Below are 53,983 nucleotides of genomic sequence, written 5' to 3' on the forward strand. Positions count from 1 at the left end.
CGTATAGCTTTTGGGCGCGCCGCCATCGACGGCGATGGTTAGGTCCGCCATTTCCCCCGCCGACGCGGGCACGGCGCCAAGGTCTTCGACCCGCAGCCGGATCTGGGTTTCCTCGCCGATGATGCCAAAGCCGGGCGATGTCTGGATCAGCAGGCGACGGTCCCAATCGGCCTGCCGCCCGGTTTGCAGCAGGTGCAGCGGCGCGGGCATCTCGGGGATGAGGCCCGCATCATGGGCCTGCCCGTCACTCACCACGATCATCCCCGCGACGCGCGAACGGGGCTCAGCGGCCAGCGCCTCGGCGAGTGCGGCGCCCAGCTCGGTGCCGGCATTTCCCGCGCCATCCGGCACGGTCACGCGGCGCAGTTCGGTATTCGGCAGGCGCGCGATTTGCGCGGCGATCCCGGCCACGGCACTGTCCGTCTGATCCGCGCGATCCGCAAGCCGCTGCGAAGTGGTGCGATCATCAAGCAGCACGACGATATCCGAAAGCGGTTCGGTCTCTTCGCGTTGCAGCGCCGGTTGTGCGATCGCCGCCAGCAGCGCCAGCGCCGCGAGGGCCCGAAGCGCCCAGCCCCGCAGCCCACGCCACAGCGCGAGCACCAGAAGCACCACGGCCAGACCGCCCGCGATCCAGATCGCCTGCCACGGCAGCAGTGGCGCGAAGATCACCGACAGCCCGCTCATTGCCCGAGTCTTTCGAGAAGCGCGGGCACGTGGACCTGATCGGATTTGTAATTGCCGGTCAGCACATGCATCACCAGATTGACGCCGAAGCGCTGTGCGACCTCGCGCTGACGCTCACCGGCCATGCCGCGCCCGATCGGGAACATCGGCAGACCGCGCTCATCCATGGCCCAGGCCGCCGCCCAGTCATTGCCGCCAATCACTACCGGCGTCACCCCATCGTTGAGATTGCGGAACGGCATGCCCTCGGCCAGTTCGGCGTCGGGGGGGGCGGCCTCGACCCAGATCGTCTGATCGTAGCGGCCGGGGAAGCTCTGGAGCAGATAGAAAGTGCGGGTCAGGACGTGATCGGTCGGGATCGGCTCCAGCGGCGGGATGTCGAGCGGGGCGGCCAGCGCCTGCAAGCGCCGCCCGGCATCGGTCGAGGTGCCAAAGCCGGAAATATCCGCGTCGCGCGTGTCGAACACGATCATGCCGCCGCCCCGCAGGTAGCGGTTCAGCTTGGAATAGGCCATGGGCGACGGCGCGGGTTGAGTGGACGTGACCGGCCAGTAGATCAGCGTGAACAGCGCCAGATCGTCGGTTTCGAGATCGAGCGTCATCGGCTCCGAGGGCTCCACCGTGGTGCGCCGGAACAACGTTTTGGACAAGCCCCGGAGACCTTCGAGCGCGACCCGGTCGACCTCGGGATCGCCGGTGGCGATATGCGCCAGCACCACGTTCCCCGCCGCCTCGATAGCGCGGGCCTCGGGCATGGCGGTTTCCTCGGCGCGGGCCTCTGGGGCGAAGCCAAGCGCAAGCGCCGCAATCAGGGCGGACGCCGCCGCACGGCGCGCGCGCGGCGCCATCAGGCGGCCCGAGAGCGCAAGCGAGGCGATGATATCGAGCAGCAAAAGCCCGAGCGCCGCCATCAGTAGCCAGCCCTTGAGCGGCGTCTGCTGCGGCGCCTCGATCCCCTCGACAGGGATCTGCGCGGGCCAGACCGCGGGCGCGAGAACCGCCTCGGCGCGCACCGCATTGAGCGCGACCACGCGGTCGGCGGCGGCATAGAGGCCGGGGTGCAGATCGGGGCCGGGCACGGCCTCGGCAAGGGTTTCGCCGGGCACGCCTGCGGCCTCACCGGCATCGTCAAGCCGTCCGAAAGCGTCGAGCAGCTTCGTCGGCACCCAGGTCACCCCGGCCAGATCGCGCGCGCTTGGCGTGGCGGGACGGGCCGAGATCGCCAGCCGTTCGAGCATCTGCGGAAAGAGGCCCGAAAGTGGCAGGCTCGACCATTCCGCATTGGCGGTGACATGGATCAGCACGATGCTTCCGGTGCCAAAATCGGCGCGTGTCACGAGGGGTGTGCCGTCGACCAGCGTGGCGATGGTGCGAGCCGACAGATCCGGGCTCGGCTCGGCCATGACCTGCGCGGTGACGGTGACGTCCTCGGGCACCGGCAGCCCCGCGAAGGGGGACGTTTCCGGGAAAGGCGCAAGACCCCGCGGCTCGCCCCAGCTCATCGTGCCGCCGACCGAGCGCCCGCCCGCGCGCAGACGCACCGGCAAGAGCGGGTCGGCATCACTGTCTGCCGCCGCCAGACGGGGGCCTGCAAAGCGCACCAGAAGCCCGCCCTCTTCGACCCATTCAGCAAGCCGGTCGGGTTCCGCGATCTCCCCGATATCCGCGAGGATCACCACATCGGGTTTGGCTGGCAGCGCGTCTTCAAGCGGGCTTTCGATCAGGTCGGCACTGGGCGCCAGCGCCTCGCGCAGGTAGTGGAGCGGCGACAGCAGCTCCAACCCCTCGCGCGAGCGCCCGCCCGCGACAAGCGCCACCTTGCGGCGCTTCACAGCATCGTCGGTGAGGCTCACGGCACCGGCCGAGCGGATGCCCGCGACCTCGAACCGGGTGATCCGGTTGCGCAGCTCGGGCGGCAGGTCAAAGCGCAGCGTGGTCTCGGTCGCGGCTTGGAAATCGGCGGTTTCGCGGGCCAGTTCGCGCTCGATCCCGGCGGGGTCGAGGCCGATGGCGGCCACTTCAAGCGGCGCGGGCGGCGCGAGGCTCGTGCGGATCGGCAGCGCAATCTGCCCATCCTCGATTGCCGAGCGCCCCAGCGCGACGACCGGCGTGCCGGTCTGCCAGACACGCACGGCGCCACGCGCCTCAAGCTGTTCGAGCAGCAGATCGCGGCTCTCGCGCGCCAGCCCATCCGAAAGCCAAAACGTCTCGAACGCGCCTTCGGGGAGGATATCTTCGAGCGGCCCCGGCTCCCACGGCTGCGGCACAATCCCCGGCAGGCTCGCCCGCAGGCTCCCCGCATCGGCGAAGCTGAGCCGCGCGGGCGGCGGCTCGGTCAGCGACAAGAGCGCCACCGGGCGGCCCGCCGCCTGCGCCTCGCCCAGCGCCCGGTCCATCCGCTCGATCCGGCGCGACCAGTCGCGCGCGGAGGCCCAGCTTGCATCCGCGACGATCAGAAGCGGCCCCTGCCCCGGCACGCTCACGACCGGGTTCAGAACGGGACCGGCAAAGCCGATGATCGCCGCCGCCAGCGCCGCCATCCGCAGAAGCATAAGCCACCACGGCGTGCGCTCGGCCTGCACATCCTCGTCGGTGAGCCCCAGAAGCAGAGCGACGCCCGGAAAGCGGCGGCGCAGCGGCGCGGGCGGCACTGCGCGCAGCAACAGCCAGAGCACCGGCAGTGCCGCCAGCCCCAGCAAGAGCCAAGGCGCCGTGAAGCCGACGGGTCCGAGCATCCACATCACAGCCCCCTTTCGAGCGCGGCATGCAACCACAGAAGGGCCGCCTGCGCCGGGTCGCCGGTGTGATGCGTCGAGAATTGCCAGCCCGCCGCCTGCGCCATCGTCGCAAGCCGGTCGCGCCGCTCCGCCAGTCGGTCGAGATACCGCGCGCGCAGGTCGCCCGCCTTGCGGGTCTCATGCGCGAGCGTGCCGCCCATCGATTCAAAGATCACCCGCCCGTCAAAGGGGAAGTCCTCTTCGACCGGATCGAGCACCTGAAGCATGACGCCGCGCACGCCACGGTCGGCCAAGGTGCCAAGCGCCAAGCCGATCGCATCGAGATCGCCAAAGAAATCCGACACGAACACAGCGCGCGATTGCGCGGTGATGGCCATGACTTCGGGCGCGCCATAATCGGCGCCCTCGCCTCCCCCCGCGAGCGACTGCGCAAGCGTCATCAGTTGCGCCCGCCCCGGACGCGGCGGGCAAAGCGGCCCGGCAAGGCCCACGCGCTCTCCGCCCCGGATCATCAGAACGGCCAGCGCCAAGGCCAGAAGACGCGCGCGGTCGCCCTTGGTCGAGCGGGCCGCGCGGCCGGTTTCGGCCCCCGTGAACCGCATCGAGGCGGCCTCATCGACCCAAAGATGCACCGATTGCGCAAGTTGCCATTCGCGGTCGCGCACGAATTGCGTGTCGGACCGGGCCGAGCGGCGCCAGTCGACGAACCGTGCCTCATCGCCCGAATGGGCGGGGCGGTATTGCCAGAATTCCTCGCCCGCGCCCGCGCGTTTGCGGCCATGCGCGCCCATCTGGACGGTTGCCGCCAGATGCTCTGCTGCCAGCAATAGCGCGGGAAGCGCCGAAGCCTCCGCCTCGGCGCCGCGCCGCAATTCAAGCGCTTGCGGCGTGTCTTGGTCGGTGAGCGTCAAGCCGCCGCCCCGGCGGCATCACCGCCGATGACTTCGGCCACAACCCGCGCGATCACCTCGGCAAGCGTGACGCCGCGCGCGCGCGCCGCGAAGCTCAGCGCCATGCGGTGCGTGAGTACCGGGCGCGCCATCGCCTCGACATCCTCGATGGTCGGCGCGAACCGCCCATGGATGAGCGCCCGCGCCCGCACGGTGAGCATCAGCGCCTGTGCTGCACGCGGCCCCGGCCCCCAGGCAAGCGCGTCCTTGACCGCCGCCGAGGCTTCGGCCTCTCCGGGGCGGCAGGCGCGCACGAGATCGAGGATCGCCTCGACCACGCTTTCACCGACGGGCATCCGGCGCACCAGCGCCTGCGCGGCGATCAACTCTTCGGGGGCAAAGACCTGATGCGCGGCGGCGGCCTCGACCCCGGTGGTGGCGAGCAGAATGTCGCGCTCAGTGGCGCGGTCGGGATATTCGACGTCGATCTGCACGAGGAAACGGTCAAGCTGCGCCTCGGGGAGCGGATAGGTGCCCTCTTGCTCGATCGGGTTTTGCGTCGCGAGCACATGGAAGGGCGGGCCAAGCGGACGGTGCTGACCGGCAACGGTCACCTCGCGCTCCTGCATCGCTTGCAGCAGCGCGGATTGGGTGCGCGGACTCGCGCGGTTGATCTCGTCGGCCATCAGAAGCTGGCAAAAGACCGGACCTTCGAGGAAGCGAAACGCGCGCGTGCCGTCGGCTGCCGTTTCCAGAACCTCGGAGCCGAGAATATCGGCGGGCATCAGGTCAGGGGTGAACTGAATGCGGCTGGAGCTGAGCCCCATCACCGTCGAAAGCGTGTCCACCAGCATCGTCTTGCCGAGCCCCGGCAGACCCACCAAAAGCCCGTGACCACCCGACAGCATCGCCGCCAGAACCAGCTCGACGACCCGTTCTTGTCCGATGAAGCGGCGATTGATCGAATCGCGCGCCTGACCCAGCTTGGCGCCCAGCGCCTCGATTTCAGCAATCAGATCGTCGGTCCCGGCCATGACAAATGCTCCCCGCATATTATATTTGTCAGCAAAGCAGATATTCCTGCCGGAACAAACCGCAAAGACCGAAAGACGCGCATGACGAAGCCACAAAAGCCCGTGAACAGCCCGTCCGCCGACGGTATCGCCCAAGCGGCCAGCAAGGCGACCAAGAAGGGTCCGCCGCCGGTTCACCTGTGGAATCCGCCGTTTTGCGGGGATCTGGACATGGAAATCCGCCGCGACGGGACGTGGTTCTACCTTGGCACGCCGATCGGCCGCGAGGCCTTGGTGCGGCTTTTTGCATCGATCCTGAAACTTGAAGACGGCAAATATTTTCTCGTGACGCCCGTCGAGAAGGTCGGCATCCGGGTCGAGGATGCCCCCTTTGTTGCCGTCGATTGCGAGATTGTGGGCTCTGGCTCGGATCAGCGGCTGACATTCGTGACCAATGTCGGCGACCGGGTCACGGCGGATGCGAAGAACCCGATCCGGGTCGTGCGCGCCGAGGATGGCGAACCCGCGCCTTATGTGCATGTGCGCCGAGGGCTCGAGGCATTGATCGACCGCAAGACCTTCTACCGGCTGGTCGATATCGCCCGCCCCGCCGCGCATGACGGAGAGGACTGGCTCGGGCTGTGGTCCTGTGGCAGCTTCTTTCCGATCATCCCGATGGCGGAGCTTTGAGTGCCGAAATTCGCAGCCAATCTGACCATGCTGTTCACCGAACTGCCCTTCATGGAGCGGTTCGCGGCCGCCAAGGAAGCTGGCTTCGACGCGGTCGAGGTGCTGTTTCCCTATGAGTTCTCGGCGCAGGAGATGCGTCATCAACTCGTGATGAACGACCTGACCTTCGTGCTGATGAATGTGCCGCCGCCGAACTGGACCGGGGGTGACCGGGGCTTTGCCGCCGTGCCGGGCGCGGAAGAGCGCTTTCGGCGCGATTTCGAGCGGTCGCTACGCTTTGCCGATGTGCTCAAGCCCCATCACGTTCACATCATGTCGGGCAAGGCCACCGGGGCGGTCGCCCGTGCGACCTATATCGAGAACCTGAAATGGGCCGCCGGGCGCGCGCCGAAACGCTCGCTCACCATCGAGCCGATCAACCCGATCGACATGCCGGGCTATTTCCTGAACGATTTCGACCTAGCCGCAGAAATTCTCGACGCGGTCGGCGCGCCGAACCTGCATCTGCAATTCGACATGTATCACGCGCAGATGCTGACCGGAGACGGGGCGACGGTCTGGCGGAAGCATGGGCACCGCGCCGTGCATATTCAGGTTGCGGGCACGCCCGGACGGCACGAGCCCGTCGCGGGCGACATCGACTACCCCGCCTTCTTCGCCGCGCTCGATGCGCAGGGCTACAAGGGCTTTGTCAGCGGCGAATATACGCCCGCGCTGACCACCGAAGAAGGGCTCGGCTGGATCGCGCCCTGAGGTCTAGAGCGCCGCGCCCTCTGGGCAGGCACCCTCCTGATCCGCGCACCCCGCCGCCTGCGTTTCGGGTTCGAGCGTGACATGCAACAGCCCGAATTCCTCGGCCAGCATCGCCTTGGCCCGCGCGATCACCGCGGTGAAATCCGCCCCATCCTCCAGCACCAGATGCGCCTCGAAGGAATTGCGGGCCTCGTCGATCTGCCACAGATGCACATGATGCACCGAGGCGATGCCCGGCAGCGCGTTGAGATGCGCGGCAACCTCGGGCACCTCATGGCGCATGGGCGCGCCCAGCATCAGGATGCGCAGCACGGGCCGGATATCGCCCGCGACATGCCACAGGATGAAGAGCGAAATCCCGATCGTCAGGAGCGGGTCCACCAGCCGCCAGTCGTAAAGCAGGATCAGGATGCCGCCCACGATCACCGCGACCGAGGCCCCCGCATCGGCCATATTGTGCAAGAAGGCCGCGCGGATATTCACGCTTTCCTTCGAGAGCCGCCATGTAAGCCCCGCCGTGCCCAGGTCGATCACAAGCGCCAGCCCCGCGAGCCACACCACGATCCAGCCATCGACGCCCGGCGGGTCGATCAGGCGGCCCACGGCCTCGGCCATCAGCCAGATCGCCACGATGATCAGCGAGACATAATTCACCAGCGCCGCCACAACCTCGGCCCGCGCCCAGCCGAAACTCATGGCGGCATCGGCCCCCCTGCGGGCAAGCCTGCGCGCGCCAAAGGCCAGCACCAAGGCCAGCGCATCCGAGAAATTGTGGACCCCATCCGCAATGAGCGCCACCGACCCGGCGATGAGCCCGCCGATAATCTGCGCGACCGTCAGCAGCACGTTGATCCCGACCGCCGCGACGACCCGGCGATCCCCCGCATCTGCGCTCAGATGATGGTGGTGGTGATCGTCTCCGTGGTGGTGGTGGTCATGTGGCATCGCGCCCCTCTTTTCTCGCTCGGGCCCGCTTTCATAGAACCCGAAATACGCCCGCCGGAGGCATCCGCCGGCTGACGCCCGCGGCGGTGCGCGCAGATCAATGCGCCTCGGCCCAGCTCGCACCCTGCCCTGCATCGACGACGAGCGGCACGGCCAGCTTGACGACCGGCTCGGCCGCCCCCTCCATCACCGCGCGCGCGGTTGAGATCAGCGGGTCCACCGCGCCCTCGTCCACTTCGAAGATAAGTTCGTCATGGACCTGCAACAGCATCTTCGCGGGCATGTCCGAGATGGCATCGGGCATGCGCACCATGGCGCGCCGGATGATATCCGCCGCCGCGCCCTGGATCGGTGCATTGATCGCGGCGCGCTTGGCAAAACCCGCCCCCGGCCCCTTGGCATTGATCTCGGGCGTGTGGATGCGCCGCCCGAACAGGGTCTCGACATAGCCATGCTCCTTGGCGAATTCGACCGTGTCATCCATGTATTGCCGAATGCCGGGAAAACGCTCGAAATAGCGGTCGATGAAGCCCTGCGCCTCGGCCCGTGGGATGCGCAGGTTGCGCGCCAGACCGAAGCCTGAAATCCCGTAGATCACCCCGAAGTTGATGGCCTTCGCCTGACGGCGGATCGCCGGGTCCATGCCCTCGACCGGCACCCCGAACATCTCGGAGGCGGTCATCGCGTGAATGTCGATCCCGTCCTTGAACGCCTGCTGGAGCGCCGGGATGCGCGCGACATGGGCGAGAATGCGCAGCTCGATCTGGCTATAGTCGAGCGAGACGATCACCTTGCCGGGTTCCGCCACAAAGGCCTCGCGGATGCGGCGGCCCTCTTCCGAGCGCACGGGAATGTTTTGCAGGTTCGGATCGGTCGAGGCCAACCGCCCGGTATTCGCGCCCGCGATGGAATAGGAGGTATGCACGCGGCCCGTCTCGGGGTTCACATGGGTCTGAAGCGCGTCCGTGTAGGTCGATTTCAGCTTGGAGATCTGCCGCCAGTCGAGCACCAGCCCCGCCAGCTTCGCCGCCGTCTCATTCTCGGAGGCCGCGATATCCTCAAGCACATCGGCGCCCGTGCCATAGGCCCCGGTCTTGCCCTTCTTGCCGCCCTCGGCGCCCATCACCTCGAACAGAATCTCGCCAAGCTGCTTGGGGGAGCCCACGTTGAACGGCTGCCCCGCCACCTCTTGGATCTCGGCCTCAAGCCCCGCCATCTTCTGCGCGAACGCGTTGGACATGCGCGAGAGCACCTGCGCCTCGACCTTGACGCCCGCCATCTCCATATCGGCCAGAACCGGCACGAGAGGCCGCTCCTCGGTCTCATAGACCGTGGTCGCGCGGGCGCGGTGAAGCTGCGGCTTGAACATATCCCACAGGCGCAGCGTGATATCCGCATCCTCGGCGGCATAAACGGCGGCTTTGTCGAGATCGACCTGATCGAAGGTCACCTGCGACTTGCCCGAGCCGATCAGGTCCTTGATCGGGATCGGCTGATGCCCGAGATAGCGGTCGGAGAGCGTATCCATCCCGTGCCCGTGCAATCCCGCATGCATCGAATAGGACATCAGCATGGTGTCGTCGATCGGCGCGACCCGGATGCCGTAGCGGGCGAAAATCTTGAAATCGTATTTCATGTTCTGCCCGATCTTGAGGATCGCAGCGTCCTCCAACACGGGCTTGAGCAGATCGAGCGCCTCTTGCAGGGGCATCTGCCCTTCAGCCAGCGCTGCCCCACCGAAAAGATCGTCGCCGCCTTGCTTGTGGCCGAGCGGCAGATAAGCCGCGCGCCCCGGCTCGATGCAAAGCGAGACGCCGACCAGTTCGGCGCGCATCTCGTCAAGGCTTGTGGTCTCGGTATCGACGGCGACCCAACCCTTGGCGCGGGCTTGATCGAGCCAGCGCCCCAGCGCCGCCGCGTCCCGGATCACCTCATAGGCGTCATGGTCAATCGCCGGATGCTCCGGCGCGGCGGGCACAGAGGACGCGGCCTCCGAGGCCAACGCCTCGATCACGGGCGGGGGCGGCACGTCCTTGCCATAGCGGTCGGCGACGCGCTTGGTCAGCGTGCGGAATTCCATCTGGTTCAGGAATTCGAGAAGGGTTTCCGGCTCCGGGTCTTTCACCTCCAGCGAGTCGAGCGTGAAATCCAAGGGCGTGTTCTGATCGAGCGTCACCAGCTTCTTCGACATGCGGATCTGGTCCGCCTTCTCGATCAGCGTCTCGCGGCGCTTGGGTTGCTTGATCTCGTCTGCCCGCGCGAGCAGCGTTTCCAGATCGCCATATTCGTTGATCAAAAGCGCCGCCGTCTTGATCCCGATCCCCGGCGCGCCCGGAATATTGTCGACCGAGTCCCCGGCCAGCGCCTGCACGTCGATCACCCTCTCGGGCGGCACGCCGAATTTCTCTTCGACCTCGGCCCGGCCAATCGCGCGGTTCTTCATCACGTCGAGCATCTCGACGCCGCCGCCGACAAGCTGCATCAGGTCCTTGTCCGACGAAATGATGGTGACTCGCCCGCCAGCCTCGCGCGCCTGCCGTGCCAGCGTCGCAATGATGTCGTCGGCCTCGTAGCCCTCGGTCTCGATGCAGGCGAGGTTGAATGCCTTCGTCGCCTCGCGCGTCAGCGGGAATTGCGGGCGCAGGTCCTCGGGCAGTTCAGGGCGGTTCGCCTTGTATTCGGGGAAAATCTCGTTGCGGAAGGTCTTGGAGGAATGGTCGAAAATCACCGCCGCATGGGTCGGCGCATCATCGCCCTTCGCGTCTTCGATATATTTGAAGATCATGTTGGCAAAGCCCGCGACAGCCCCGATCGGAAGCCCGTCCGACTTGCGCGTGAGCGGTGGCAGCGCGTGATAAGCGCGGAAAATATAGGCCGAACCGTCGATCAGATGCAGGTGACAGCCTTTTCCGAATGCCATGTGACGGGTCTCCCTTCCGCGCGTTTTCCCCGTTCTGCCACAACCCGCCCCGACCTGCCAGCAGCCTTGCGCCGGGTGCGCGGCTCGGGCATGACAGGGGAACGGTCACCAAGGAGCGCGACACATGGATTACAGCAAATCGGGCGGCGCGAAGCTCGGCAAGAACGCACCGCGCCACGCCGAGCATAACGCCAAGGGCAGCGCCAAGAACCCGTTCGGCAAGGCCGAGACCAAGGCCGAACTGCTGGCCCGAATGAAAGCCGCCGCCGAAGCGCGCAAGGAGAGCGGCAAGGGCTAAGGCCCCGCGACCAAAACAAGAGGCGGCCCCGAAGGACCGCCCGTTTCCTCAGAGCGCGCCGCTCTCAGTGATCGTCATGCGCATGCGCGCGGTCGATCACGAATTTCTTGTCGCAATAGCCGCATTCCACTTCGCCCGTGTCTTTCGGGATCGAAAGCCAGACGCGCGGATGGCCCAGCGCCCCCTCGCCGCCATCGCAGGCAACTTTCCAGGTGGTCACGATTTGCGTTTCCGGCGCGTTCGGGGCGGTGGCAGTCATGGGCGGCTCCGTCTATGGTGGCGGCGCGGGCTGCGCCGGGATCGGCGCGCATACTACCACCGGCAAGAGGCAGGGCAAGATGGAACGGCAGGCAATCGAGGTTCAGGGGCTGCGCAAAATCTATGCCGCGACCCGCAGGCAAGGGCCGAAAGACGCACTCAAGGGGCTCGACCTCTCGATCCCGGCCGGGTCGATCTTCGGCTTGCTCGGCCCGAACGGCGCGGGCAAGTCCACGCTCATCAACATTCTCGCGGGGCTGGTGCGCAAGACATCCGGCAAGGTGACGATCTGGGGCTTCGACCAGGATGTGAACCCGCGCCAGTCACGCGCGGCCATCGGGGTCATGCCGCAGGAACTCAACATGGACCCGTTCTTCACGCCCCGCGCCGCCCTTGAGATGCAGGCCGGGCTCTATGGCGTGCCCGCGCGCGAACGCTGGACCGATGAGATTCTCGAACTCGTTGGTCTCACCGAACAGGCCGAGGCTTACGCGCGCAACCTCTCGGGCGGGATGAAACGGCGGCTCTTGCTGGCCAAGGCGCTGGTGCACCGCCCCCAGATCCTCGTCCTCGACGAACCGACCGCCGGTGTCGATATCGAACTGCGCACGATGCTCTGGGCGAATGTCCGGCGGCTCAACGAAGAGGGGATGACGATCATCCTCACGACCCATTACCTCGAAGAAGCCGAGGAGATGTGCGACGAAATCGCCATCATCAACCGCGGCGAGCTGATCGTGCGCGACACCACCCCCAACCTGCTGGGCCGTATGGATCGCAAGGCGCTCGTGGTCGAACCCGAAACGCCCCCGGCCACCGAAATCGCGCTGCCCGAGGGCGTCAGCATGGAAACCCGCCCCGGCGGCCGCCTCGCCTTCAGCTACTCGCGCGCGCAGACCTCACCCGAAGCGCTGCTCGACGCGATCCGTGCGAGCGGCATCACCATCCGCGACGTCGCCACCGAACAGCCCGGCCTCGAGGAAGTCTTCGTCGCGCTCACCTCGAAAGCCTGATACCTCCGGCGAGCGTATTTGACGTTCGATGAAAGCGAGCGACCCCTGCGTCCAATCGCTCGAAATATCCCGGGGGTGAATGGGCATAGCCCAGAGGGGGCAGCGCCCCCTGCGCCCCTCACCGCATCAAGAGCATCGGGCCCATCGGCCGACCGGCCAGAATATGCAGGTGGTAATGCGGCACTTCCTGCACGCCATCCTCGCCGGCATTGGTGATCGCGCGAAACCCTTCGCCGCCATGGCCCGGCTCGCAGCCCAGCATCTTGCAGACCTGCCCGGCCGCGCGGGCGAAATCGACGATCTCCTCGGCGCTGGCGTCATTGCAGAAATGGTCGAAACACACATAAGGCCCCTTGGGGATCACAAGCACATGATCGGGCGCTTTGGGCGCGATATCGCGGAAGGCCAGCGTATGCTCGGTTTCCAGAACGGTATTGTTCGGGATCTCGCCGCGCAGGATTTTGGCAAAGATATTCTGGTCGTCATAGGCATAGGCCATGGGATGTCTCCTCAGTCGACAAAGAGATAATCGGTCGCCGCGATCAAATGGGCGAGTTCGGGGTCCACACCAAGAAAGCGTGCGACGGGCAAGGTGTTTTCCTCGGGGCCGGCCGCTTCTCGCATCCGGGTAAAGGCCGGGAAATTGGCATCGCGCATCCGGTCGGATTCGAACCGCAGATCGTAGCGGATCGTCGGCAAGAGCGTGTCGATCACATCCTGCGGCGTGCGCTCACCCGCAAGCCCGACGCGGCGCGCGTGGCCCAGCAGATACTCGTCGGAGAACTCGCATTCGATTTCGAGGATGCGCGTATTCGCCTTGTCCGAGGTGAAATCCTGCATCAGATCGAAGGCCGCCGGATCGAGACAGATCAACAGCTTGTCGCTTTTGTGATAATCGAACAGCATCCGCACCAGCGCACGACGGTGGCGGTTGCGTTTTTCCAGCGTGCTCTCGATCCCGCCGAGATCGGGCAACCCGCCCTCTTCGTTGAACAGATACTCAACCGCCGGAATATCGGTGAGCCGCTGCACCTGATCGACGAAGCGTTTGGCGACGTGCCATTTCTTGCACACCACCATCATCAGCGTCCGTTCGCGTCCGAGGCTCGATTCGGTTTCCCAGAAACGGGGCGCGAAACGACGCCCGATCCGGCCACGGCCGGTCAGGAACTTGAACAGCGAACGCCCCTCGTTCGAGATCGGGAAATGCACGCCGGTCTGCCCCCACAGCTCGCTCAGCGCCGATTTGAGCGTCAGCGCGTCCGGGCTGATCTTGCGCGCGAACAGAAAGTCCTGGCTCAGCAGCAGATCGTAATGGTCGTTGTAGAACGTCACCGGCATCCCGTAATCGGTGAACATCAGGAAAGTGAGCGTGCGGGTGCGGATCTCGGTCTCGGGCACGACATGGCGCACGATCGTCTGGAAGAACGTCTCGTCCGGGATCCACGTCGTCTTGAAAAAGCGCATCACATCGGGGCGTTGCTCGCAGAAATCGAGCACCCATTCGATGGTGCGCCGCCGCAGGCACCACCATTGCGAGCCGATCATCATCTGGATGTCATCGGGCACGTCACGGGTCAGGCCAAGCCGCTTCTGAAGATTGTAGCTCGTATAGAAAAGCCGCTTCTGCGTGCGCTCATTGAAGAAGTGGCGATAGATCAGCCGCTCTTCCTTGAACCCCGTCTTGATCCAGTCGGAGCTGAAGTAATCGAAGCTCTCGATGTAATCGACATCCTCCGCGTCGAGGAAACGATGCGCATATTCGGCGGTCTTGGTCTGCATGCAGTCGCCCGAAAGCATGTAGAAATGCGTGGCCTGCGGGAAGGCCTCGACCGCCGCTTTCACCGCTTCGAGCGTCGCACCGACCAGCGACCACTCGCCCCAACCGCATTTGAGCCGCTTGGCCGCGAAGGTGACCGCCTTGTTGGGCGCCAGCGCGGTGCGAATACGTTCGAAATCGGCGGGTTTCGCGCGCGCGTCGAAATGGATCGAGACATAATCGCCCGTCGCCGTCAGACGCTGCGCCTGACTGATGACCCCTTCCGGGTCCTTGTGCGTGAGCAGAATGAAGGCGATTTTGGCCATTTCGGAAACAGGTCGCTCGCAACTTACCGCATTGTGGGTCTGTTTAACGTCAATAGCCGTTGAAAAGACAGAGGTTCTTTGCTCTTTAGGGGCTAAATCTTACGCGCCTCTTTCCTGAAGAGTTTTTTACCCGCGCATCTGGAGGATATGAATATGGGGTTTCCAGGGACCTGGATGACCGAAAGCGAGAGCATGGTCTATCGCGTCGTGCCCAAATGCGCCTGCTCGTCGATCGGGCAGATCATGTTCTATTCCGACCACGGAGAATTCTTCGATGGCGACATCCATGACGCGACCGGGCGGATGCATAAATGGTCGATGGCGGACAGCCAGAAGCTCATCGAGCAAAACGTGAAATCGCATAAATCCTATGCCTTCACCTGCGTGCGCAATCCCTATGCCCGCATCCTGTCGTCGTTCTTCGACAAGATCTGTGGCATCCAGCGCAACGGCAAGCGCTATCGCGGCAACCTCGTGCCGCAACTGGTGCAGAAATACGGAATCGAGGTCGGCTCGCCCGAGGACAATTTCGACTTCGACCAGATCAAGAGCTTCCGCCGCTTCCTGTTGTTTGCGCGTGACACCATCCGCTGGCGCCGCCCGATGGAGCCCGACATCCACTGGTCCGCAATGTCGGGCCATATCTCGACCTTCATCTGCAACGGCGGCAGCTACGACCACATCTTCTTCACCGAGAAGTTCAACGAGGGCATGCAGGTCGTTCTCGACAATTGCGAGACGCCCGTGAAGGTCGATCTCGACAAGGTGCCGCGCTTCAATGAATCCGAAGGGCATGGGCCGAAGCGCGCGCATAAGGTCAGCGAGTATTTCGACGACCTCTCGCGCCACCTCGTCTGGGAAATCTACAAGAAGGACTTCCAGCTCTTCCAATACGATTTCGACGATCCGGACAACAAGATGCCGATCGGCGAAATCGACCTCGACGAGGTCCATGCGAAGCTCGGCACCTGAGCCAAACGCAAGAAGGGGGGCGCTGCCCCCCTCGGCCTTTGGCCTCACCCCCCCGGGATATTTGACGCGATTGGAACGAAAGGTCTCGTTTCCAATTGCCCGAAATATCCCGGGGTGAATTTTCCGAAGGAAAAGAGGGGCAGCGCCCCTTTGCCTCAGATCAGCCCGTGCTCGCGGAAGAGCTGTTTGACATCAGTCTCGGGGCGGGCGCCGAAATGGCTGATGACTTCGGCGGCCGCGACGCAGCCCATCTGCCCTGCCACTTTCAGGCTCTGGCCGGTTGCATAGCCATAAAGGAATCCCGCCGCGAACTGATCGCCCGCGCCGGTCGCATCGACCGGCACCACCCGGTGGACGGGGACCTCGACGCGCTCCTCGCCCCGGATCAGCACCACATCGTCGCCCGAGCGCGTGCAGACCACCATCGCACAATCGGCGGCGGCCTGTTTGAGCGCGCTTTCCAGATCGCTCTGGTAGAGCGATTCCCATTCGTGATGGTTGCCGATCACGTAATCCATCTCGTCGCGCACGAGCCTGCGGAAGCTGTCGCGGTGGCGATCCACGCAGAACGGGTCCGATAGAGAGATCCCCGCCTTGCCACCGCCCCGCCGGGTCGCCTGCGCGGCCTTGAGAAACGCCGCCTTGCCGTGGTCCTTGTCGAAGAGATAGCCCTCGAGGAACAGGATCTGCGCGTTCTCGGTCACCTCAAGCGAGACATCCTCGGTCGAGACCTCGGCCGAAATCCCGAGATAGGTGTTCATCGACCGCTCCCCATCGGGCGAGACGAAGATCATCGAGCGCGACGTCGGCAGGTCGCCGGTCTTGACCGGCGGGTTCGGAAAATCCGTCCCCTCGGCGCGCAGCGCGGCCTCGTAGAAGCGGCCCAGAGCATCGTCGCGCACCCGGCCGATAAAGGCCGTCCGCAGACCCAGATTGCCCAGACCCGCGATGGTGTTCGCGACCGACCCGCCCGGCGCCTGCGTGCGATCCGACATCGCGGCATAAAGCGTCTCGGCGCGCTCGCGCTCGATCAGCTGCATGATGCCTTTCTCGATCCCCATATGTTCGAGGAAGCTGTCGTCACTCTGGCTGATCACATCGACAACGGCATTGCCGATGCCCACCACCTGATAACTGGTCACGGAGGTCTCCTTGGTTAAACGGTCTTGTCCTCGAAGGGACAGAGGTCGCGGATCACGCAGGCGCCGCATTTGGGCTTGCGCGCGACGCATGTATAGCGGCCATGCAGGATCAGCCAGTGATGCGCGTGGCGCTGATATTCGACGGGCACGTTGTCCTCAATCGCGCGCTCGACAGCGTCCACATCCTTGCCCGGGCAGATGCCGGTGCGGTTGCCGATCCGGAAAATATGCGTGTCGACCGCCTGCGCGGGGTGACCGAACCACATGTTCAGCACCACATTTGCGGTCTTGCGCCCGACACCCGGCAGCGCAGTCAGCGCGGCGCGCGAGCTGGGCACGACACCCTCGTAGCGCTCCACGAGGATCTGACTCATCTTGATGACATTCTTGGCCTTTTGCCGAAACAGCCCAATCGTCTTGATATGCTCGATCAAGCCTGCCTCGCCGAGTGCGAGCATCTTCTCGGGCGTATCGGCAATCGGGAACAGGTCCTTGGTCGCCTTGTTCACGCCCACATCCGTCGCCTGCGCCGAGAGCGCCACCGCAACCAGCAGCGTGTAGGCGTTGGTGTGGTCGAGTTCACCCTTGGGATGAGGCTCCGCCGCCTCGAAGCGCGCGAAGACCTCTTTCATCGTCATGTAGTCGAGTTGCTTGGCCATGCTTTCCTATGCCCCGCGCCCCGGCTTGCGGCAAGGGCCTCGATGGGTTTGCCGAAAAAACTCGGGATTTTCCGGGCGGCGTTAACCGGGCGTTTGTGAACTCTGCGCAAACTGACGGGGAATGGCAGGAACGGACAAAGCTATGGACCGCGGTTATCCGGCAACGGCAATCACCCATGACAGGGCCGCAAGGGCATGGCGGCTGGATGCCGGGTTCGACACGGTCGACGGGATGTGGCGGATCGTCGATGCGGGGGCCACCGCGCGCGTGCTCGACGCGGGCGGGGGCTGCGTGTACGAAGGGGTGATCTCTGCCGATCTTCCTGTTCTGCTTAGCTGCGGGGAGCAGGAGTTGCGCCTTGAGCCGCTCGAAATTGACGGGCACACGGTGCTCTATCTCGCCTCCGCGCCGATGCAGCCGGGGCAAAGCTATCTGGAACAGCCGCTGAAACTCACCGGGGGGCGCCATCCCGCACCGGAGGAATTGGCAAACCTGCCGGCCTTCGGGGCCGGAACGATGATCGCGACCGATCAGGGTGAGATGCCGGTCGACTGGTTGCGACCGGGCGACATGATCCTCACGCGCGACAACGGGTATCAGCCGCTTTTATGGCTTGGCCAGCACATGATGCCGCGCCGGGCCGCATCCGACGCGCGCCCGCGCCGTGTCCGGTTCGATCAGTTCGGCGCCGGACAACCCGCGCGTGACCTTGTGGCGACGCCGGGAACCGGGCTGCTGCTGGCGGGGCCGGAGCTTGATCTCTGGTTTGGCGAATCCGAAATGCTGGCCCGATTCGACACCCTGCCAAATTGCGACGATCGCGCAGACGGGGCGCAGCCGCTCTATTCGCTCGTGTTCGACCAGCCAGACATCATTCTGGCAGAAGGGCTTTGGGTCAGCACCGTGCATGTCGATCCCGATTTCATTTCTCTTCTGCCTGACGGGGTGCGTGGCGTGCTTGGCCCGCGTCTGGCCGCCCCACATACTCAGCCCGCCCGCGCGTGGATGGCGGCCTGGGAGGTCGGCATGCTCGCCCGCGAACGCAAGGCAAGGCGCGCTCGGCTCGCGGCCTGAGCAATGTGCATGTTTCGGGTCGCCCATGCGGCCCTGCCGGCCTAGAGTGACCGGGAGGAGAGAGCCATGACCCAATCCGCCCCGGAAAACCGCTACCATTACAAGCTGATTGCACGCGCGCTGACCGAGATTGACGCCGCACAAGAGGCGCGCATCTCACTCTCCCTCGATGCCCTAGCAGAGCGTCTGGGCATGAGCCCCGCACATTTTCAACGCGTCTTTTCGGCTTGGGTCGGGGTCTCGCCCAAACGCTACCAGCAATATCTTACGCTCGATTTCATCCGAGAGCGTCTTGCCCAAGAGCGCGAGCCGCTCGATGCGCTTGCGGATGCGGCAGGTCTTTCGGGAACCGGGCGGCTTCACGATCTGGTGCTGCGCTGGGAGGCAATGACGCCGGGCGAATTCGCACAAGGGGCGGCGGGCCTGACGCTGCGCTGGGGCGCATTTGACACCCCCTTTGGCCCCGCCATAGTCATGGCGACCGAGCGCGGTATCTGCGGCATGGGGTTTGCCGCTGAAATCGGGATCAAAGCGGCCTTCGACGATCTGGCCCGGCGCTGGCCCGCCGCCCACCTTGTCGAAGATCCCACGGCTATCGCACCATGGGTGGAGGCCGCTTTTGGCGGTCACGGAGCACCGCTCACGCTGATCGGCGCGCCGTTCCAGATCAAAGTCTGGGAGGCCCTTCTCGCCATCCCTTCGGGCGAAGTGACCACCTATTCCGACATCGCCACCGCTATCGGCAATCCGCGCGCTGTCCGTGCGGTGGGAACCGCCATCGGGCGCAACCCGATCTCGCTCTTGATCCCGTGCCACCGGGCGCTGCGCAAATCGGGCGCCTTGGGCGGCTATCACTGGGGGCTGCCGGTCAAGCGCGCGCTGCTCGCATGGGAGGCGGCGCGCGCCGATGCCGGAGCCAGCGCCTTTCCGCTCGCAGGGAGTTGATGGGCGGAAACCCGCGCGCGCCCGCACAAGTGATGGAACCAGCTCGCCATTTGCGCGTAATCTGCGCAGCGAAATCAGGCGCCGGACCGTGGACCCGGCCCAAGACAAAAGGCGAGAGCAATGAAACTGACGACCCCCCTTCTTTTGGCGACGCTGGCCGCGACGGGCCTCGCGGGCTGCATGGACCCCTATGCAAGCGACAACAGCACCAATCCCAATGCCAACCGCAATCAGGCCGCCGTTGCAGGCGCATTGATGGGCGGCATCCTTGGCGCCGCCACCGCGGACGGGGATGAGCGCCTTGAGAAGACACTGGCAGGTGCCGCCGTGGGCGGGATCGTGGGCGGCGCCATCGGCGCCTCGCTCGACGCTCAGGCGCAAGAGCTGCGCCGCGATCTCGACACGCAAGGCGTGCGCATCGTCAACACCGGCAAGGAGCTGATCGTGACCATGCCGCAAGACGTGCTCTTCGCGACCGACAGTGCCGAGCTGCGCCCCGATCTGCGTCAGGACCTCTACACGCTCGCCGTGTCTCTGAACCGCTACCCGAACACCACTGTTTCGGTGATCGGCCATACCGACAGCGAGGGCACTGCCGCCTATAACCAGCGTCTCTCCGAGGATCGCGCGGATGCAGTCGCCTATGTGCTGATCTCGGCGGGCGTGCCGCGTCAGCGCGTTCTCTCTTACGGGCGCGGTGAGGATCAGCCGGTGGCAACCAACCTCACGCCCGAGGGCCGAGCGCAGAACCGGCGCGTCGAATTCATCATCACGCCGAACCAGTAAACACAGGCGACGCACACCAAAAGGCCGGGGCAACCCGGCCTTTTTTATTGCCCCGCCCGCGCAGTGGTCATACATCTTGACCAGAACGGGGGGAGAATATGCCGTTTCAGAAGATTGAATCCGAAAAACTTGCCTCGGCGGTCGTGCGCCAGATCGAGGGGCTGATCCTGCAAGGCATTCTGCGCCCCGGAGAGCGCCTGCCCTCTGAGCGCGAACTCTCCGAGCGCCTTGGCGTGTCACGCCCCAGCCTGCGCGAAGCCGTGGCAGAGCTGCAAGAGGCCGGTCTTCTGACCACCAAGGCCGGATCCGGCATCTTCGTGGCGGACGTTCTGGGCTCCGCCTTCTCGCCCGCGCTGATCCGGCTGTTTGCGACCAACGATCAGGCAGTGTTCGACTACCTGTCCTTCCGCCGCGATCTTGAAGGGCTGGCCGCCGAGCGCGCCGCACATCTGGGGTCCGACACCGATCTTGCGGTGATCCGCACGATTTTCGAGAAGATGGAAATCGCGCATGTGAAGCGCAATCCCGCAGACGAAGCCGAACTCGACGCGCAGTTTCACATGGCAATCATCGAGGCCAGCCATAATGTCATCATGCTGCATATGATGCGCGCGATGTTCGATCTGCTCAGCGAGGGGGTGTTCTACAACCGCTCGGTGATGTTCCGGAACCGCTCGACCCGGGACGCGCTGCTCGAACAGCATCGCGCGATCAACGTGGCCATTCAGGCCCGTGATGGGGCAGCCGCACGGGCGGCGGTCGCGGCGCATATGGACTTCGTGGATCAGGCGCTCAGCGAGCAGCGCAAGGCCGAACGACACGAGGAACTGGCCCGGCTGCGCTTACGACATGAACACGATCATTGAATGGATAAACCCGGCCCAAGGGCCGGGTTTTCGATTTCAGCCCGGGTGACCCGCTCAGTGCAGACGGGTTTCCACCTCGGCGATGGCCGCGTCGATCATGCTCGACTGGTCCTTCGCCGTCATCTGCTTGGCCAGAACCTCGCCCGCAGCAGCCACGGCCACCGACACGGCAGTGTCCTTGACCTCTTTGACCGCAGCCGACTCGGCCGAGGCGATCTGATCTTCGGCCGCTTTCAGGCGACGTGCGATCGAGACCTGGAGGTCGGCTTTCGCCTGCTCGGCCGCGTTTTGCGCATCGCGCTTGGCGGCGACGACGATCTCGTCGGCCTGCGCCTGCACTTCACGGGCTTTGCGCTCGTAGGTCGCGAGGATCGACTGGGCCTCTTCACGCAGGCTGCGCGCCTCTTCGAGGTCCGCTTTGATGCCTTCGGCGCGCTTGTCGAGCATACCGCCCAACAGTTTCGGCACCTTCGCATAGAGCACCACACCCACGAACAGCAGGAAGGCGATGGTCACCACGAAATCGGTGTTGCGCAGCGAGAAGAACGGACCCGAAGCGGCCAGAGCGGGCTGAGCGGCGAGAATGAGAAGGAGCGTAAGTTTCTTCATCATCTTACCCTTTCAGCCGTGCCGAAACCGCAGCGGTGAGCGCCTTGGCATCGGCCTTGCCACCCATCGCGGCAATGATCTCGGCGGCAGTGTCTTTGGCCACGGTTTTCGCGGCTTCGACAGCACCGGCACGGATCTCCGTGATGCGGGCTTCGGATTCCGCTGCACGGGCCGCGATTTCCGCATCCGCCTTGGCGGTTGCGGCGTCGAGGTCCTTCTGGATCTCGGCGCGGGTCTCGGCAGCGATTTTCTGTGCCTCGGAGCGGGCATCGGCGAGGGCCTTTTCATAGGCGGCCTCGGCGTCCTGCGCCTTCAGCTTGAGTTCTTCCGCAGCCGCAAGATCGCCTGCGATAGTGCCCTGACGGTCCGCCAGAACCGCCGCGATGCGCGGCAGGGCGATACGCGACAGCACCCAGTAGATCACGACGAGGGTGACGAGAAGCCAGAAGATCTGGTTCCCGAACGTCGAGAAATCGAGTTGCGGCATACCGGCGGATTCGGCGGCGTGACCGGCAGCTTCCGCTGCGGCGTGACCCGCTTCCTGCGCCATTTCGGCCGCTTCGTGTTCAGTAGCCATGTCGTCCCCCTGGACCCTTCAGAAAACCGGATGGGCCCCGAAAAGGCCCATCCGACCGCAAGGATGCGAAAAAGGGATCAGACGGCGAACATGAGCAGAAGCGCGACGAGGAACGAGAAGATCCCCAGGGCTTCCGCAAACGCGATGCCGATGAACAGGGTCGCGGTCTGGCCAGCTGCGGCCGACGGGTTACGCAGGGCGCCCGACAGGAAGTTGCCGGCAACGTTGCCCACACCAACAGCTGCCCCACCCATGCCCATGCAGGCCAGGCCAGCGCCGATGTATGCACCCATTTGAACGATATCGCCTTCCATGTTCGTTACTCCTTGAGGTTGGAATTGGCAGAATTTGGTTATTTCGGGATCCGGGCCTTATCCGCTTAGTGGTGCGGATGCAGCGCGTCTTTCAGGTAAACGCAGGTCAGGATCGTGAACACATAGGCCTGGATAAAGGCCACGAGAACTTCGAGCCCGTACATCGCGGTGATCGCGACGATCGAGAGCGGGGTCACGGCGATACCGATGCCGGACATCAGGATCAGCGGCGCGAAGGCGGCGAACACTTTGATCACGGCGTGGCCGGCCATCATGTTACCCGCAAGACGAATGGAGTGGCTCACCGGGCGCACGAAGTACGAGATGACTTCGATCAGCGCGAGGATCGGACGCAGCGCGAGCGGCGCCGAGCTGACCCAGAACAGCGACAGGAAGCCAGCGCCGTTCTTGACGAAGCCAACGATGGTCACCGTGAGGAACACCAGCATCGCGAGAACCGCGGTCACCGCGATATGCGAGGTCGGCGTGAACGCTTTCGGCAGCAGGCCGAGGAAGTTCGAGAACACGATGAACAGGAACAGGGTGAAGATATAGGGGAAGAACTTGAGGCCATCCTTGCCAGCCACGTCCTCAACCATTTTGTGGATGAAGCCATAGGCCAGTTCCGCAATCGACTGGATGCGGGTCGGGATCACGGCGCGGCCGCGGGTGCCGATGACCAGCAGCAGGATGATCGCCATAACCGTGATACCCATCCACAGCGCCGCATTGGTGGGCGTGTACCAGTGGATCGGGCCCTCTCCGAAGAGCGGCTTCACGATGAACTGATCCATCGGGTGGAACACGAGACCTTCGCCAGTTGCTTCCGACACGTCTATTTTCCCTCTTCATCGGCTGCGGGCGCAGCCGCACGTTCCTTGTTCATCTCTTCAGCCGTGCGCAGCATCACCCGCACGCCAGCCGCGAGTCCGAGAAGCGTGAACAGCACCATCAACCAAGGCTGCGTGCCGATCAGCACATCGAGCCCGTATCCGATGCCGAAGCCGATCCCCAGCCCCGAAACCATCTCGATGACCATCCGCCAGGCCATATTCGCCTGATCCATCTGGACATCGACGCGGGGGGCCGGTTCCGTCGACCGCTTCACCTCCTTGAGCCGTTTCTCAAGCGCTTCAAGTCGCGCCGGATCGGGTCCATCAGAGGGGTGATCGGTCATGGGCAGCCCCCGCAAAAACTCTTGCGCTTGATAGACGTCACGCCAGCGTGAGTCAATTGCGTTAGCGCTCGCCGCCACTGCCGACAAGTGATTGATTTTGATGTGTTTTCCAATTTTCGCATCAGCGCAACTCTGTTGACCACTCCGGTTTCAGGCCGCAAACCGTCCCAAGCGAATATTCAACCGATCGGTTGACGTTTCGCCGGGAACGAGCAATCAAAGCCCCATGAGCCTCGCCCCTGCCCAGCGCCTCGACGCCATCTTCGCCGCCCTCGCCGACCCGACGCGTCGCGCGATCCTGACGATGCTGCTCGAAGACGACATGGCGGTCACCGATGTGGCCGAGCCCTTCGAGATGTCGCTCGCGGCAATCTCGAAACACCTCACCATCCTCGCGGATGCCGGCCTCATCTCGCAGGAAAAGCGCGGCCGGGTGAAATGGTGCAAGCTCGAACCCCATGCGTTGCGCGATGCGACGACCTGGATTCAGGGCTTCGGCCAGTTCGAACCGGTGGATCTCGACGCGTTCGAACGCTTCCTGGCCGCCGAATTTGGTGAAGAGGGCTAGGGGCTTTGCCCCTCTGGGCCTCACGGCCCATTCACCCCAGGATATTTTTCGCAGACTGACAGGGAGAGACCTCTTTCAGTCTGCCCCAAATATCCCGGGGGTCCGGGGGCAGCGCCCCCGGCCTCAGACCCCGTGCGAGCGGTCGTAACCGTTTAACGTGGGCGAAACCCAGCCAGCAGGCGGCGCGTCGGGGCGGTAGATGTCGATCTGCAACGGATAGCAGGCGGCCGTGTCCGAGCTATGCTCCGCCCCGCAATCGCCGCCCGGACAGGCTGACAAAGCGCCGAAGAGATCGGTTTCCGCGAAGAATTCAAGGTAATCGCCCGGGCGCACCGGGCTCGCCTTCATGAAATATTGTCCCGTGTCCCGCGTGAACCCGGTGCACATGAAGACATTGAGCACATCATGCACCAGCGCCTCCGCTTCGGACAGCGACAGCCCGCGCGCCTGCGCCAGCGCCCGCGTCAGGTTCGAATGACAGCAATGGTGATACTGCCCGCCACTCAACAGGTTATGCGTATAGGGATCACAGCGCGTGCCAATCACGTCATGCACCGAGCCGCCATCCGCGTCGATCCCATACCAGTCGAGCGTATCCTCGGTGATCGTCGCAAGCGGGCGCAGCGTCGGGAAGGAGGACCAAAGCCGGTCGCCTGTGCTCAGATGCGTGCCATGCAGGGCCCGTGTCTTGCCTGAATAGAACCGCTCCGACAGATCCGCCGACCAGATATTCAGATCGCCCACCTGCGGGCCCTCGACCGACACGATCCGAAAGAAATGCCCCGCCGGCACTTCGAAACAGGCCGCCTCGCGCGGGTCCGCGACATGCGAGGCCACGCGCTTCCACCCTGCCCTTGCGGCGCGATAGCCCGCCAGATCGGGATGCGGCAGGGTCTCGGTCGGGTAACAGATCACGGCGGGGCGGGCCCGGCGTTCAGCGGCGTCTTTCGGTTCGCACATATCGGTCTCCTTTGCGCGCATCAAATCCGGCCCTTGCGCAAAAGAAAAGCCCCGCCATAGCGGGGCCTTTCACATTCCAAAGCGCCGCCTCAGGCCGCGCTGTAATATTCGTACATCTGCTCAAGGGGCGTCAGAACCCGCTCGGCAGGGATCGGTCGGCTCGGCTCGGGGGTGTAATAGGCAAGCGAGTCCTCAAGACTGCGCGCAGCGTCCAGCTTGCGGGGGAAGGTAACGATCTTGGCCATGGAACTCTCCATTACTCGAGTTCCTCCCTGCTGGCGTAGATAGGGGTGCGCCCCAGTCCCGAACAGGTCTGTTTATGCAACCTCGCCATGCGTATGCCGCAATGCAGCAATTTCACGCGGACGTGAGCCGCAGCGCCAATCCCGCCCATGTTCCGGCGCTTGTTCTTTGCCCAAAGCAGTGCCAAAACCCTAGCCATGATCTTTCGCGGCCTATCCTTTTCGCGCATTCGCACCCATTTGCGACCGCTGGCGCTGCTGGCGCTCGGCCTGAGCGTTGCAGCCTGTGCCGCGCCCGATCCGGGCGTGTCCAAGCGCGAGCTGCGCAACACGCCGCTCGAAGGGTGCTGCGATAATGCCGAGACCTATCCAGCACCGCTGATCCATCTGGCCGATCCGCTCGCCCCTGCCGTTGGGCGCGTCGTCGGAGCCATCGTGATGCGTGACGGCTATATCGCCAAACCCGCCGCTTATGCTGCCGTCGAGGCGGACCTGCGACCGCTCGACGTGCTTTTCGTAAGCTCCAAGGGGCGCCTGTCGGGCACGATGCTGCCGGGACTGTTCAGCCATGTCGTGATCTATCTGGGCACCGAAGCGGACCTGCGCGCGCTCGGCATTTGGGACGACCCCGCGCTGGTGCCGCATCACGCGGCGATCCGTGCGGGCAAGACCTATATCGAATCCGACTCGCCCGGCGTTCACTTGTCCGATGTCGAATATGTGCTGGCCACCGATGCGGTCGCGGTGCTGCGTCCGCCGATCACCTCACGCGCGCGCAAGCAGGAAACGCTGCGCAATCTCGCCCGCGCCCTGGGCGCCGATTTCGACTTTTTCTTCGATAACGCCTCGACCGACGCGCTCTACTGCGCTGAACTGGCCGCCCGCGCCATGCCCGAGGCGCAGATGCCGACCCGGCGGCTTTACGGGCGCCAGACGATCGTCCCCGACGATGTTGTGGCCCTCGCTGTGACCGAACGTGGCGCGATGGATTTCGTGGGCTATGTCCGCGGCACCGAAGAGGGCTGGGCCGAAGCCGACCGCGACACGCTGATCGCCGATCTCACCCGGAACTGGCGCAAGGCAGAGCGCGACCCCGCGCGGCTCAAGGATCAGGACCCCGGGTAAATGACAAAGGCCCGGAGAGACCTCCGGGCCTTTGTCATTCCGGTTGCGCGCGCTCAGACGACGCGGTTCACCATCATCTTCTTGATCTCTGCGATGGCCTTGGCCGGGTTCAGACCCTTCGGGCAGGTTTTCGCGCAGTTCATGATCGTGTGGCAACGATAGAGCTTGAAGGGGTCTTCAAGGTTGTCCAGACGCTCGCCGGTCGCCTCATCGCGCGAGTCGATGATCCAGCGATAGGCATGCAGCAGCGCCGCCGGACCCAGATACTCGTCGCCGTTCCACCAGTAGCTCGGGCACGAGGTCGAGCAGGATGCGCACATCACGCATTCATAAAGACCGTCGAGCTTCTTGCGGTCCTCGATCGACTGACGCCACTCTTTCGCGGGGCGGTTCGTCTTGGTTTCGAGCCACGGCATGATCGAAGCGTGCTGCGCGTAGAAATGCGTCAGGTCCGGGATCAGGTCCTTGACCACCGGCATATGCGGCAGCGGGTAGATTTTGACGTCGCCCTTCACCTCATCAAGGCCATAGATACAGGCCAGCGTGTTGATCCCGTCGATGTTCATCGCGCAGGACCCGCAGATGCCTTCGCGGCAGGAGCGGCGGAAGGTCAGCGTCGGGTCGATCTCGTTCTTGATCTTGATGAGCGCGTCCAGAACCATCGGGCCGCACTTGTCCATATCAAGGAAATAGGTGTCGACCCGCGGGTTCTCGCCGGTATCCGGGTCCCAGCGATAGATCTGGAACTTGCGGACATTCGTCGCGCCATCGGGCTTCGGCCAGGTCTTGCCGACGCGGATCTTCGAGTTCTTGGGAAGTGTGAACTGAACCATGTGTGATCCCTTTCGGTTAGCGGGAATAGAGCGGCCGCGTCGGGAGCTGGCCGGATTTTTGATAGACGCAGCGCGCGTAGACTTCGTTCGGGTCCTGCCCGGTCAGATTGCCAAGCGAGACCGTGGTGTCGATGTCATAGATCGCGCCATCCTGATTGAAGCCGAACTTGGCCTCGCCGCTGATCGGGCGGGTGCGCTGTGCGATGTCGTAGCATTGCTGCTCTGCCACCGCGACCGGCACCGGACCGCAGGCCGAGAGCGCCATCAGACCGGCAAGGCCGAGAGCCATCGTGCCGCGCAGTGCCGTCTGACGGGTCATGAGCACAGTCATCCTTCCCTCCTCACAGCAGTGACGCGCCGTTCTGGGCGATGCAGCGCACGGTTTCAGGCCGTTGTGCCACGCCCATCACGGTCGAAACGGTTTCATCCGTGACGCCGACCACCGCGCCCTTGGCGATGGTGTAGATCTCGGACAGTTCGGCATTGTCGATGATGCAGTCCGTGACCGGGGCCGCGTTGACCCCCGGCAGTTTCTGCGCGACCACGCCATTGACGACGGTTTTCGCCTGCGTGCGGGCGATCTCCTCGGCGCTTTGCTCCAGCGGGCCGCTCATCTGGCAGGCGCCCAGCAGGATGACTGCGGCGAAGGGGGCCGTTTTCAATAGTTGATACAATATCCGCTCCCCCCCTGCATGACGCCCAGACCCCGCTGACAGGTTCCGCTGGTGGCCGCCGGATAGCGCGCCGCGTTTTGCTCGGCGACGACGGCGGCGCGATATGCCCCTTGCGGGGTCGTGGCCGAGACACGGGCGAGACAGCTTTCATAGGCCGCCTCGATCATACCCTTGGCAATCCCCTTGCCGAGAGCCGCCCCGAACAGCCCCGCACCATTGGTCGGCGCGGGTTGGTAGCTGCCGCGGGCGCGGGCGTCCTTATAGGCTGCCTCGCATTCCTGTGCGGTCTGTGCCGGGCGACCCTGATAGCGCAGGATATTCTGCTCGCCACAGCCGGCCAAGGTCAGACAGACCCCGGCACAGCAAAGGATCGAAGCGCGCCCCAGCATCAGAACGTCCGCGCTTTCGGCGCGATGGTCTTGAGGCTGATGCCGCCCTCTGTCTCCGTGGTGAGCGGATCGAGGATGACCGGACGATAGCTCAGCTCCACCGTGTTGCCGGTGACACGGCTGACGGTGTGCACGCGCCAGTTCTCGTCGTCGCGGGTCGCATGGTCCTCGGAGGCGTGCGCGCCCCGGCTTTCCTTGCGGGCCTCTGCGCCGACGATGGTCGCCAGAGCGTTCGGCATCAGGTTGGTGAGTTCCAGCGTCTCCATCAGGTCGGAGTTCCAGATCAGCGAGCGATCGGTGACCGCCAGATCGTCGAGCTTGGCCGCCACAGCGGTCATCTTCTCGACGCCTTCCTTCAGCGTCTTGTCGGTGCGGAACACCGCCGCGTCGGCCTGCATCGTCTTTTGCATTTCCAGACGCAGCTCCGCCGTCGGCACGCCACCCTTGGCATAGCGCAGACCATCGAAGCGGTCGAAGGCCTTGTCCACGGACGCCTGGTTCAGCACGCCATTGCGGGCCTTCGGATCGACGACCTGACCGGCGCGGATCGCGGCCGCGCGGCCGAACACCACGAGGTCGATCAGAGAGTTCGAGCCCAGACGGTTCGCGCCATGCACCGAGGCACAGCCCGCCTCGCCCACGGCCATCAGGCCCGGCACGACCGCGGTCGGGTTTTCCTTGGTCGGGTTCAGAACCTCGCCCCAGTAGTTCGTCGGGATACCGCCCATGTTGTAGTGCACGGTCGGCAGAACCGGGATCGGCTCTTTGGTGACATCGACGCCCGCGAAAATCTTCGCCGATTCCGAAATCCCCGGCAGACGTTCCGCCAGCGCCTCTGCGGGCAGGTGCGACAGGTTCAGGTGGATGTGATCCTTGCCATCGCCCACGCCGCGGCCTTCGCGGATTTCCATGGTCATGCAGCGCGAAACATAGTCACGCGGCGCAAGATCCTTGTAGTGGGGCGCGTAACGCTCCATGAAGCGCTCGCCTTCGGAGTTGGTCAGGTAACCACCCTCGCCGCGTGCGCCTTCGGTGATCAGACAGCCCGAGCCGTAGATGCCGGTCGGGTGGAACTGCACGAACTCCATGTCCTGAAGCGCCAGACCCGCGCGCGCCACCATGCCGCCACCGTCGCCGGTGCAGGTATGGGCCGAGGTCGCCGAGAAATAGGCGCGGCCATAGCCGCCGGTCGCCAGAACCACCATCTTCGCGTTGAAGACGTGGAAGGTGCCGTCGTCGAGCTTCCAGCAGACCACACCCTGGCAAACCCCATCGTCCGACATGATCAGGTCGATGGCGAAATACTCGATGAAGAATTCCGCATTGTTCTTGAGCGACTGGCCGTAAAGCGTGTGCAGGATCGCGTGACCGGTGCGGTCAGCGGCGGCACAGGTGCGCTGCACGGGCGGGCCTTCACCGAATTCGGTGGTGTGGCCGCCGAAGGGGCGCTGGTAGATCTTGCCTTCCTCGGTGCGCGAGAACGGCACACCGTAATGTTCCAGCTCGTAAACCGCCTTGGGCGCCTCACGCGCGAGATATTCCATCGCGTCGGTGTCGCCCAGCCAGTCCGACCCCTTCACGGTGTCGTACATATGCCATTGCCAGCTATCCGGACCCATATTGCCGAGCGAGGCGGCGATACCGCCTTGCGCCGCAACCGTGTGCGAGCGGGTCGGGAACACCTTGGTCACGCAGGCCGTGCGCAGCCCTTGCTCAGCCATGCCCAGCGTCGCGCGCAGACCAGCGCCACCGGCACCGACCACCACGACGTCATATTCGTGCGTTTCGTATTGGTAAGCAGCCATCTGTCAGTCTTCCCGTCAGGTTAAGCGCCCATCGCGCCGAGGATGAAGCCGATGAAAGTCATCTTGGCGAGCGCATAGAGCGCCACCGCCGTCACGGCGTAGGAAATGGAATAGGCGATGATGATGCCGATCTTGCGGCTGGTGCCGCGGGCGTAATCCTCGATCATCATCTGCGCGCCCTTGGCGAAGTGGCGCATGCCGACCACGACGGTCAGCGCGGTCAGGATCGCCGGGAACGGGCGCGAGAAGGTCTCGATCACCGCCTCATGGCCCTGGCCCAGCGTCTTGCCGAAGATGTAGACGAAGACCGGAACCAGAAAGGCCAGCCCGACGGCCGACATGGTCATGTACCAGTGATGCTCGGTGCCGGTGCCCGAAGCACCCTTGCCCTCGGCGCGTTTGCGTGCGGTCAGGTAACGCATGGATCGTCTCCTCAGACCAGAATGATGGTGATGATGGTGAGCACGACCGAGCCGACGATCACGCCCAGACCGAGCTTTTCGGCGGTCTCGATCTCAAGGCCCTTGCCAGCGTCGAAATAGAGGTGACGCAGACCGGCGAGGTAGTGATACCACACAGCCCAGAGCGAGCCGGTAAAGACCAGATCGCCGAACCACGAGGTGGCGACCGCGTTGGCGGTCTCGAAATATTCGGGGCTCGTCGCCGCCGCGAGCAGCCACCACACCGCCAGCAGCACGCCCACGATGAGCGCGTTGCCCGTGATCCGCGTCAGGATCGAGGTGAGCGAGGTAAGCTGCGGGCGATAGATTTGGAGGTGCGGGGAAAGGGGCCGTTCCACCCGTTTCACATCAGCCATAATGGGTCCCTCTGTCGCTGGGCTCCGGGCGGGTGCGGTGCAGGGCATCGCGCGGGTCGCGGAGCTGGCCGGAATTGCGTCTCTTCAATAGCGCATATTTCGCCCAAGTCACGCGCCGAGAGGCGGGAAAGTCAGCATTTCGTTACATTCAAGGGCGAAAAATTGGGTTTGTGATCACAAATTTTCCGGGCGTGATCACATGTTAGCGGCCATCAGCCGCTTTCCGCTTTCCCCAAGGGCGGGTCAGAGACTCACCGCCTCCGGACCGCCGCGAGGGGTGCGGGCGGCGTGCTTCGGGGGCGCCCCGGCGCACGCCTGCGGGGCCGATCTCAGACCGGCATCACCGCCCAGTAGTCGAGATCGAGCAGCACCTCGGGCGCGTATTTCCCGTCCTCGCCCTTCAGCGCGAATTCCGCCGCGCCTTCCTTGACCGCGACCAGCCGCAGCCGGATCAGCCCCACGCCCGGCGCATCGGTCTCGGCCTTGTCCAGAACCTCGGACCACGCCTTCACCGTATTGCCCGCAAAGCACGGGTTCGCATGGGCGCCCCCGTTCAGCGCGACGATCATCTGCGCATTGGCCAGCCCGTTGAACGAGAGCGCGCGCGCCATAGAAATCACGTGCCCGCCATAGATCAGCCGCTTCCCATCCTCCCGGAAGGTCGCGTCGAAATGCACCTTGGCGGTGTTCTGCCAGAGCCGCGTGGCGATCATGTGCTCGGCTTCCTCGATGGTCACGCCGTCGACATGGTCGATCTTCTCGCCGATCTCATAGTCGCCCCAGCGATGCGGCTCGCCCGCCAGACCGAAATCGTAAGTCTCGAAGCTCAGGCCCTCGGGGATCACGATCTCCTTGGGGTCCACGACCTTGGCCAGATCGGGCAGCACCGTCTCGGGCGCAGGCGCATCCAGATTGCCTTTGCGCACCATCACCCAGCGCACATATTCCAGCACGACCTCATCCATCTGGTTGAGCCCGCGCGTGCGCACATAGACCACGCCCGACTTGCCGTTGGAGTTCTGCTTGAGCCCGATCACCTGCGATTCCGAGCGCAGCGTGTCGCCCGGATAGACCGGCTTGATCCAACGCCCCTCGGCATAGCCAAGGTTCGCCACCGCGTTCAGCGAGACATCCGGCACCGTCTTGCCAAAGACCACGTGGAACGCCGCCAGATCGTCCAGCGGGCTGCCGTCGAGACCACAGGCGGCGGCGAATTCATCGCTCGAATAGAGCGCATGGCGCGCCGGATAGAGCGCGTGATACAGCGCGCGCTCACCCTCGGCCACGGTGCGCGGCACCGCGTGACGGATCACGTCGCCGATCTTGTAATCCTCGAAAAAGCGGCCCGGATTGGTCTTTGCCATGATCTGTCCTCTCTCGCGGGCGCTTTACTGCGCACCCAGTTTCATGTCGGGGGAATAGTCCCCGTCCTTTTCCTTCACGACCGCCTGCCCGCAGCGCATCACGCCCTTGGCCGCATCGAACGCATAGGTCGGGCTGCCATAAAGCTCCCAGCCCTTGTTCAACGCATCGGTCACCTTGTGGCAGAACTCGCTCGTGTCATCGGCACTGAGAAAACGGTAAAGCTTCATCTCTTGTCCTCACCCGAATGCCGGCACGCCGAACAGGTAATGCAGCCCGGCAATCGCACCGTAGACGATGACCGTCCCCGCCAGCGCCATCGCTTCGAATTTCGCGGGCTTCGCCTTGGGCGGCACCCAGTTCGGCACGGCGCGGTTGATGAGCACGATCTCCAGCACCGCCCAAAGGCCCAAGCCCCCGAACAGCACGAAGCTCTCGACATCTCCATTCACCAGCAGGTGCGAAACCGACCACAGGATCATGCCCAAAAGCATCGGATGGCGCAGCTTGCGCGCGACCGCCGTCTTCATCCCCGAGGCCGCGAACAGGTAGACCGAAACCAGCATCAACAGGTTCTGCACACCGACCATCGCCGGGCTGCGCCCCCAGAACACCGCCCCATCCGCCGCACGGTAGCCGATCACCATGAGCACGATCCCGACCGCGATCAGCCCCGTCACCATCGGCCGCTCCGCGCCCTTCAGGCTGCGGTGAAAGCCGGGGACGATACGTTTGCCCAGATGTGCAAGCGCCCACAGAAGGACGCCGAGGATGAGAAGTGCCATGATGATTGCCCCTTAGCTGTTTAGCGCGGCAATCGCCTCCGCCTTGGCGAGCGTCTGCCGCGCGGTGACAATATGCAGATTCTCGACGATCCGGCCATCCACAACCGCCACGCCCAGACCGTTCTTTTCGGCCTCTTCGAACGCCGCGATCTGGCGGCGCGCGAGGTCGATCTCGGCCTCCGACGGCGCAAAGGCCGCGTTGGTGATCTCAAGCTGCGCCGGGTGGATCAGGGTCTTGCCGTCAAAGCCCATATCGCGGCCCTGCTCGCACTCGACCTTCAGCCCCGCGTCATCCTTGAACGCGTTATAGACGCCGTCCACGATGATCTTGCCGCAGGCCTTCGCCGCGAGCAGGCACAGCCCCAGCCCCGCCTGAAGCCCCAGACGATCCGCGCGGAACCGCGTCTGCATCTCCTTGGCAAGGTCGTTCGTGCCCATCACCATGCCTTCAAGACGCGGATGCGCGGCGATTTCATGCGCGTTCAGCATCCCCAGCGCGGTCTCCATCATCGCCCAAAGCGGCACATCCGGGATCATCGCCGCAACCGCATCCAGATCGGCCGCTTTCGACACTTTCGGGATCAGGATCGCGTCGACCTTGGCCCCGTCCTTGATCGCGGCGGCAAAGGTCTTCACGTCCTCCGCGCCCCATTCGGTGTCGAGCCCGTTGATCCGAACGATCCGCGCGCGCTGACCGTAATCTGCGGTCTTGAGCGTTTGAGCCAAAAGCCCGCGCGCATTGACCTTTTCATCCATCGCCACAGCGTCTTCGAGGTCGAAGATGATCGCGTCACAGACAAGCCCCGTCGCCTTTTCCAGCGCGCGCTCCTTGGAGCCGGGGATATAGAGCACGGAACGATAGGGACGATCGGCCATCTGATTCTCTCCTCGCAATAAAGTTGCGTCAAATGTCATGATCTGGACAGAATCAGCAACCCCCGATTTGCCGCATCGCAGAAAAACGCCGCCGCGTCGCGTCATCCGCGCGGGCCGTTAACCATATCTTTGCCGCTCTTGCGCAGGCTCCTCGCATCGCCACACGGAAAGGCCCTGCCATGACGGATCGTCTTTTTGCTCTCTCGCTCGGGTTTGTCGCGCTGATCGCGGCCGTACAAAACGCGCATGCCGAAACAGCCGCCCCGCGCTGTGGGGCGCGCACGCCGATCATCGAGCAATTGGCGGACCGTTATCAGGAACGCCGCCGCGCCATCGCGCTCGCCGCCGACAATTCCGTAGTCGAGATTTACGCCGCCGACACCGGATCGTGGACGATGCTTGCGACAAGCGCCGAAGGGCAGACCTGCCTGATCGCCAGCGGCGAGGCCTTTGAACTTCTGCAAGACATGCTGCCTGCGCGTGGCAAGGGGATCTGACCCTAGAACACCGCCGTCCAGATCAGCCGCAGCGAGATCAACAGCAATGCCCAGATCACGATCCGGAAAAAGATCACCTGCGGGATCACCCTGACCGCCCAAACCCCGATCAGCACCGCCAGCGCCGCCGGCACCATCAGCACACTCGCCACGCCAAGGCTGTCGGCGTTCAACTGCCCCAGCATGAAATAGGGAAAGAGTTTCAACGCGTTGATGATCGCGAAGAGCACCGTCGAGGTGCCCGCGAAGCGCAGCTTCGACATGCCCAGCGGCAGCGCATAGACCTGCCAGGGCGGGCCGCCCGAATGGCTCACGAAACTGGTGAAGCCGGTGATCGTGCCCCAGAACAGCCCCGGCGCGACCTGCGGTTCGCGCGGCTCGGCCACAACCGGACGGCGCAGGATCGCATTCAGCGCAAAGACCGCGCCGATAATCCCGACCAAGACCGCGACGGCCGCCTCCGGCACAATCTCCGCCGTCGCCCAGCCGATCCCGATGCCCAGCGCCGCCGCTGGCAACACGATCAGCAGCACCTTTCGGTCGAACTCGCGCCGATAGGCCCAGAGGCCGACCATGTCCGAGACGATATAGACGGGCAAGAGCAGCCCCGCCGCCTGAACCGGGCTCATCACCTGCGCCAAAAGCGGCACCGCCAGCCCCGAGACCACTGGCAACCCGCCCTTCGACAGGCCCACCGCCATCGCCGCGAGCACCGCCAGCACCCAGCCGATCGTCCCGATTTCCATCGCGCGTCCCCAGAATCGCCTCAGCCGCCGCCCGAAGTTGCGGCGCTAACAGCCTCTTCTGCCCCGCGTCCCGGTCAAAGGCCAGCCACGCCGCGCTAAAAAATTCCCCCGGATTCTCACGCTTTTTCGGTGCACAACGGCATACAAACGCTCCGCCGCAGCGCAGCGCCCTTGCCACAAGCCCCGCGACCCGCTAACCCATGCGCGTCAGTTTCAACCCATCCATCCTGACTTTTCGGAGGACTCCAATGGCCCGACCCAAGATTGCCCTTATCGGCGCAGGTCAGATCGGCGGCACGCTCGCCCATCTCGCCGCGATCAAAGAACTCGGTGACGTCGTCATGTTCGATATTGCCGAAGGCACCCCCCAGGGCAAAGCCCTCGACATCGCAGAGTCGGGCCCGTCCGAAGGTTTCGACGGTGTGTTCAAGGGCACCAACGACTATGCCGACATCGCGGGCGCAGACGTCTGCATCGTGACCGCAGGCGTGCCGCGCAAGCCCGGCATGTCGCGTGACGACCTGCTCGGCATCAACCTCAAGGTGATGAAATCGGTCGGCGAAGGCATCGCCGCGCACGCGCCGAACGCCTTCGTGATCTGCATCACCAACCCGCTCGACGCGATGGTTTGGGCGCTGCAACAGTTCTCGGGCCTGCCCGCGGAGAAAGTCGTCGGCATGGCCGGCGTGCTCGACTCGGCGCGCTTCCGCCACTTCCTCTCGGTCGAATTCGGCGTCTCGATGCGCGACGTCACCGCCTTCGTTCTGGGCGGCCACGGCGACACCATGGTGCCGCTCGCACGCTACTCGACCGTTGCCGGCATCCCGCTGCCGGATCTGGTCGAAATGGGCTGGACCACGCAGGAAAAACTGGACGCGATCATCCAGCGCACCCGTGACGGCGGCGCAGAGATCGTCGGCCTGCTGAAAACTGGCTCGGCCTTCTACGCTCCGGCGACCTCGGCCATCGAGATGGCGGAAGCCTATCTCAAGGACCAAAAGCGTCTCCTGCCCTGCGCGGCCTTCGTCAAAGGCGCCTTCGGCCTCGACGGCATGTATGTCGGCGTCCCGACCATCATCGGCGCCGGTGGCATCGAGAAGGTCGTCGACATCAAGCTCAACAAGGAAGAGCAAGCGATGTTCGACAAGTCGGTCGACGCGGTCAAAGGCCTCGTCGAAGCCTGCAAGGGCATCGACCCGACGCTGGCCTGATCGGCCAAACGGTTCTACTGTTCAAGGCGTCCCTTCGGGGGCGCCTTTTTCATTTCGGAGGTTTCATGCGTCTCTTTCCCCTCGCCGCGCTGGCCGCGCTCGCGCCCCTGCCCGCGCTGGCCGAACTCGACCTCTCGGCGGAGCTGTCCACGACCAGCATCTCCGCCATGCTGGAGCAGTTACGCGCCCGGCCCGCGCCCGATGCCGACACGCACTTTGCGATTGCCGGGCTGGAATTCCTTGGCGCGGTCGAGCGCACCTACCAGTTGCGCGCGCGCCACGGGCTCGAGGCGTTCTTCGCCTCGCCCTTCACCGGCTACATGGATGGTCCGCACCCCCCCGCCCCTGAACCGCTGACCGCCGAGGTAATCACGCAAAGCCTCACCGACACGCTCGCCGCGATGGAGCGCGCGCGCGCCGCGCTCGACGCTATCCCGTCCGAGGCCGACCCCGCCCTGATCGTCGATTTCGGCGCACCCTGGTTCGACATTGACGGCGACGGCGCGCGTGGCGATGGCGAGGGCATGGCCGATCTCGTCGGCCCCGCGCTGGTCGGCACATGGACCTGGCGCGAGCGCCCGCAGGACGCCGCGCTGCCGGTGATCCGCTTCGACGCGGCCGACCGGCACTGGCTGCGCGCCTATACGCAGCTGATCTCCGGCACGACCGAGATGATCCTCGCCTATGACCCGGCCCCCGCCATCGCCCGCGTGCTCGCCAGCCGCGCCGAGATCACCGCCGCGCAGCCCGACCCGAACCGCGACCTCTATGGCTTTGGCAGCTTCGTCGATGTCGTTGCGATGCTCGACGGTACGCTGCGCCAGAGGCCGGACGCCACCCGCACCCGCGCCGCGCGGACACATTGGCTTGGCATGATTGCGGATAACCGCCTGTTCTGGGCCGCGCTCGCCACGGAAACCGACAACGACCGCGAGTGGATTCCGAATGATCGCCAGACCTCCGCGCTTGGCATCGAATTCCCCGAAGGTCTTGACCAGACATGGGGCGCAGTGCTCGACGATGCCGAGGCGCTCCTGACCGGCACCCGCGCGATCCCGTTCTGGCGCGCGCCCATCGGACTGGACCTGAACGCGTTCCTCGAAAACCCCGCCCCGGTCGACTTCGTCGGCTGGGTGCAGGGCTGGGCCGCGCTAGAGTATCGCAGCGACGCGCCGCCGATCAGCGACACCAACTGGCGCGCCTTTTCCCGTGTGGTGCAGGGCCGCACCGGGCTGATGATGCTCACACTGAACTAAGGTTTGGAAACCAGCGGCGCGGGATCGAACCCCCACCGGTCCCGCGCCGCCCGGATCAGATCGGCCTCATGCCCGAGCAGCGCCAGATCGAAGGCACGCGGGCTGAGATCGACCTGCGGGAAGAGCGCAGCCACCTCCTCGGCGATGGCCGAAGGGTCCCGCGACAGCGCCGCACATTCCTCAAGCGCCGCCGTTTCCTCCGCACTCACCCCCAGCACATCCCACCACAGATCCGAGAGCGCCCGCGCATCCCCGGCAATCGCCTCCGCCGCGATGAACTGCGCCGAACGCGGCCCCGAATAAGGGATCGGATCGCCCGCCACCACGGTCGAGGCCCGGCGCAGCATTTTCAGGACGTAATGCAGCGGCGTCAGCCCGTCATAATGCTGCAAACGCGCGTTATAGCTGGGCCGATAGGGCACGACATTCTGCGTCTCGTCCCATGTTTTCAGGCAGAAATGCACGCCCATCGCATAGCCGCGCCCGGCCCGCACACAGGCCTTGCCCGCGACATGGCCGGTCAGCCCCTTGTTGAGAAACCGCGCCCGCGCGCCGTAAAGCAACTCGCCCGCATGTTTGAAATCCGGCCAGCGCCGCCGGAACACGCCCTCGAAAATATGCAGGCCGGGTTGGCGCGTCACATAGGCCCGCTCATCCACCTCCAGCTTGAGCCACCCCTTTTGCGGCGGCACCCGCGCCAGTTCCCATTCGAGCGGGCGCTCCAGCGTGACGAACTCGTCCGCGTCGCAATGCACCACCCAATCCAGCCCGCTCTCGTCCAGAACCCGCGTCGCATTATATTTCTGCCGCGCCTCGATCCGGGGCGGGCGCTTGGCCTGCCAAGCCCGCGCCCAGCCATCCTCGCCCGAGTGATGCACATGCACGCCCGCAACCTGCGCCACCAGCGCCTCGGCCTGCGGGTTGGGACGGTCGAAGAACAGATGGATCTCATCCGCGCCGACCGCGTGGTGATGCGCAACGAACGCCGCGATCAGGGGCAGCGGCTCGTCCACCGTGGCCACCACGCCCCAGCGCGGCAAAGCCGAAGGGTCTTTCCTGGAATTGCTCAAATCAACCGAAGCCTTTGCGAATCTTGCCGCAGACACATGACCCGAACCCGGCGAGTCGCGCCAGCCCCCGATTTCCCGCAGGTCCGAAGGTCAATGTGATCACAGTTTTAAAACCTGTGATCACAAAAGGCGGTTTTATGCCGATCTGGCCGCCCGAAGGGCATTTATCGTTTTGTCACATTGCCCGGATGTGCCAGAAGGCCACAAATCGCACCAGCATGGGAAAATGCCATGAACATTCATGAATATCAGGCGAAGCAGCTCCTCAAGAGCTACGGCTGCCCGGTCTCCGACGGCCGTGTGGTCCTCAAGGCCGACGAAGCCAAGACCGCAGCCGGCGAACTCGACGGGCCGCTCTGGGTCGTCAAGGCGCAGATCCACGCCGGTGGCCGCGGCAAGGGCAAGTTCAAAGAGCCCGAAGCCGGTGAAAAAGGCGGCGTTCGCCTCGCCAAGTCGGTCGAAGAGGCCGAAGCGATGGCCAAGCAGATGCTCGGCAAGACGCTGGTGACGCACCAGACCGGCCCGGCGGGCAAACAGGTCAACCGCATCTATATCGAAGACGGTTCGGACATCTCGCGCGAACTCTATCTCGCGCTGCTCGTCGATCGTGGCTCCTCGCGCGTGTCGATCGTCTGCTCGACCGAGGGCGGCATGGACATCGAAGAAGTCGCTGCCTCGACCCCCGAGAAAATCCTCAACCTCGTGATCGACCCGGCCACCGGCTACATGCCCTATCATGGCCGCCGCGTCGCCTTCTCGCTGGGCCTCGAAGGGGCGCAGGTGAAGCAGATGGTCGCGCTGCTCGGCAACCTCTACCGTGCCTTCACCGAGAAGGACATGGAGATGCTGGAAATCAACCCGCTGATCGTGATGGAAGACGGCAACCTCAAGCTGCTCGACGCCAAAGTGGGCTTCGACGGCAACGCCATCTATCGCCATCAGGACATCGCCGCTCTGCGCGACGAGACCGAAGAGGACCCCAAGGAACTCGCAGCCTCCAAGTTCGACCTGAACTACATCGCGCTCGACGGTGAAATCGGCTGCATGGTGAACGGCGCGGGCCTCGCAATGGCCACGATGGACATCATCAAGCTCTACGGTGCCGAACCGGCGAACTTCCTCGACGTTGGCGGCGGCGCCACCAAAGAGAAAGTCACCGAGGCCTTCAAGATCATCACCTCGGACCCGAACGTCAAAGGCATCCTCGTGAACATCTTCGGCGGCATCATGCGCTGTGACGTCATCGCCGAGGGCGTGATCGCGGCCGTGAAAGAGGTGGGCCTCAAGGTTCCGCTCGTCGTGCGTCTCGAAGGGACCAACGTCGAGAAGGGCAAAGAGATCATCAACAACTCGGGCCTCGACGTCATCGCGGGCGACAACCTCGCCGACGCCGCCCAGAAAATCGTCAAAGCGGTGAAGGGGTAATCCAATGGCAGTCCTCGTCAATGAAAACACCAAGGTGATCTGTCAGGGCTTCACCGGCTCGCAGGGCACGTTCCACTCCGAGCAGGCGATTGCCTACGGCACCAAGATGGTCGGCGGCGTGACCCCCGGCAAAGGCGGCACCAGCCACCTGAACCTGCCGGTGTTCAACTCGGTCCACGAAGCGAAACACGTGACCGGCGCCAACGCGACCGCGATCTACGTGCCCCCGCCCTTCGCGGCCGACTCGATCCTCGAGGCCATCGACGCCGAGATGGAACTGATCGTCTGCATCACCGAGGGCATCCCGGTCCTCGACATGATGAAGGTGAAGCGCGCGCTGATGGACAGCAAATCGCGCCTGATCGGGCCGAACTGCCCGGGCATCATCACCCCGGACGCGTGCAAGATCGGCATCATGCCGGGCCACATCCACAAGCGCGGCTCCTGTGGCGTCGTCTCGCGCTCGGGCACGCTGACCTATGAGGCCGTGAAGCAGACCACCGACCTCGGCCTCGGCCAGTCCTCGGCCGTCGGCATCGGCGGCGACCCGATCAAAGGCACCGAGCATATCGACGTGCTCGACATGTTCCTCGACGATCCGGAAACCACCTCGATCATCATGATCGGTGAAATCGGCGGCACTGCCGAAGAGGAAGCCGCGGAATTCCTCGCCGAGCAACGCAAGAAAGGCCGCTGGAAGCCGACCGCTGGCTTCATCGCGGGCCGCACGGCCCCTCCGGGCCGCCGCATGGGCCACGCGGGCGCAATCGTCGCCGGCGGCAAAGGCGATGCGGAGAGCAAGATCGAAGCCATGAAATCGGCGGGCATCGTGGTCGCCGAAAGCCCCGCGCATCTCGGCGAAGCCGTGATGAAGGCGATCAAGGGCGCATGACATCTGCGGGGGCGGTTCACGCCGCCCCCACCCCTTCGGCGCCACGCGCGCGCCTCTCGCAAGAGCAAATCAGAGACCGGCCCCCTCTGCTTTGCCCTTTCGAGCCAAGCTCGGAAGACACCGGCAAGCCGCCGGCCATGGAGTGCGTTTGATGACGGCCAATATGACCGACAGACCCGCAAAGGCGTGCCGCAGGGCGCGCGGGTCCGTGCGCTCCGTGCCCACCCGGCTGTCGGCCTTTTTGGCACGATCGGGGGAGGATCGAATGACCAGCACATTTAGCGACGCAAAACCGTTTGCCGCTTTGGCCTGCGCCGTGGCGCTCGCCGCCTGTTCGGGTGCGCAATCCGGCGGCACTCCGCCCAGCCTGATCTATGCCGCCAATGGCCCCGCGCCGGTCAGCTCGACCGACACTCCCGCGCATGTCGGCATCGTCGTCGTCGATCCGGTGACCGGCCAGACCGCCTTCACCACCAACCGTCAGCTCACCCCGGAGGAACAGCTCCGCGTCGCCGCCCAGCACTGCCACGGCCTCGGCAAGACGCTCTCGGGGGCCGATCTTGGCCGAACCTCTGTGGTCGGTGGTCAGGGGACCACCACCCAGGCCATGTGCCAGTAAGCGGAGCCGCACCGATGCGCCGCTTGTACCCCGCCCTGGCCCTGATCGGCACCGCGTTTGTCGCGGGCTGTGATGGCGCCCCGCTCCAAGGCCGCACTGACGGGCCGGTCGCCTATACCAAGTCGACCTACACCTCGTCCTACGGCAAACCCGCCGCCGCTGGTCCCGCACCGGCCCTCGCTCAACCCGGAGCGATGAGCATGGACGAGATCCGACGCTCCGCGCCGGGCCTTGCGCGCGCAATCGAGGCGAACCCTTCAAATGCCGAGATCGAAGCCCGTCTCAAGGGCAAGGACCTCACCCAGATGACCGAGGACGAGATCGGCCTCATGTCGCTCGCCATGGCCCGCGATATCTGCGGCGTGGCGCCCGACGCCCGGATCGATGCCTCGACGCAATGCAACCTCGCGCCCTGACAAGGGCCCGGATGAACACAGACACGCTCAGACGCCTCAAGGTGATATCATGAACGACCAATCTCCGAACGACCAGTTCCAAGCGTCGTCCTTCCTGCAAGGGCATAACGCCGAATATGTTGAACAGCTCTACGCGCGCTTTGCCGCCGACCCGACCTCGGTCGACGATGCCTGGGCCGCGTTCTTCGCCTCGCTGGGCGATATCGAGACCGACGTGAAGAAATCGGCTGCCGGCGCAAGCTGGGACCGCGCCGACTGGCCGCCCGCGCCCGCCGATGACATGACCGGCGCGCTCACCGGCGAATGGCCGGTGGTGCCCGCCAAGGAAGGCAAGGCCGCAGGCGACAAGATCAAGGCCAAAGCCGCCGAGAAAGGCGTCGAGGTCTCGGACGAGGCGGTCAAACGCGCCGTGCTCGACAGTATCCGCGCGCTGATGATCATCCGCGCCTACCGGATTCGCGGCCACCTGATCGCCGATCTCGACCCGCTGCGGATGGCCGAGCGCACCCCGCACCCGGAGCTTGAGCCGAAATCCTACGGCTTCACCGAGGCCGACATGGACCGCCCGATCTTCATCGACAACGTTCTGGGTCTCCAGATCGCGTCGATGCGCCAGATCATCGACATCGTGAAGCGCACCTATTGCGGCACCTTCGCGCTACAATACATGCACATCTCGAACCCCGATGAGGCCGCATGGCTCAAGGAGCGGATCGAGGGGTATGGCAAGGAAATCACCTTCACCCGTGAGGGCCGCCGCGCGATCCTGAACAAGCTGGTCGAGGCCGAGGGCTTCGAAAAGTTCCTCCATGTGAAATACATGGGCACCAAGCGTTTCGGCCTCGATGGCGGTGAGGCGCTGATCCCGGCGATGGAGCAGATCATCAAGCGGGGCGGCAGCCTTGGCCTCAAGGAGATCGTGATCGGCATGCCGCACCGTGGCCGCCTCTCGGTTCTGGCCAACGTGATGTCGAAACCCTACCGCGCGATCTTCCACGAATTCCAGGGCGGCTCCTACAAGCCCGAGGACGTGGACGGTTCGGGCGACGTGAAATACCACCTCGGCGCCTCGTCGGACCGCGTGTTCGACGGCAACAAGGTCCACCTGTCGCTGACCGCCAACCCCTCGCACCTCGAGGCGGTGAACCCGGTCGTCCTCGGCAAGGTCCGCGCCAAGCAGGATCAGTTGAACGACACCGAAGAGCGGATGCAGGTTCTCCCGGTTCTGCTGCACGGGGATGCGGCCTTTGCCGGTCAGGGCGTCGTCGCGGAATGCTTCGGCCTCTCGGGCCTGCGCGGTCACCGCACCGGCGGCACCATCCATATCGTGGTGAACAACCAGATCGGCTTCACCACCGCGCCGCATTTCTCGCGCTCCTCGCCCTATCCGACCGACATCGCGCTCATGGTGGAAGCCCCGATCTTCCACGTGAACGGCGACGACCCGGAGGCTGTGGTCCACGCCGCCAAGGTGGCGATCGAGTTCCGCCAGAAGTTCCACAAAGACGTGGTCATCGACATGTTCTGCTATCGCCGCTTCGGTCACAACGAAGGCGACGAGCCCATGTTCACCAACCCGCAGATGTACAAACGCATCAAGGGCCACAAGACCACGCTGCAACTCTATACCGAGCGTCTCGTCGCGGACGGTCTCATCCCCGAGGGCGAGATCGAGGACATGAAGGCCGCCTTCCAGGCGCACCTGAACGAAGAGTTCGAGATCGGCAAACAGTTCAAGCCGAACAAGGCCGACTGGCTCGATGGCCGCTGGTCGCATCTTGACCGCGAGAAGGAAGACTACGACGCGGGCGTGACCTCGGTCAGCCCCGCCACCTTCGCCGAAGTGGGCCGCGCGCTCTCGACGCCGCCGCAGAACTTCGACCTGCACAAGACCGTGGGCCGTCAGCTCGAGGCGAAAGCCAAGATGTTCGAGACCGGCAAGGGCTTCGACTGGGCGACCGCCGAGGCACTGGCCTTCGGCTCGCTCCTGACCGAAGGCTTCCCGGTCCGCCTCGCGGGTCAGGACTGTACCCGCGGCACGTTCAGCCAACGCCATTCGGGCCTGATCGACCAGACCTCCGAAGAGCGCTACTACCCGCTGAACAACATCAAGCCGGGTCAGGCGCGCTACGAGGTCATCGACTCGATGCTCTCCGAATACGCGGTGCTTGGCTTCGAATACGGCTACTCGCTGGCGGAACCGAACGCGCTCACCCTCTGGGAAGCCCAGTTCGGCGACTTCGCCAACGGCGCGCAGATCATGTTCGACCAGTTCATCAACTCGGGCGAGCGTAAATGGCTGCGGATGTCGGGCCTTGTGTGCCTCTTGCCGCATGGCTTCGAAGGTCAGGGCCCCGAGCACAGCTCGGCCCGTCTCGAACGCTTCCTGCAACTCTCGGCAGAGGATAACTGGATCGTCGCCAACTGCTCGACGCCGGCGAACTACTTCCACATCCTGCGCCGTCAGATCCACCGCAACTTCCGCAAGCCGCTGATCCTGATGACGCCGAAATCGCTCCTGCGTCACCCGCTCTGCACCTCGAAGGCTGAAGAGTTCACCACCGGCTCCTTCTTCCGCCGCGTGATGTGGGACGATGCCGACACCCAGCATCAGGGTAACTCGGAGTTCAAGCTGGCCGCCGACGACAAGATCAAGCGCGTCGTGATCTGCTCGGGCAAGGTCTATTACGACCTGCTCGCCGAGCGCGACGCCCGCGGTCTCGAGGATGTCTACATCCTGCGCCTCGAACAGTTCTACCCGTTCCCGGCGCATTCGATGGTCAAGGAACTCTCGCGCTTCAAGGGCGCCGAGATCGTCTGGTGTCAGGAAGAGCCGAAGAACCAGGGCGCCTGGACCTTCGTCGAACCGAACATCGAATGGGTACTCGGCAAGATCGACGCCAAACACGGGCGCGCCCGCTACGCAGGCCGTGCCGCCTCGGCCTCGCCCGCGACGGGTCTGGCCAGCCGCCACAAGGCCGAGCAGGAAGCGCTCGTCCATGACGCATTGGAGGGTTGATAGATGAGCACCGAAGTCCGCGTTCCCACGCTTGGCGAAAGCGTCTCCGAAGCCACCGTCGCCACCTGGTTCAAGAAGCCGGGTGACGCGGTCGCGCAGGATGAGATGCTGTGCGAGCTTGAAACCGACAAGGTGACCGTCGAAGTGCCCGCGCCCGCCGCTGGCACCCTCGCCGAGATCGTCGCCGCCGAAGGCGAGACGGTCGGTGTCGATGCCCTCCTTGCCATGATCACCGAAGCGGGCGCCGCCGCCGCGCCCGCCGCTCCGAAATCCGAAAATACCGGCGCCGCCGCAGCCGCGCCCCAATCCAATGAGGTCAAAATGACTGACGTTATGGTCCCCACGCTCGGCGAATCGGTGTCCGAGGCGACGGTTTCCACCTGGTTCAAGAAAGTCGGCGACACCGTCGCGCAGGACGAAATGCTCTGCGAGCTTGAAACCGATAAAGTCTCGGTCGAGGTTCCCTCGCCGGTCGCAGGCGTGCTGACCGAAATCCTCGCCAAAGAGGGTGACACTGTCGACGCCACCGCCAAGCTCGCCGTGATCGCCGAAGGCGAAGGCGCCGCCGCCGCTGCCCCCGCAGCCGCCGCACCGGCCCCCGCCGCCGCTCCGGCCGCCTCGGGCGCCAAGGATGTCGAAGACGCACCCTCCGCCAAGAAGCTGATGGCCGAGAAGGGCATCGACCCGGCTTCGGTTCAGGGCTCGGGCAAAGACGGCCGCATCATGAAGGAAGACGTGGCGAATGCCGGTGCGAAAACCGCGCCTGCCGTGTCCATCGCGCCCGCCGCCGCCGCGCCGCGCGGCACGCCGAACCAGGAAGATGCCGCCCGCGAAGAGCGCGTGCGCATGACCAAGCTGCGCCAGACCATCGCCAAGCGCCTCAAGGACAGCCAGAACACCGCCGCCATGCTCACCACCTATAACGAGGTGGACATGACCGAGGTGATGGCGCTGCGCAACACCTACAAGGACGCCTTCGAGAAGAAGCACGGCGTGCGCATGGGCTTCATGTCCTTCTTCACCAAGGCCTGCTGCCACGCACTCAAGGAAGTGCCGGAAGTGAACGCCGAGATCGACGGCACCGACATCGTCTACAAGAACTACGTCCACATGGGCGTGGCCGCGGGCACGCCCACCGGCCTCGTGGTTCCGGTGATCCGTGACGCCGACCAGATGTCCTTCGCCGAGATCGAGAAAGCCATCGCCGAGAAGGGCAAGCGCGCCCGTGACGGCAAGCTCTCGATGGCCGAGATGCAAGGCGGCACCTTCACCATCTCGAACGGTGGTGTCTATGGCTCGCTGATGTCCTCGCCGATCCTCAACCCGCCGCAATCGGGTATCCTCGGCATGCACAAGATCCAGGACCGCCCGATGGTCATCAACGGCGAGATCAAGATCCGCCCGATGATGTATCTCGCGCTCTCCTACGATCACCGCATCGTCGACGGCAAAGGCGCCGTGACCTTCCTCGTGCGCGTCAAAGAGGCGCTGGAAGACCCGCGCCGCCTGCTGATGGATCTGTAATCCGTTCTGCGCGCCCCCGGCCCCTCGTGGGTCGCGGGGCGCGCGCCCTCTCACACTGACGCGCCTCGGCCCGCTTCGGGCCCGCCCTGCCCCAAGATGTGACGCGGTGGCGATCTGGCGGAAATCTGGCTGAAAACCAGCTGAAAACCAGCTTTTGATTTCAGCCTCGAAGCAAAGGACGAAACACCATGGCAGATTTTGATGTGATCGTGATCGGCGGCGGCCCGGGCGGCTATGTCTGCGCCATCCGCTGCGCCCAGCTCGGGCTGAAAACCGCCTGCGTCGAAGGGCGTGACGCGCTCGGCGGCACCTGCCTCAACGTGGGCTGCATCCCCTCCAAGGCGCTGCTGAACGCGACCCACCAGCTCCACGAGGCAGAGCACAACTTTGCCAAGATGGGCCTCAAGGGCAAAAGCCCCTCGGTCGACTGGAAACAGATGCAAGCCTATAAGGATGATGTCATCGGCGGCAACACCAAGGGCATCGAATTCCTCTTTAAAAAGAACAAGGTAACCTGGCTCAAAGGCTGGGGCTCGATCCCCGCGGCTGGTCAGGTCAAGGTCGGTGACGAAGTCCACTCGGCCAAGAAGATCATCGTTGCGACCGGCTCGGAACCGGCCTCGCTGCCCGGCATCGAGATCGACGAAAAGACCGTCGTGACCTCGACCGGCGCGCTCTCGCTGCCCAAGATCCCGAAGTCGATGGTGGTGATCGGCGCAGGCGTGATCGGCCTCGAAATGGGCTCGGTCTACGCGCGCCTCGGCGCCGATGTGACCGTGGTCGAATATCTCGACGCGATCACCCCCGGCATGGATGGCGAGATCGCCAAGAGCTTCCAGAAGATCCTTCAGAAACAGGGCCTTAAGTTCGTCCTCGGCGCCGCCGTCCAAGGCGTTTCGACCGCCAAGGGCAAGGCCACCGTCAGCTACAAGCTGCGCAAGGACGACTCGGATGCGACGCTTGACGCAGAGGTCGTGCTCGTCGCCACCGGCCGCAAACCCTATACCGATGGCCTCGGCCTCGAAGCGCTCGGCGTCGAGATGCTGCCGCGCGGTCAGATCAAAACCGACGCACATTGGCAAACCTCGGTCCCCGGCATCTACGCGATCGGCGACGCGATCACCGGCCCGATGCTCGCCCATAAGGCCGAGGACGAAGGCATGGCGGTGGCCGAAGTGGTCGCCGGCAAGCATGGCCATGTGAACTACGACGTGATCCCCGGCGTGATCTACACCACCCCCGAGGTCGCCTCCGTCGGCAAAACCGAAGAGGTGCTCAAGCAAGAGGGCCGCGCCTACAAGGTCGGCAAGTTCTCCTTCATGGGCAACGGCCGCGCCAAGGCCGTGTTCCAGGCGGATGGCTTCGTCAAGCTGATCGTCGATGCGGCCACCGATCGCATCCTCGGCTGCCATATCATCGGCCCGGCAGCTGGCGACATGATCCACGAAATCTGCGTCGCGATGGAATTCGGTGCCTCGGCACAGGACATCGCGCTGACCTGCCACGCACACCCGACCTATTCCGAGGCCGTGCGCGAGGCCGCGCTCGCCTGTGGCGACGGTGCGATCCACGCCTGATTTCTGTCATCAAATCAATGACAAAGGGCGGCCCGTGCGGTCGCCCTTTTCGCTTTCATCAAACCTGAAATACTCCGGGGGAATTGGCCGCAGGCCAAGGGGGCAGAGCCCCTCTTACCCCGCCAGATGCCGCAGCCCGTGGGTCACATCGGCGCGCACCGCAAGCCGCAACGCCGGCTCGTCCCCGGCCCGCAGCGCGGTCAGGATCATGCGATGATGGCGCGGCGGTTCATTGCGCGATACGCGGTTGTAGAGCGCCCGCATCGTCGGCCCAAGCTGCAGCCAGACCGTCTCGATCACCGCCAGCATCGCGGGCGCCTGCGCGCGCAGATAGAGCGTGCGGTGGAACTCCAGATTGGTGCGGATATAGCTCACCGGGTCCTGCTTCGCCACGGCCTCGGCATTGGCGGTATTGATCGCCGCCAGCCGGTCGATCAGCGCAAGGTGCGCGCGCGGCAAGGCCCGCGCCGCCAGCTCCGGCTCGATGAGCGCCCGCAGCGCCGCCAGCTCCTCGATCCGCTCGTTGGACAGCTCCGGCGTCCCGACCCGCCCCGACGAGGACAGCATCAAGGCGCCCTCCGCCACCAGCCGCCGCAAGGCCTCGCGCGCGGGCGTCATCGACACCCCATATTGCTTGCCCAAGCCCCGCAGTGTCAGCGCCTGTCCCGGCTGAATCTCGCCATGCATGATCTGCTGGCGCAGCGTGCGATAGAGCCGGTCATGCGCGGCGGTTTCTATGGGACGGGTGGTAAGCGTTGTCATAGCGGCATTTGTGATCACAAACGCGTCTTGCGTCAATCACGAAAGCGGATCGCCTGAAGCCGCCCACCCTCGCGCTTGAGCCACGCCCGCTCGGCGCGGAAGCTCGGTCGCAGATGCTCGACGACCGCCCAGAAGGCGGGCGAGTGGTTCATCTCTGCCAGATGCGCGACCTCATGCGCGGCAACATAGTCCAGCACCGCGGGCGGCGCCATGATCAGCCGCCAGCTATAGCTGAGCGAGCCGTCATGGCTGCACGAGCCCCAGCGCGAGCGCGTGTCGCGCAGTGTGATCCGCCGGATCGGGCGGGCGATCTGCGCGGCATAGGCTTCGCTGGCCGCTTGCAGCCGTTGCCGGGCGGCGAGCTTCAGAAATGCCTCCAGACTGCCGCCCAGCCGCTCCGGGTTCTGCGGCACGAACACCACCTCTCCCTCGATCCGGGGCGCGCGCAGCGCGGCGGGCGTGATCGTCAACTCGCGCCCCTCATAGGGCAGCAGGCCCCCGAACGTCACCCTCTGCACTGGGGAGATCTGCGCCAATTGCCGCGCGAGCCAGTCCGCCTGCGACTGCGCAAAGGCGATCCCGTCAGCCTCGGAGGCAAAGCGCGGCAGGGTCAGCGTCACCGCCCCGTCAAGGCGCGACACCCTCAGACTGTAGCGCCGCGCCCGCGCCGAGCGACGCAGAACCAGCGGCACCTCGCGCCGGTCCGGCAGCGACAGGATCGGGGGTTTGGCGGGGCTCAGGGTGGTCTCCGAAAGATGAATTGCGGCTTTGGCACGGCTTGCGGCCAGCGAGAGCGAGAAAGGCTTTGACACCCCGCAACCAGTATGGCAGTTGGCTGCGACTCTGATGAGAGCGATGCTAGGAGAATTCCATGCCCAAAGAGGAATGGGGCGTCAAGCGCCTCTGCCCGCATTGCGCGAGCCGGTTCTACGATCTGAACAAAGACCCGATGACCTGCCCCGTCTGCGCGAACAGCTTCACGCTCGAAAGCCTGACCGAAGGCCGTAGCCGCGTGATCAGCTCCGAAAAGACCAGCAAGACGTCGCAGGTCGATGTTGACGATCTGAACGATGCGGACGATCTCGACGACGATTCCGGCGACGTGGATCTGGACGACGATCTGCTCGAGGATGACGACGACGATAACGTCTCGCTCGACGAAATCGCCGATGTGAGCAAGGAGGATGAGGACAACTAAGTCCCGTCTGTCCCGAATGGCTTGGGCGCGGAAGCTACGGCTTTCGCGCTTTTGCTTTTTCGGATCGGCCCCGCGTCAGCGCGCAGGATTTTCGCGCGCGCAGGATGAAATTCCTCTTGCGCCCCGCCCACGAAGTTTCTATACGCCTCCCACACGCGATGGGCTTGCCCGCGCGAGACCTCCGGTGGGGCCATAGCTCAGTTGGGAGAGCGCTTGAATGGCATTCAAGAGGTCAGGGGTTCGACTCCCCTTGGCTCCACCAATCACTTCCTAAATCTGATTCCTAGCAGCGCCGGGCACGCCCATGCGCGCTATTGACGACGCACGGGCTTTCGCGGTTTAGCGCGGCGCGAATATCCGCCCTAGCGTATTGAGCAAAAGCTGCGCGGCAAGGATCGAGGTGATCTCGGTCGGGTCGTAGGGTGGTGCCACTTCGACAAGGTCGATCCCGACGATCTGCCCCCGCTTCGCCAGCCCCGCGACCAGTTCGAGCACTTCGTAATATTGGAACCCGCCATGGCTCGGCGTGCCCGTGCCCGGGGCGATCGAAGGATCGAAACCGTCGATGTCGATCGTGAGGTAATAGCGCTTGCCCGCAGGCACACGCTCCAACACGGCCTCGACGCCGAGGGCGCGGATCTGGCGCACCGAGAGGATATCGGAGCCCATCTCCCGCGCCGCGTCATAACCCTCTTTGGCGGTCGAAGAGACGTTGCGGATGCCGAACTGGCTGAGCCCGGTCACCCAAGGCTTCTCGGCTGCGCGGCGCATCGGGTTGCCGTGTCCATTGCGCACGCCATGGCGCTCATCGACGAAATCGAGATGCGCGTCGATCTGGACGATGTGGATCGGCTCCTGCTCGGAGAACGCATCAATGCAGGGGATGTTGATCGAGTGATCGCCGCCCAGCACCACTGGCAGCGCCCCCGCCTTCAGGATCGCCCGCACGCCCGCCTCGATCCCGGCATGGCTGCCTTTGGTATCGGTGTGGATGATGTCCGCGTCGCCGATATCCACGATCCGCACCCCGTCGAGATAGGTCACGTCATCCTCGTGATCGTAGGCGCCCGCATGACCGAAAGAGAACAGGGTGCTGGCCTCGCGGATACCGCGCGGCCCGAACCGCGCACCCGCCCGCCACTGGGTGCCCGCGTCGAAGGGCGCACCGAGCACCGCGACATCGGCGTCGATGGCGCTCCAGTCCGGCTGATAGGGGGATTTGGCGAAGGTCGAGATGCCGACGAAGGGCAGGTTCAAGCGACCGGACTCATAGCCATGCGCCATGCGTGACACTCCTTTGGAAAACGGCGCGAGGCTCCTGCCCCGCGCCGCTCGATTTCGCGCGCGATAGACCGCGGATGTCAAACGGGTTTTTATACCCGCTCGCTCACCCCTCCTCGCGCGGTCGCCATCCTGCCGGTGCGGCATCAACAGACGCCAACGCAGGGGCGGCATGGGCCGGGGCAAGGGGGCTCTCGGAGAGGCGGATCGGCAAGCGCAGGCCCGGCACGCCCTCCGAGTCGATCTGCATGCCGCGCGCGATCACCTGCGGATCGGCAAAGACCTGATCGAGCGTGTTGATCGGCCCGGCGGGCACGGTGGCGGCCTCGAACGCGGCCAGAAGCTCCGCGCGGTCCCAGGTTATCAGCGCCGCCACAAGGCTCTCTCGCAGCACGAGCCGATTGGCGACGCGCGCCTCGTTCGTCGCAAAACGCGGATCGCCAACAAGCCCCGTCAGTCCCAGCACGCCGCAGGCGCGCGCGAACTGCCCGTCATTGCCGACGGCGAGGATGATATCCCCGGAGCCCGTCGGCAGCACCTCATAGGGCGCGATATTGGGATGCGCGTTGCCCAGTCTCGAGGGCGCACGCCCGGTCGTCAGGAAGTTCATCCCCTGATTGGCCAGAACCCCCACTGCGCAATCCAAAAGCGCCATATCGACCAGCTGCCCGCGCCCGGTCTGCGCGCGCGCAGCCAGTGCCGCCTGAATGCCAATGACCGCATACAGCCCAGTAAAAATGTCGGCGAAGGCGATGCCGACCTTCTGCGGCTCGCCCGCCGGATCACCGGTGAGCGACATCCAGCCCGCCATACCTTGAATCAAAAAGTCATAGCCCGCGCGCGGCGCATAGGGCCCGTCCTGCCCAAAGCCGGTGATCGAGCAATAGACCAGCCCCGGATTGATCTGCGACAGGCTCTCGTAATCCAGCCCGTATTTCTTCAACCCGCCCAGCTTGAAGTTCTCGATCACCACATCCGCGTCCCGCACCAGCTCGCGGATCTGCGCCTGCCCCTCAGGCGTGCGGAAATCGACCGTGACCGAGCGCTTGCCCCGGTTCGTCGCGTGGAAATAGGCCGCAGCGCGGTCACCTTCGTGTTCGACGAAGGGCGGACCCCAGCGGCGGGTATCGTCACCCTCCGGGGCCTCGACCTTGAGAACATCCGCCCCAAGGTCGGCGAGGATCTGCCCCGCCCAAGGCCCCGCGAGAATCCGGGCGAGTTCGAGAACCCGCACCCCATCGAGCGGTGGCCGCGTCATCAGAAGAACGCCTGCAGGCCGGTTTGCGCACGGCCAAGGATCAGCGCATGAACGTCATGCGCGCCCTCATAGGTGTTCACCGTCTCGAGGTTCGCCGCATGCCGCATCACGTGGTATTCGGCCTGAATGCCGTTGCCGCCATGCATGTCGCGCGCCAGCCGCGCGATATCGAGCGCCTTGCCGCAGTTGTTGCGCTTGATCAGGCTGATCATCTCGGGCGCGGCGCGGGCCTCGTCCATCAGGCGACCGACACGCAGCGCGGCCTGAAGGCCGAGCGTGATCTCAGTCTGCATATCGGCAAGCTTCTTCTGGTAAAGCTGCATGCCGGCCAGCGGCTTGTTGAACTGCTTGCGGTCGAGCCCGTATTGGCGCGAGCGATGCCAGCAATCCTCTGCCGCGCCCATCACACCCCATGCGATGCCGTAGCGCGCCCGGTTAAGACAGCCGAACGGCCCCTTCAGACCCGAAACCTCGGGCAGAAGCGCATCCTCGCCGACCTCGACATTCTCCATCACGATCTCGCCGGTCACCGAAGCCCGGAGCGAGAGCTTTCCTCCGATCTTCGGTGCCGAGAGACCTTTCATGCCCTTCTCAAGCACGAAACCTTTGATCTTGCCGCCATGCGCCTCGGATTTCGCCCAGACCACGAAGACATCCGCGATCGGCGCGTTCGAGATCCACATTTTCGAGCCGTTCAGCACATAGCCGCCATCGGTTTTCTTGGCGGTGGTCTTCATGCCCGCCGGGTCCGATCCCGCATCCGGCTCGGTCAGGCCAAAGCAGCCGATCCATTCGCCGCTGGCGAGTTTGGGCAGGTATTTCTGGCGCTGCGCCTCGGTGCCGTAGGCGAAAATCGGATACATGACGAGGCTCGACTGCACCGACATCATCGAGCGGTAGCCGCTATCGACACGCTCCACTTCGCGCGCCACCAGACCGTAGGCGACATAGGATGCACCCAGACCGCCATAGGCTTCGGGAATGGTCGCACCGAGAAGCCCCAGTTCGCCCATTTCAGCGAAGATCTCCGGGTCGGTTACCTCATCGAGATAGGCTTGGGTCACGCGCGAGGCGAGCTTGTCCTGCGCGAAGGCGTAGGCCGAGTCGCGGATCATCCGCTCTTCTTCGGTGAGCTGATCGTCGAGAAGGAAGGGGTCCTCCCACGAGAAGCCTGCGAGATCGGGGCGGTCCTTGGGTTTAAGCGGGCTGGTCATCGCTGGGCTCCGGGGCTGAATATCTGGATTTGCACCGATCCTAGCCGGGCGCGAGGCTGGTGTGAAACGATAATATCTGGTCAGTCAATGAGTAAAAGTAATAGACTTTGGCCGGAAAGCAGCAAATCAGGCGTAAACAATGCCGCAAAGCCATATCCCCAGCATCTCGG

General features: G+C 64.6%; 59 protein-coding genes and 1 tRNA gene (2 of these 60 cut by a window edge). 24 read left to right on the forward strand and 36 right to left on the reverse strand.

Translation table 11 applies throughout. The annotated features are described in order from the left end of the window. The 4 genes in view from P0X85_RS01290 to P0X85_RS01305 are tightly spaced (each overlapping or abutting the next) and all read right to left on the reverse strand, a layout consistent with a single transcriptional unit that may run on beyond the window. Positions 1–687, reverse strand: partial view of a hypothetical protein gene (locus tag P0X85_RS01290; protein WP_275807268.1) — the 5' end (the start) only. It extends 1,434 nt beyond the left edge of the window; the window shows 687 of its 2,121 coding nt (coding positions 1–687); it begins with the start codon at positions 685–687; the stop codon falls past the left edge of the window. Further along, positions 684–3,428, reverse strand: coding sequence for a DUF4159 domain-containing protein (locus P0X85_RS01295; RefSeq protein WP_275807271.1), 2,745 nt, complete (start codon positions 3,426–3,428; stop codon positions 684–686). The genes P0X85_RS01290 and P0X85_RS01295 overlap by 4 nt, the downstream gene beginning before the upstream one ends. Continuing rightward, positions 3,428–4,336, reverse strand: coding sequence for a DUF58 domain-containing protein (locus P0X85_RS01300; RefSeq protein WP_275807274.1), 909 nt, complete (start codon positions 4,334–4,336; stop codon positions 3,428–3,430). Before P0X85_RS01300 ends, P0X85_RS01295 begins: the two co-directional genes overlap by 1 nt. Beyond that, positions 4,333–5,349 (reverse strand): AAA family ATPase, encoded by a 1,017-nt coding sequence (locus tag P0X85_RS01305; protein ID WP_275807277.1) that lies wholly within the window; start codon positions 5,347–5,349, stop codon positions 4,333–4,335. The genes P0X85_RS01300 and P0X85_RS01305 overlap by 4 nt, the downstream gene beginning before the upstream one ends. An 81-nt stretch (positions 5,350–5,430) precedes the next feature. Here P0X85_RS01305 and P0X85_RS01310 point away from each other — a divergent pair, with 81 nt between their 5' ends. Continuing rightward, positions 5,431–6,018 (forward strand): DUF1285 domain-containing protein, encoded by a 588-nt coding sequence (locus P0X85_RS01310; RefSeq protein ID WP_275807280.1) that lies wholly within the window; start codon positions 5,431–5,433, stop codon positions 6,016–6,018. Continuing rightward, on the forward strand, positions 6,019–6,771 hold the full coding sequence (locus tag P0X85_RS01315) for a hydroxypyruvate isomerase family protein (RefSeq protein ID WP_275807283.1): 753 nt from the start codon (positions 6,019–6,021) through the stop codon (positions 6,769–6,771). Between the two features lie 3 nt (positions 6,772–6,774). Here the strand turns inward: P0X85_RS01315 and P0X85_RS01320 are convergent, their stop codons facing one another. Next, positions 6,775–7,716: a cation diffusion facilitator family transporter gene (locus P0X85_RS01320; RefSeq protein ID WP_275807286.1), complete on the reverse strand. Its 942-nt coding sequence runs from the start codon at positions 7,714–7,716 to the stop codon at positions 6,775–6,777. Positions 7,717–7,813: 97 nt separating this feature from the next. Continuing rightward, a complete protein-coding gene (gene polA / locus P0X85_RS01325; protein ID WP_275807289.1) occupies positions 7,814–10,636 on the reverse strand; it encodes a DNA polymerase I in 2,823 nt (940 codons plus the stop codon). Between the two features lie 124 nt (positions 10,637–10,760). Between polA and P0X85_RS01330 the strand changes: the two genes are divergently transcribed. Further along, positions 10,761–10,934 carry a hypothetical protein gene (locus P0X85_RS01330; protein ID WP_275807292.1) on the forward strand — a complete coding sequence of 58 codons (174 nt, stop codon included), beginning with the start codon at positions 10,761–10,763 and terminating at the stop codon, positions 10,932–10,934. Between the two features lie 64 nt (positions 10,935–10,998). Here P0X85_RS01330 and P0X85_RS01335 read toward each other — a convergent pair whose 3' ends face one another. Further along, on the reverse strand, positions 10,999–11,193 hold the full coding sequence (locus tag P0X85_RS01335; RefSeq protein WP_275807295.1) for a zinc-finger domain-containing protein: 195 nt from the start codon (positions 11,191–11,193) through the stop codon (positions 10,999–11,001). Between the two features lie 79 nt (positions 11,194–11,272). On the opposite strand from P0X85_RS01335, the gene P0X85_RS01340 reads away from it, so the two are divergent. Next, entirely contained in the window at positions 11,273–12,205 is a 933-nt protein-coding gene (locus P0X85_RS01340) for an ABC transporter ATP-binding protein (protein ID WP_275807729.1), read from the forward strand. 118 nt (positions 12,206–12,323) lie between these two features. On the opposite strand, the gene P0X85_RS01345 is transcribed toward P0X85_RS01340, so the two are convergent. Both P0X85_RS01345 and P0X85_RS01350 read right to left on the reverse strand, forming a co-directional pair. Further along, positions 12,324–12,704, reverse strand: a complete 381-nt coding sequence (locus P0X85_RS01345) for an HIT domain-containing protein (protein WP_275807298.1) — start codon at positions 12,702–12,704, stop codon at positions 12,324–12,326. Positions 12,705–12,715: 11 nt separating this feature from the next. Continuing rightward, on the reverse strand, positions 12,716–14,290 hold the full coding sequence (locus tag P0X85_RS01350; protein ID WP_275807300.1) for a DUF5928 domain-containing protein: 1,575 nt from the start codon (positions 14,288–14,290) through the stop codon (positions 12,716–12,718). A 153-nt stretch (positions 14,291–14,443) separates the two neighbouring features. Between P0X85_RS01350 and P0X85_RS01355 the strand changes: the two genes are divergently transcribed. Further along, positions 14,444–15,262, forward strand: a complete 819-nt coding sequence (locus P0X85_RS01355; protein WP_275807302.1) for a sulfotransferase family protein — start codon at positions 14,444–14,446, stop codon at positions 15,260–15,262. A 155-nt stretch (positions 15,263–15,417) separates the two neighbouring features. On the opposite strand, the gene P0X85_RS01360 is transcribed toward P0X85_RS01355, so the two are convergent. Both P0X85_RS01360 and nth read right to left on the reverse strand, forming a co-directional pair. Next, on the reverse strand, positions 15,418–16,404 hold the full coding sequence (locus P0X85_RS01360; RefSeq protein WP_275807305.1) for an adenosine kinase: 987 nt from the start codon (positions 16,402–16,404) through the stop codon (positions 15,418–15,420). Positions 16,405–16,418: 14 nt separating this feature from the next. Then, positions 16,419–17,063, reverse strand: coding sequence for an endonuclease III (gene nth, locus P0X85_RS01365; protein WP_275807308.1), 645 nt, complete (start codon positions 17,061–17,063; stop codon positions 16,419–16,421). 142 nt (positions 17,064–17,205) lie between these two features. On the opposite strand from nth, the gene P0X85_RS01370 reads away from it, so the two are divergent. From P0X85_RS01370 to P0X85_RS01385, 4 genes are all read left to right on the forward strand, one after another. Further along, a complete protein-coding gene (locus P0X85_RS01370) occupies positions 17,206–18,138 on the forward strand; it encodes a Hint domain-containing protein (RefSeq protein WP_275807311.1) in 933 nt (310 codons plus the stop codon). Between the two features lie 66 nt (positions 18,139–18,204). After that, positions 18,205–19,083, forward strand: a complete 879-nt coding sequence (locus P0X85_RS01375; protein ID WP_275807314.1) for a bifunctional helix-turn-helix domain-containing protein/methylated-DNA--[protein]-cysteine S-methyltransferase — start codon at positions 18,205–18,207, stop codon at positions 19,081–19,083. 120 nt (positions 19,084–19,203) lie between these two features. Next, entirely contained in the window at positions 19,204–19,869 is a 666-nt protein-coding gene (locus P0X85_RS01380) for a YiaD family glycine zipper/OmpA-like lipoprotein (RefSeq protein ID WP_275807317.1), read from the forward strand. Positions 19,870–19,967: 98 nt separating this feature from the next. Beyond that, the gene (locus tag P0X85_RS01385; protein WP_275807320.1) at positions 19,968–20,735 is read left to right on the forward strand and encodes a FadR/GntR family transcriptional regulator; all 768 of its coding nucleotides are present in this window, start codon (positions 19,968–19,970) and stop codon (positions 20,733–20,735) included. A gap of 54 nt (positions 20,736–20,789) precedes the next feature. Here the strand turns inward: P0X85_RS01385 and P0X85_RS01390 are convergent, their stop codons facing one another. The 5 genes from P0X85_RS01390 to P0X85_RS01410 all read right to left on the reverse strand — a co-directional run bounded on the left by P0X85_RS01390 (position 20,790) and on the right by P0X85_RS01410 (position 23,412). Next, positions 20,790–21,347, reverse strand: a complete 558-nt coding sequence (locus P0X85_RS01390) for a F0F1 ATP synthase subunit B (protein ID WP_275807324.1) — start codon at positions 21,345–21,347, stop codon at positions 20,790–20,792. A gap of 1 nt (position 21,348) precedes the next feature. After that, positions 21,349–21,894: a F0F1 ATP synthase subunit B' gene (locus tag P0X85_RS01395; protein ID WP_275807732.1), complete on the reverse strand. Its 546-nt coding sequence runs from the start codon at positions 21,892–21,894 to the stop codon at positions 21,349–21,351. Between the two features lie 104 nt (positions 21,895–21,998). Then, on the reverse strand, positions 21,999–22,235 hold the full coding sequence (locus P0X85_RS01400) for a F0F1 ATP synthase subunit C (RefSeq protein WP_009157477.1): 237 nt from the start codon (positions 22,233–22,235) through the stop codon (positions 21,999–22,001). Positions 22,236–22,300: 65 nt separating this feature from the next. After that, the gene (locus P0X85_RS01405; RefSeq protein ID WP_275807735.1) at positions 22,301–23,029 is read right to left on the reverse strand and encodes a F0F1 ATP synthase subunit A; all 729 of its coding nucleotides are present in this window, start codon (positions 23,027–23,029) and stop codon (positions 22,301–22,303) included. A 41-nt stretch (positions 23,030–23,070) separates the two neighbouring features. Beyond that, positions 23,071–23,412: an AtpZ/AtpI family protein gene (locus P0X85_RS01410; protein ID WP_275807328.1), complete on the reverse strand. Its 342-nt coding sequence runs from the start codon at positions 23,410–23,412 to the stop codon at positions 23,071–23,073. Between the two features lie 226 nt (positions 23,413–23,638). On the opposite strand from P0X85_RS01410, the gene P0X85_RS01415 reads away from it, so the two are divergent. Further along, a complete protein-coding gene (locus P0X85_RS01415) occupies positions 23,639–23,980 on the forward strand; it encodes an ArsR/SmtB family transcription factor (protein ID WP_275807331.1) in 342 nt (113 codons plus the stop codon). 123 nt (positions 23,981–24,103) lie between these two features. Here the strand turns inward: P0X85_RS01415 and P0X85_RS01420 are convergent, their stop codons facing one another. Both P0X85_RS01420 and P0X85_RS01425 read right to left on the reverse strand, forming a co-directional pair. Next, complete coding sequence (locus P0X85_RS01420) at positions 24,104–24,940, reverse strand: urea carboxylase-associated family protein (protein WP_275807334.1); 837 nt, start codon at positions 24,938–24,940, stop codon at positions 24,104–24,106. Positions 24,941–25,029: 89 nt separating this feature from the next. Further along, entirely contained in the window at positions 25,030–25,185 is a 156-nt protein-coding gene (locus P0X85_RS01425; protein ID WP_275807337.1) for a hypothetical protein, read from the reverse strand. Positions 25,186–25,380: 195 nt separating this feature from the next. Here P0X85_RS01425 and P0X85_RS01430 point away from each other — a divergent pair, with 195 nt between their 5' ends. Beyond that, a complete protein-coding gene (locus tag P0X85_RS01430) occupies positions 25,381–26,307 on the forward strand; it encodes a YiiX/YebB-like N1pC/P60 family cysteine hydrolase (protein ID WP_275807341.1) in 927 nt (308 codons plus the stop codon). 53 nt (positions 26,308–26,360) lie between these two features. Here the strand turns inward: P0X85_RS01430 and P0X85_RS01435 are convergent, their stop codons facing one another. From P0X85_RS01435 to P0X85_RS01485, 11 genes are all read right to left on the reverse strand, one after another. Continuing rightward, the gene (locus P0X85_RS01435) at positions 26,361–27,140 is read right to left on the reverse strand and encodes a succinate dehydrogenase iron-sulfur subunit (RefSeq protein ID WP_275807344.1); all 780 of its coding nucleotides are present in this window, start codon (positions 27,138–27,140) and stop codon (positions 26,361–26,363) included. Positions 27,141–27,156: 16 nt separating this feature from the next. Then, positions 27,157–27,471: a hypothetical protein gene (locus tag P0X85_RS01440; protein WP_275807347.1), complete on the reverse strand. Its 315-nt coding sequence runs from the start codon at positions 27,469–27,471 to the stop codon at positions 27,157–27,159. A gap of 10 nt (positions 27,472–27,481) precedes the next feature. Further along, positions 27,482–27,754 (reverse strand): succinate dehydrogenase, encoded by a 273-nt coding sequence (locus tag P0X85_RS01445; protein ID WP_275807350.1) that lies wholly within the window; start codon positions 27,752–27,754, stop codon positions 27,482–27,484. Positions 27,755–27,798: 44 nt separating this feature from the next. Then, a complete protein-coding gene (locus tag P0X85_RS01450; protein WP_275807353.1) occupies positions 27,799–28,203 on the reverse strand; it encodes a hypothetical protein in 405 nt (134 codons plus the stop codon). Further along, entirely contained in the window at positions 28,203–30,008 is a 1,806-nt protein-coding gene (gene sdhA / locus P0X85_RS01455; protein ID WP_275807356.1) for a succinate dehydrogenase flavoprotein subunit, read from the reverse strand. The genes P0X85_RS01450 and sdhA overlap by 1 nt, the downstream gene beginning before the upstream one ends. A 20-nt stretch (positions 30,009–30,028) precedes the next feature. Continuing rightward, complete coding sequence (sdhD, locus tag P0X85_RS01460) at positions 30,029–30,430, reverse strand: succinate dehydrogenase, hydrophobic membrane anchor protein (RefSeq protein WP_275807359.1); 402 nt, start codon at positions 30,428–30,430, stop codon at positions 30,029–30,031. A gap of 11 nt (positions 30,431–30,441) precedes the next feature. Then, positions 30,442–30,825, reverse strand: coding sequence for a succinate dehydrogenase, cytochrome b556 subunit (sdhC, locus tag P0X85_RS01465; protein ID WP_275807362.1), 384 nt, complete (start codon positions 30,823–30,825; stop codon positions 30,442–30,444). A 329-nt stretch (positions 30,826–31,154) separates the two neighbouring features. Then, a complete protein-coding gene (locus P0X85_RS01470; protein WP_275807365.1) occupies positions 31,155–32,189 on the reverse strand; it encodes a MaoC family dehydratase in 1,035 nt (344 codons plus the stop codon). Positions 32,190–32,213: 24 nt separating this feature from the next. Beyond that, positions 32,214–32,417 (reverse strand): DUF1737 domain-containing protein, encoded by a 204-nt coding sequence (locus tag P0X85_RS01475; RefSeq protein WP_275807368.1) that lies wholly within the window; start codon positions 32,415–32,417, stop codon positions 32,214–32,216. A 9-nt stretch (positions 32,418–32,426) separates the two neighbouring features. After that, the gene (locus P0X85_RS01480) at positions 32,427–32,972 is read right to left on the reverse strand and encodes an NnrU family protein (protein WP_275807371.1); all 546 of its coding nucleotides are present in this window, start codon (positions 32,970–32,972) and stop codon (positions 32,427–32,429) included. A gap of 12 nt (positions 32,973–32,984) precedes the next feature. Beyond that, positions 32,985–33,848 (reverse strand): HpcH/HpaI aldolase/citrate lyase family protein, encoded by an 864-nt coding sequence (locus P0X85_RS01485; RefSeq protein ID WP_275807374.1) that lies wholly within the window; start codon positions 33,846–33,848, stop codon positions 32,985–32,987. A gap of 179 nt (positions 33,849–34,027) precedes the next feature. Here P0X85_RS01485 and P0X85_RS01490 point away from each other — a divergent pair, with 179 nt between their 5' ends. Further along, positions 34,028–34,345: a hypothetical protein gene (locus P0X85_RS01490; RefSeq protein WP_275807377.1), complete on the forward strand. Its 318-nt coding sequence runs from the start codon at positions 34,028–34,030 to the stop codon at positions 34,343–34,345. A 2-nt stretch (positions 34,346–34,347) separates the two neighbouring features. Here the strand turns inward: P0X85_RS01490 and P0X85_RS01495 are convergent, their stop codons facing one another. Beyond that, positions 34,348–35,091 (reverse strand): sulfite exporter TauE/SafE family protein, encoded by a 744-nt coding sequence (locus tag P0X85_RS01495; protein ID WP_275807380.1) that lies wholly within the window; start codon positions 35,089–35,091, stop codon positions 34,348–34,350. A 248-nt stretch (positions 35,092–35,339) separates the two neighbouring features. Between P0X85_RS01495 and mdh the strand changes: the two genes are divergently transcribed. Together mdh and P0X85_RS01505 are read left to right on the forward strand one after the other, a co-directional pair. Beyond that, positions 35,340–36,302 (forward strand): malate dehydrogenase, encoded by a 963-nt coding sequence (gene mdh, locus P0X85_RS01500; RefSeq protein WP_275807383.1) that lies wholly within the window; start codon positions 35,340–35,342, stop codon positions 36,300–36,302. Positions 36,303–36,367: 65 nt separating this feature from the next. Then, a complete protein-coding gene (locus tag P0X85_RS01505) occupies positions 36,368–37,558 on the forward strand; it encodes a hypothetical protein (RefSeq protein WP_275807386.1) in 1,191 nt (396 codons plus the stop codon). Here the strand turns inward: P0X85_RS01505 and P0X85_RS01510 are convergent. Beyond that, a complete protein-coding gene (locus tag P0X85_RS01510; RefSeq protein WP_275807389.1) occupies positions 37,555–38,628 on the reverse strand; it encodes a glycosyltransferase family 2 protein in 1,074 nt (357 codons plus the stop codon). The two genes, P0X85_RS01505 and P0X85_RS01510, sit on opposite strands and share 4 nt — an antisense overlap. Positions 38,629–38,859: 231 nt before the next feature. On the opposite strand from P0X85_RS01510, the gene sucC reads away from it, so the two are divergent. The 7 genes from sucC (at position 38,860) to lpdA (ending at position 48,100) form a co-directional block, all read left to right on the forward strand. Further along, complete coding sequence (gene sucC / locus P0X85_RS01515; protein WP_275807392.1) at positions 38,860–40,053, forward strand: ADP-forming succinate--CoA ligase subunit beta; 1,194 nt, start codon at positions 38,860–38,862, stop codon at positions 40,051–40,053. Between the two features lie 4 nt (positions 40,054–40,057). Further along, positions 40,058–40,945 carry a succinate--CoA ligase subunit alpha gene (gene sucD, locus P0X85_RS01520; protein WP_275807395.1) on the forward strand — a complete coding sequence of 296 codons (888 nt, stop codon included), beginning with the start codon at positions 40,058–40,060 and terminating at the stop codon, positions 40,943–40,945. A 265-nt stretch (positions 40,946–41,210) separates the two neighbouring features. Beyond that, a complete protein-coding gene (locus tag P0X85_RS01525; RefSeq protein ID WP_275807398.1) occupies positions 41,211–41,564 on the forward strand; it encodes a hypothetical protein in 354 nt (117 codons plus the stop codon). A gap of 14 nt (positions 41,565–41,578) precedes the next feature. Beyond that, positions 41,579–41,980 carry a hypothetical protein gene (locus tag P0X85_RS01530; protein WP_275807401.1) on the forward strand — a complete coding sequence of 134 codons (402 nt, stop codon included), beginning with the start codon at positions 41,579–41,581 and terminating at the stop codon, positions 41,978–41,980. A 49-nt stretch (positions 41,981–42,029) separates the two neighbouring features. After that, positions 42,030–44,999, forward strand: coding sequence for a 2-oxoglutarate dehydrogenase E1 component (locus tag P0X85_RS01535; RefSeq protein ID WP_275807404.1), 2,970 nt, complete (start codon positions 42,030–42,032; stop codon positions 44,997–44,999). 3 nt (positions 45,000–45,002) lie between these two features. Beyond that, positions 45,003–46,523, forward strand: coding sequence for a 2-oxoglutarate dehydrogenase complex dihydrolipoyllysine-residue succinyltransferase (gene odhB, locus P0X85_RS01540; protein WP_275807408.1), 1,521 nt, complete (start codon positions 45,003–45,005; stop codon positions 46,521–46,523). Positions 46,524–46,711: 188 nt separating this feature from the next. Continuing rightward, a complete protein-coding gene (gene lpdA, locus P0X85_RS01545; RefSeq protein WP_275807410.1) occupies positions 46,712–48,100 on the forward strand; it encodes a dihydrolipoyl dehydrogenase in 1,389 nt (462 codons plus the stop codon). Positions 48,101–48,214: 114 nt separating this feature from the next. Here the strand turns inward: lpdA and P0X85_RS01550 are convergent, their stop codons facing one another. Together P0X85_RS01550 and P0X85_RS01555 are read right to left on the reverse strand one after the other, a co-directional pair. Next, a complete protein-coding gene (locus tag P0X85_RS01550; protein ID WP_275807412.1) occupies positions 48,215–48,862 on the reverse strand; it encodes a GntR family transcriptional regulator in 648 nt (215 codons plus the stop codon). Positions 48,863–48,894: 32 nt separating this feature from the next. Next, entirely contained in the window at positions 48,895–49,581 is a 687-nt protein-coding gene (locus P0X85_RS01555; RefSeq protein ID WP_275807738.1) for a M48 family metallopeptidase, read from the reverse strand. Between the two features lie 152 nt (positions 49,582–49,733). Here P0X85_RS01555 and P0X85_RS01560 point away from each other — a divergent pair, with 152 nt between their 5' ends. After that, on the forward strand, positions 49,734–50,060 hold the full coding sequence (locus P0X85_RS01560) for a TIGR02300 family protein (protein WP_275807415.1): 327 nt from the start codon (positions 49,734–49,736) through the stop codon (positions 50,058–50,060). Between the two features lie 186 nt (positions 50,061–50,246). Further along, positions 50,247–50,322 (forward strand) — tRNA-Ala (locus tag P0X85_RS01565). Between the two features lie 77 nt (positions 50,323–50,399). On the opposite strand, the gene speB is transcribed toward P0X85_RS01565, so the two are convergent. The 3 genes from speB to P0X85_RS01580 all read right to left on the reverse strand — a co-directional run bounded on the left by speB (position 50,400) and on the right by P0X85_RS01580 (position 53,813). Further along, positions 50,400–51,344, reverse strand: a complete 945-nt coding sequence (speB, locus tag P0X85_RS01570) for an agmatinase (RefSeq protein ID WP_275807417.1) — start codon at positions 51,342–51,344, stop codon at positions 50,400–50,402. A gap of 103 nt (positions 51,345–51,447) precedes the next feature. Next, positions 51,448–52,599 carry a CaiB/BaiF CoA transferase family protein gene (locus P0X85_RS01575; protein WP_275807418.1) on the reverse strand — a complete coding sequence of 384 codons (1,152 nt, stop codon included), beginning with the start codon at positions 52,597–52,599 and terminating at the stop codon, positions 51,448–51,450. Then, positions 52,599–53,813 carry an acyl-CoA dehydrogenase gene (locus P0X85_RS01580; protein WP_275807420.1) on the reverse strand — a complete coding sequence of 405 codons (1,215 nt, stop codon included), beginning with the start codon at positions 53,811–53,813 and terminating at the stop codon, positions 52,599–52,601. The genes P0X85_RS01575 and P0X85_RS01580 overlap by 1 nt, the downstream gene beginning before the upstream one ends. Positions 53,814–53,952: 139 nt before the next feature. Here P0X85_RS01580 and P0X85_RS01585 point away from each other — a divergent pair, with 139 nt between their 5' ends. Next, on the forward strand, positions 53,953–53,983 hold the 5' portion of the coding sequence (locus tag P0X85_RS01585) for a LysR substrate-binding domain-containing protein (protein WP_275807422.1). The gene runs 860 nt beyond the window's last position; the window shows 31 of its 891 coding nt (coding positions 1–31); its start codon is at positions 53,953–53,955; the stop codon falls past the right edge of the window.

Source organism: Pseudothioclava nitratireducens (genome assembly GCF_029210495.1).
Taxonomy (GTDB): Bacteria; Pseudomonadota; Alphaproteobacteria; order Rhodobacterales; family Rhodobacteraceae; genus Pseudothioclava; species Pseudothioclava nitratireducens.

What these genes read in the sequence shown, in the direction of transcription:
- P0X85_RS01295 (WP_275807271.1), bottom strand. Translation starts at nt 3,428, where the DNA reads ATGTGGATGCTCGGACCCGTCGGCTTCACGGCGCCTTGGCTCTTGCTG.
- P0X85_RS01305 (WP_275807277.1), bottom strand. Translation starts at nt 5,349, where the DNA reads ATGGCCGGGACCGACGATCTGATTGCTGAAATCGAGGCGCTGGGCGCC.
- P0X85_RS01310 (WP_275807280.1), top strand. Translation starts at nt 5,431, where the DNA reads ATGACGAAGCCACAAAAGCCCGTGAACAGCCCGTCCGCCGACGGTATC.
- P0X85_RS01320 (WP_275807286.1), bottom strand. Translation starts at nt 7,716, where the DNA reads ATGCCACATGACCACCACCACCACGGAGACGATCACCACCACCATCAT.
- polA (WP_275807289.1), bottom strand. Translation starts at nt 10,636, where the DNA reads ATGGCATTCGGAAAAGGCTGTCACCTGCATCTGATCGACGGTTCGGCC.
- P0X85_RS01330 (WP_275807292.1), top strand. Translation starts at nt 10,761, where the DNA reads ATGGATTACAGCAAATCGGGCGGCGCGAAGCTCGGCAAGAACGCACCG.
- P0X85_RS01335 (WP_275807295.1), bottom strand. Translation starts at nt 11,193, where the DNA reads ATGACTGCCACCGCCCCGAACGCGCCGGAAACGCAAATCGTGACCACC.
- P0X85_RS01340 (WP_275807729.1), top strand. Translation starts at nt 11,273, where the DNA reads ATGGAACGGCAGGCAATCGAGGTTCAGGGGCTGCGCAAAATCTATGCC.
- P0X85_RS01345 (WP_275807298.1), bottom strand. Translation starts at nt 12,704, where the DNA reads ATGGCCTATGCCTATGACGACCAGAATATCTTTGCCAAAATCCTGCGC.
- P0X85_RS01350 (WP_275807300.1), bottom strand. Translation starts at nt 14,290, where the DNA reads ATGGCCAAAATCGCCTTCATTCTGCTCACGCACAAGGACCCGGAAGGG.
- P0X85_RS01355 (WP_275807302.1), top strand. Translation starts at nt 14,444, where the DNA reads ATGGGGTTTCCAGGGACCTGGATGACCGAAAGCGAGAGCATGGTCTAT.
- nth (WP_275807308.1), bottom strand. Translation starts at nt 17,063, where the DNA reads ATGGCCAAGCAACTCGACTACATGACGATGAAAGAGGTCTTCGCGCGC.
- P0X85_RS01370 (WP_275807311.1), top strand. Translation starts at nt 17,206, where the DNA reads ATGGACCGCGGTTATCCGGCAACGGCAATCACCCATGACAGGGCCGCA.
- P0X85_RS01375 (WP_275807314.1), top strand. Translation starts at nt 18,205, where the DNA reads ATGACCCAATCCGCCCCGGAAAACCGCTACCATTACAAGCTGATTGCA.
- P0X85_RS01380 (WP_275807317.1), top strand. Translation starts at nt 19,204, where the DNA reads ATGAAACTGACGACCCCCCTTCTTTTGGCGACGCTGGCCGCGACGGGC.
- P0X85_RS01385 (WP_275807320.1), top strand. Translation starts at nt 19,968, where the DNA reads ATGCCGTTTCAGAAGATTGAATCCGAAAAACTTGCCTCGGCGGTCGTG.
- P0X85_RS01390 (WP_275807324.1), bottom strand. Translation starts at nt 21,347, where the DNA reads ATGATGAAGAAACTTACGCTCCTTCTCATTCTCGCCGCTCAGCCCGCT.
- P0X85_RS01395 (WP_275807732.1), bottom strand. Translation starts at nt 21,894, where the DNA reads ATGGCGCAGGAAGCGGGTCACGCCGCAGCGGAAGCTGCCGGTCACGCC.
- P0X85_RS01400 (WP_009157477.1), bottom strand. Translation starts at nt 22,235, where the DNA reads ATGGAAGGCGATATCGTTCAAATGGGTGCATACATCGGCGCTGGCCTG.
- P0X85_RS01405 (WP_275807735.1), bottom strand. Translation starts at nt 23,029, where the DNA reads ATGGATCAGTTCATCGTGAAGCCGCTCTTCGGAGAGGGCCCGATCCAC.
- P0X85_RS01410 (WP_275807328.1), bottom strand. Translation starts at nt 23,412, where the DNA reads ATGACCGATCACCCCTCTGATGGACCCGATCCGGCGCGACTTGAAGCG.
- P0X85_RS01415 (WP_275807331.1), top strand. Translation starts at nt 23,639, where the DNA reads ATGAGCCTCGCCCCTGCCCAGCGCCTCGACGCCATCTTCGCCGCCCTC.
- P0X85_RS01420 (WP_275807334.1), bottom strand. Translation starts at nt 24,940, where the DNA reads ATGTGCGAACCGAAAGACGCCGCTGAACGCCGGGCCCGCCCCGCCGTG.
- P0X85_RS01425 (WP_275807337.1), bottom strand. Translation starts at nt 25,185, where the DNA reads ATGGCCAAGATCGTTACCTTCCCCCGCAAGCTGGACGCTGCGCGCAGT.
- P0X85_RS01430 (WP_275807341.1), top strand. Translation starts at nt 25,381, where the DNA reads ATGATCTTTCGCGGCCTATCCTTTTCGCGCATTCGCACCCATTTGCGA.
- P0X85_RS01435 (WP_275807344.1), bottom strand. Translation starts at nt 27,140, where the DNA reads ATGGTTCAGTTCACACTTCCCAAGAACTCGAAGATCCGCGTCGGCAAG.
- P0X85_RS01440 (WP_275807347.1), bottom strand. Translation starts at nt 27,471, where the DNA reads ATGACTGTGCTCATGACCCGTCAGACGGCACTGCGCGGCACGATGGCT.
- P0X85_RS01445 (WP_275807350.1), bottom strand. Translation starts at nt 27,754, where the DNA reads ATGAGCGGCCCGCTGGAGCAAAGCGCCGAGGAGATCGCCCGCACGCAG.
- P0X85_RS01450 (WP_275807353.1), bottom strand. Translation starts at nt 28,203, where the DNA reads ATGCTGGGGCGCGCTTCGATCCTTTGCTGTGCCGGGGTCTGTCTGACC.
- sdhA (WP_275807356.1), bottom strand. Translation starts at nt 30,008, where the DNA reads ATGGCTGCTTACCAATACGAAACGCACGAATATGACGTCGTGGTGGTC.
- sdhD (WP_275807359.1), bottom strand. Translation starts at nt 30,430, where the DNA reads ATGCGTTACCTGACCGCACGCAAACGCGCCGAGGGCAAGGGTGCTTCG.
- sdhC (WP_275807362.1), bottom strand. Translation starts at nt 30,825, where the DNA reads ATGGCTGATGTGAAACGGGTGGAACGGCCCCTTTCCCCGCACCTCCAA.
- P0X85_RS01470 (WP_275807365.1), bottom strand. Translation starts at nt 32,189, where the DNA reads ATGGCAAAGACCAATCCGGGCCGCTTTTTCGAGGATTACAAGATCGGC.
- P0X85_RS01475 (WP_275807368.1), bottom strand. Translation starts at nt 32,417, where the DNA reads ATGAAGCTTTACCGTTTTCTCAGTGCCGATGACACGAGCGAGTTCTGC.
- P0X85_RS01480 (WP_275807371.1), bottom strand. Translation starts at nt 32,972, where the DNA reads ATGGCACTTCTCATCCTCGGCGTCCTTCTGTGGGCGCTTGCACATCTG.
- P0X85_RS01485 (WP_275807374.1), bottom strand. Translation starts at nt 33,848, where the DNA reads ATGGCCGATCGTCCCTATCGTTCCGTGCTCTATATCCCCGGCTCCAAG.
- P0X85_RS01490 (WP_275807377.1), top strand. Translation starts at nt 34,028, where the DNA reads ATGACGGATCGTCTTTTTGCTCTCTCGCTCGGGTTTGTCGCGCTGATC.
- P0X85_RS01495 (WP_275807380.1), bottom strand. Translation starts at nt 35,091, where the DNA reads ATGGAAATCGGGACGATCGGCTGGGTGCTGGCGGTGCTCGCGGCGATG.
- mdh (WP_275807383.1), top strand. Translation starts at nt 35,340, where the DNA reads ATGGCCCGACCCAAGATTGCCCTTATCGGCGCAGGTCAGATCGGCGGC.
- P0X85_RS01505 (WP_275807386.1), top strand. Translation starts at nt 36,368, where the DNA reads ATGCGTCTCTTTCCCCTCGCCGCGCTGGCCGCGCTCGCGCCCCTGCCC.
- sucC (WP_275807392.1), top strand. Translation starts at nt 38,860, where the DNA reads ATGAACATTCATGAATATCAGGCGAAGCAGCTCCTCAAGAGCTACGGC.
- sucD (WP_275807395.1), top strand. Translation starts at nt 40,058, where the DNA reads ATGGCAGTCCTCGTCAATGAAAACACCAAGGTGATCTGTCAGGGCTTC.
- P0X85_RS01525 (WP_275807398.1), top strand. Translation starts at nt 41,211, where the DNA reads ATGACCAGCACATTTAGCGACGCAAAACCGTTTGCCGCTTTGGCCTGC.
- P0X85_RS01530 (WP_275807401.1), top strand. Translation starts at nt 41,579, where the DNA reads ATGCGCCGCTTGTACCCCGCCCTGGCCCTGATCGGCACCGCGTTTGTC.
- P0X85_RS01535 (WP_275807404.1), top strand. Translation starts at nt 42,030, where the DNA reads ATGAACGACCAATCTCCGAACGACCAGTTCCAAGCGTCGTCCTTCCTG.
- odhB (WP_275807408.1), top strand. Translation starts at nt 45,003, where the DNA reads ATGAGCACCGAAGTCCGCGTTCCCACGCTTGGCGAAAGCGTCTCCGAA.
- lpdA (WP_275807410.1), top strand. Translation starts at nt 46,712, where the DNA reads ATGGCAGATTTTGATGTGATCGTGATCGGCGGCGGCCCGGGCGGCTAT.
- P0X85_RS01550 (WP_275807412.1), bottom strand. Translation starts at nt 48,862, where the DNA reads ATGACAACGCTTACCACCCGTCCCATAGAAACCGCCGCGCATGACCGG.
- P0X85_RS01560 (WP_275807415.1), top strand. Translation starts at nt 49,734, where the DNA reads ATGCCCAAAGAGGAATGGGGCGTCAAGCGCCTCTGCCCGCATTGCGCG.
- speB (WP_275807417.1), bottom strand. Translation starts at nt 51,344, where the DNA reads ATGGCGCATGGCTATGAGTCCGGTCGCTTGAACCTGCCCTTCGTCGGC.
- P0X85_RS01575 (WP_275807418.1), bottom strand. Translation starts at nt 52,599, where the DNA reads ATGACGCGGCCACCGCTCGATGGGGTGCGGGTTCTCGAACTCGCCCGG.
- P0X85_RS01580 (WP_275807420.1), bottom strand. Translation starts at nt 53,813, where the DNA reads ATGACCAGCCCGCTTAAACCCAAGGACCGCCCCGATCTCGCAGGCTTC.